45 protein-coding genes, 1 tRNA gene and 2 rRNA genes (2 of these 48 only partly in view) are annotated in these 57,671 nt (G+C 62.5%); 18 read left to right on the top strand and 30 right to left on the bottom strand.

What is annotated here, in order from left to right:
• Positions 1-693 carry the 3' portion of a LacI family DNA-binding transcriptional regulator gene (locus BSY16_RS18050; RefSeq protein ID WP_069060946.1) on the top strand. 327 nt of this gene lie to the left of the window's left edge, so the window shows 693 of its 1,020 coding nt (coding positions 328-1,020); its start codon lies off the left edge, out of view; it ends in the stop codon at positions 691-693.
• A gap of 21 nt (positions 694-714) precedes the next feature.
• On the opposite strand, the gene BSY16_RS18045 is transcribed toward BSY16_RS18050, so the two are convergent.
• Positions 715-1,785: a LacI family DNA-binding transcriptional regulator gene (locus BSY16_RS18045; protein ID WP_069060945.1), complete on the bottom strand. Its 1,071-nt coding sequence runs from the start codon at positions 1,783-1,785 to the stop codon at positions 715-717.
• 175 nt (positions 1,786-1,960) lie between these two features.
• Here BSY16_RS18045 and BSY16_RS18040 point away from each other — a divergent pair, with 175 nt between their 5' ends.
• The 4 genes from BSY16_RS18040 (at position 1,961) to BSY16_RS18025 (ending at position 6,585) form a co-directional block, all read left to right on the top strand.
• Complete coding sequence (locus BSY16_RS18040; protein WP_069060944.1) at positions 1,961-2,941, top strand: ABC transporter substrate-binding protein; 981 nt, start codon at positions 1,961-1,963, stop codon at positions 2,939-2,941.
• A 133-nt stretch (positions 2,942-3,074) separates the two neighbouring features.
• On the top strand, positions 3,075-4,583 hold the full coding sequence (locus tag BSY16_RS18035) for a sugar ABC transporter ATP-binding protein (protein WP_069060943.1): 1,509 nt from the start codon (positions 3,075-3,077) through the stop codon (positions 4,581-4,583).
• Complete coding sequence (locus tag BSY16_RS18030; protein ID WP_069060942.1) at positions 4,580-5,590, top strand: ABC transporter permease; 1,011 nt, start codon at positions 4,580-4,582, stop codon at positions 5,588-5,590. Before BSY16_RS18035 ends, BSY16_RS18030 begins: the two co-directional genes overlap by 4 nt.
• Positions 5,591-5,601: 11 nt before the next feature.
• Complete coding sequence (locus BSY16_RS18025; RefSeq protein ID WP_069060941.1) at positions 5,602-6,585, top strand: ABC transporter permease; 984 nt, start codon at positions 5,602-5,604, stop codon at positions 6,583-6,585.
• A gap of 79 nt (positions 6,586-6,664) precedes the next feature.
• On the opposite strand, the gene BSY16_RS18020 is transcribed toward BSY16_RS18025, so the two are convergent.
• Positions 6,665-9,361 carry an ATP-binding protein gene (locus tag BSY16_RS18020; RefSeq protein WP_069060940.1) on the bottom strand — a complete coding sequence of 899 codons (2,697 nt, stop codon included), beginning with the start codon at positions 9,359-9,361 and terminating at the stop codon, positions 6,665-6,667.
• A 204-nt stretch (positions 9,362-9,565) separates the two neighbouring features.
• Here BSY16_RS18020 and BSY16_RS18015 point away from each other — a divergent pair, with 204 nt between their 5' ends.
• The 3 genes from BSY16_RS18015 to BSY16_RS18005 are packed head-to-tail and all read left to right on the top strand — an operon-like array spanning position 9,566 to position 11,266.
• Positions 9,566-9,940: a COG4315 family predicted lipoprotein gene (locus tag BSY16_RS18015; protein ID WP_069060939.1), complete on the top strand. Its 375-nt coding sequence runs from the start codon at positions 9,566-9,568 to the stop codon at positions 9,938-9,940.
• Positions 9,924-10,490 (top strand): RNA polymerase sigma factor, encoded by a 567-nt coding sequence (locus BSY16_RS18010; RefSeq protein WP_069060938.1) that lies wholly within the window; start codon positions 9,924-9,926, stop codon positions 10,488-10,490. The genes BSY16_RS18015 and BSY16_RS18010 overlap by 17 nt, the downstream gene beginning before the upstream one ends.
• The gene (locus BSY16_RS18005; protein ID WP_069060937.1) at positions 10,487-11,266 is read left to right on the top strand and encodes an anti-sigma factor family protein; all 780 of its coding nucleotides are present in this window, start codon (positions 10,487-10,489) and stop codon (positions 11,264-11,266) included. The genes BSY16_RS18010 and BSY16_RS18005 overlap by 4 nt, the downstream gene beginning before the upstream one ends.
• Positions 11,267-11,287: 21 nt before the next feature.
• Here BSY16_RS18005 and BSY16_RS18000 read toward each other — a convergent pair whose 3' ends face one another.
• Positions 11,288-12,583, bottom strand: a complete 1,296-nt coding sequence (locus BSY16_RS18000; protein WP_069060936.1) for a four-carbon acid sugar kinase family protein — start codon at positions 12,581-12,583, stop codon at positions 11,288-11,290.
• A gap of 3 nt (positions 12,584-12,586) precedes the next feature.
• Positions 12,587-13,843 (bottom strand): 3-oxo-isoapionate-4-phosphate decarboxylase OiaX, encoded by a 1,257-nt coding sequence (gene oiaX, locus BSY16_RS17995; protein ID WP_069060935.1) that lies wholly within the window; start codon positions 13,841-13,843, stop codon positions 12,587-12,589.
• A 148-nt stretch (positions 13,844-13,991) separates the two neighbouring features.
• Here oiaX and BSY16_RS17990 point away from each other — a divergent pair, with 148 nt between their 5' ends.
• Positions 13,992-14,708, top strand: coding sequence for a transcriptional regulator NanR (locus BSY16_RS17990; protein WP_069060934.1), 717 nt, complete (start codon positions 13,992-13,994; stop codon positions 14,706-14,708).
• Between the two features lie 3 nt (positions 14,709-14,711).
• On the opposite strand, the gene apnL is transcribed toward BSY16_RS17990, so the two are convergent.
• The 14 genes from apnL to BSY16_RS17920 form a co-directional block, all read right to left on the bottom strand.
• The gene (gene apnL, locus BSY16_RS17985; protein WP_069060933.1) at positions 14,712-16,580 is read right to left on the bottom strand and encodes a D-apionate lactonase; all 1,869 of its coding nucleotides are present in this window, start codon (positions 16,578-16,580) and stop codon (positions 14,712-14,714) included.
• On the bottom strand, positions 16,577-17,611 hold the full coding sequence (locus BSY16_RS17980; protein WP_069060932.1) for a Gfo/Idh/MocA family protein: 1,035 nt from the start codon (positions 17,609-17,611) through the stop codon (positions 16,577-16,579). Before BSY16_RS17980 ends, apnL begins: the two co-directional genes overlap by 4 nt.
• A gap of 2 nt (positions 17,612-17,613) precedes the next feature.
• Positions 17,614-18,681, bottom strand: a complete 1,068-nt coding sequence (locus BSY16_RS17975; protein WP_069060931.1) for an ABC transporter permease — start codon at positions 18,679-18,681, stop codon at positions 17,614-17,616.
• The gene (locus tag BSY16_RS17970; RefSeq protein WP_069060930.1) at positions 18,681-20,225 is read right to left on the bottom strand and encodes a sugar ABC transporter ATP-binding protein; all 1,545 of its coding nucleotides are present in this window, start codon (positions 20,223-20,225) and stop codon (positions 18,681-18,683) included. Before BSY16_RS17970 ends, BSY16_RS17975 begins: the two co-directional genes overlap by 1 nt.
• 2 nt (positions 20,226-20,227) lie before the next feature.
• Complete coding sequence (locus BSY16_RS17965; protein WP_069060929.1) at positions 20,228-20,866, bottom strand: DUF2291 family protein; 639 nt, start codon at positions 20,864-20,866, stop codon at positions 20,228-20,230.
• Between the two features lie 70 nt (positions 20,867-20,936).
• Entirely contained in the window at positions 20,937-21,878 is a 942-nt protein-coding gene (locus BSY16_RS17960) for a D-ribose ABC transporter substrate-binding protein (RefSeq protein WP_069060928.1), read from the bottom strand.
• 121 nt (positions 21,879-21,999) lie between these two features.
• Positions 22,000-22,827, bottom strand: coding sequence for a phosphogluconate dehydrogenase C-terminal domain-containing protein (locus tag BSY16_RS17955; protein WP_069060927.1), 828 nt, complete (start codon positions 22,825-22,827; stop codon positions 22,000-22,002).
• A 233-nt stretch (positions 22,828-23,060) separates the two neighbouring features.
• Positions 23,061-24,737, bottom strand: coding sequence for a glycerol-3-phosphate dehydrogenase/oxidase (locus tag BSY16_RS17950; protein WP_069060926.1), 1,677 nt, complete (start codon positions 24,735-24,737; stop codon positions 23,061-23,063).
• Positions 24,738-24,754: 17 nt separating this feature from the next.
• Positions 24,755-26,275 carry an FGGY-family carbohydrate kinase gene (locus BSY16_RS17945; protein WP_069060925.1) on the bottom strand — a complete coding sequence of 507 codons (1,521 nt, stop codon included), beginning with the start codon at positions 26,273-26,275 and terminating at the stop codon, positions 24,755-24,757.
• Between the two features lie 68 nt (positions 26,276-26,343).
• On the bottom strand, positions 26,344-27,183 hold the full coding sequence (locus tag BSY16_RS17940; protein WP_069060924.1) for a DeoR/GlpR family DNA-binding transcription regulator: 840 nt from the start codon (positions 27,181-27,183) through the stop codon (positions 26,344-26,346).
• Between the two features lie 113 nt (positions 27,184-27,296).
• Entirely contained in the window at positions 27,297-28,244 is a 948-nt protein-coding gene (locus BSY16_RS17935; protein ID WP_069061614.1) for a D-ribose ABC transporter substrate-binding protein, read from the bottom strand.
• A 117-nt stretch (positions 28,245-28,361) separates the two neighbouring features.
• The gene (locus BSY16_RS17930; RefSeq protein ID WP_069060923.1) at positions 28,362-29,402 is read right to left on the bottom strand and encodes an ABC transporter permease; all 1,041 of its coding nucleotides are present in this window, start codon (positions 29,400-29,402) and stop codon (positions 28,362-28,364) included.
• 13 nt (positions 29,403-29,415) lie between these two features.
• The gene (locus BSY16_RS17925; protein WP_069060922.1) at positions 29,416-30,957 is read right to left on the bottom strand and encodes a sugar ABC transporter ATP-binding protein; all 1,542 of its coding nucleotides are present in this window, start codon (positions 30,955-30,957) and stop codon (positions 29,416-29,418) included.
• The gene (locus tag BSY16_RS17920; RefSeq protein ID WP_069060921.1) at positions 30,954-31,604 is read right to left on the bottom strand and encodes a DUF2291 family protein; all 651 of its coding nucleotides are present in this window, start codon (positions 31,602-31,604) and stop codon (positions 30,954-30,956) included. Before BSY16_RS17920 ends, BSY16_RS17925 begins: the two co-directional genes overlap by 4 nt.
• A gap of 779 nt (positions 31,605-32,383) precedes the next feature.
• Between BSY16_RS17920 and BSY16_RS17915 the strand changes: the two genes are divergently transcribed.
• The 7 genes from BSY16_RS17915 to derI all read left to right on the top strand — a co-directional run bounded on the left by BSY16_RS17915 (position 32,384) and on the right by derI (position 39,555).
• Positions 32,384-33,934, top strand: coding sequence for an FGGY-family carbohydrate kinase (locus BSY16_RS17915; RefSeq protein ID WP_069061613.1), 1,551 nt, complete (start codon positions 32,384-32,386; stop codon positions 33,932-33,934).
• A 44-nt stretch (positions 33,935-33,978) separates the two neighbouring features.
• Positions 33,979-35,490 carry a glycerol-3-phosphate dehydrogenase gene (locus BSY16_RS17910; protein WP_069060920.1) on the top strand — a complete coding sequence of 504 codons (1,512 nt, stop codon included), beginning with the start codon at positions 33,979-33,981 and terminating at the stop codon, positions 35,488-35,490.
• A gap of 8 nt (positions 35,491-35,498) precedes the next feature.
• The gene (locus BSY16_RS17905; protein WP_069060919.1) at positions 35,499-36,434 is read left to right on the top strand and encodes a sugar phosphate isomerase/epimerase family protein; all 936 of its coding nucleotides are present in this window, start codon (positions 35,499-35,501) and stop codon (positions 36,432-36,434) included.
• A 73-nt stretch (positions 36,435-36,507) separates the two neighbouring features.
• Positions 36,508-37,485, top strand: a complete 978-nt coding sequence (locus BSY16_RS17900; protein ID WP_069060918.1) for a sugar-binding transcriptional regulator — start codon at positions 36,508-36,510, stop codon at positions 37,483-37,485.
• A gap of 54 nt (positions 37,486-37,539) precedes the next feature.
• Positions 37,540-38,316, top strand: coding sequence for a DeoR/GlpR family DNA-binding transcription regulator (locus tag BSY16_RS17895; protein WP_069061612.1), 777 nt, complete (start codon positions 37,540-37,542; stop codon positions 38,314-38,316).
• Positions 38,313-39,083 (top strand): triose-phosphate isomerase, encoded by a 771-nt coding sequence (locus tag BSY16_RS17890; protein ID WP_069060917.1) that lies wholly within the window; start codon positions 38,313-38,315, stop codon positions 39,081-39,083. Before BSY16_RS17895 ends, BSY16_RS17890 begins: the two co-directional genes overlap by 4 nt.
• A gap of 13 nt (positions 39,084-39,096) precedes the next feature.
• Entirely contained in the window at positions 39,097-39,555 is a 459-nt protein-coding gene (derI, locus tag BSY16_RS17885) for a D-erythrulose-4-phosphate isomerase (protein WP_069060916.1), read from the top strand.
• A gap of 70 nt (positions 39,556-39,625) precedes the next feature.
• Here derI and BSY16_RS17880 read toward each other — a convergent pair whose 3' ends face one another.
• The 6 genes from BSY16_RS17880 to BSY16_RS17855 form a co-directional block, all read right to left on the bottom strand.
• Positions 39,626-40,489 (bottom strand): ABC transporter permease, encoded by an 864-nt coding sequence (locus BSY16_RS17880; protein WP_069060915.1) that lies wholly within the window; start codon positions 40,487-40,489, stop codon positions 39,626-39,628.
• Between the two features lie 3 nt (positions 40,490-40,492).
• Positions 40,493-41,362 (bottom strand): ABC transporter permease, encoded by an 870-nt coding sequence (locus tag BSY16_RS17875; RefSeq protein ID WP_069060914.1) that lies wholly within the window; start codon positions 41,360-41,362, stop codon positions 40,493-40,495.
• Between the two features lie 5 nt (positions 41,363-41,367).
• Positions 41,368-42,441, bottom strand: coding sequence for an ABC transporter ATP-binding protein (locus BSY16_RS17870; protein WP_069060913.1), 1,074 nt, complete (start codon positions 42,439-42,441; stop codon positions 41,368-41,370).
• Between the two features lie 94 nt (positions 42,442-42,535).
• Positions 42,536-43,612, bottom strand: coding sequence for an extracellular solute-binding protein (locus BSY16_RS17865; protein WP_069061611.1), 1,077 nt, complete (start codon positions 43,610-43,612; stop codon positions 42,536-42,538).
• Positions 43,613-43,794: 182 nt separating this feature from the next.
• Positions 43,795-45,282 (bottom strand): aldehyde dehydrogenase family protein, encoded by a 1,488-nt coding sequence (locus BSY16_RS17860; RefSeq protein WP_069060912.1) that lies wholly within the window; start codon positions 45,280-45,282, stop codon positions 43,795-43,797.
• Between the two features lies 1 nt (position 45,283).
• Positions 45,284-46,387: a mandelate racemase/muconate lactonizing enzyme family protein gene (locus BSY16_RS17855; RefSeq protein ID WP_069060911.1), complete on the bottom strand. Its 1,104-nt coding sequence runs from the start codon at positions 46,385-46,387 to the stop codon at positions 45,284-45,286.
• Between the two features lie 162 nt (positions 46,388-46,549).
• Between BSY16_RS17855 and pdxR the strand changes: the two genes are divergently transcribed.
• Positions 46,550-48,064: a MocR-like pyridoxine biosynthesis transcription factor PdxR gene (gene pdxR, locus BSY16_RS17850; RefSeq protein ID WP_069060910.1), complete on the top strand. Its 1,515-nt coding sequence runs from the start codon at positions 46,550-46,552 to the stop codon at positions 48,062-48,064.
• A 3-nt stretch (positions 48,065-48,067) separates the two neighbouring features.
• Here pdxR and BSY16_RS17845 read toward each other — a convergent pair whose 3' ends face one another.
• The 3 genes from BSY16_RS17845 to BSY16_RS31995 form a co-directional block, all read right to left on the bottom strand.
• Entirely contained in the window at positions 48,068-49,684 is a 1,617-nt protein-coding gene (locus BSY16_RS17845; protein ID WP_069060909.1) for a GMC family oxidoreductase, read from the bottom strand.
• Between the two features lie 409 nt (positions 49,685-50,093).
• Positions 50,094-52,160 (bottom strand): BREX system Lon protease-like protein BrxL, encoded by a 2,067-nt coding sequence (gene brxL / locus BSY16_RS17840; RefSeq protein WP_069061610.1) that lies wholly within the window; start codon positions 52,158-52,160, stop codon positions 50,094-50,096.
• A gap of 11 nt (positions 52,161-52,171) precedes the next feature.
• Complete coding sequence (locus BSY16_RS31995; RefSeq protein WP_069060908.1) at positions 52,172-52,870, bottom strand: PglZ domain-containing protein; 699 nt, start codon at positions 52,868-52,870, stop codon at positions 52,172-52,174.
• Here BSY16_RS31995 and BSY16_RS32770 point away from each other — a divergent pair.
• Positions 52,850-54,055 (top strand): recombinase family protein, encoded by a 1,206-nt coding sequence (locus BSY16_RS32770; protein WP_069060907.1) that lies wholly within the window; start codon positions 52,850-52,852, stop codon positions 54,053-54,055. The genes BSY16_RS31995 and BSY16_RS32770 overlap by 21 nt on opposite strands.
• A gap of 606 nt (positions 54,056-54,661) precedes the next feature.
• On the opposite strand, the gene BSY16_RS17825 is transcribed toward BSY16_RS32770, so the two are convergent.
• The 3 genes from BSY16_RS17825 to BSY16_RS17815 form a co-directional block, all read right to left on the bottom strand.
• Positions 54,662-54,738: transfer RNA gene (locus tag BSY16_RS17825), tRNA-Met, on the bottom strand.
• Positions 54,739-54,929: 191 nt separating this feature from the next.
• A 5S ribosomal RNA gene (rrf, locus tag BSY16_RS17820) occupies positions 54,930-55,044 on the bottom strand.
• A gap of 122 nt (positions 55,045-55,166) precedes the next feature.
• Positions 55,167-57,671 (bottom strand): 23S ribosomal RNA (locus BSY16_RS17815) (it continues 293 nt past the right edge of the window).

Raw genomic sequence — 57,671 nt, 5'->3', positions numbered from 1 at the left:
CGCGATCCGGCGCTGGAGCTCGAAGCGGCGCGCGCCATGCTGTCCTACCAGGTCGATTGCCTGGTCGCGACCGGCGCGACGGACCCCGACCGCGTCATGGACCTCTGCGCCGCCGCCGGCGTGCGCACCATCAACCTCGACCTGCCCGGCTCCCGCGCACCCTCCGTTATCTCCGACAACTACGGCGGTGCGCTGGAACTGACGCGGCGCGTGCTCGCCAATTGCGAGAAGGAATATGGCGAGAAGACACCCCTGCTCTTCGTCGGCGGCCGTGGCTCGGATCACAACACGATGGAACGTGTGCGCGGTTTTCGCGACGCCCATGCCGAAGCCGGCGTCACGGTCGACGAAACGCTGGTGCAGACCTGCGGCTACGCCCCCGAAAAGGCGGAAAACGCCATGCAGCAGCTGGCCGAACGGACGAGCAATCTGCCTCGCGGCATGTTCGTCAACTCGACGATTTCGCTGGAAGGCGTGATGCGCTGGATCCGCCGCTCCGGCCACTATGCCGACCGGGTGCCGCAACTCGGCTGCTTCGACTGGGATCCGTTCGTCGCCATGCTGGGCGACCATATCGAGATGGTGCGGCAGGACGTGCCGAAAATGCTGGAGGCCGTGTTCGGCATCATCGATTCCGGTGCCACGGACATCACGGTGGTCCAAATCCCGCCGATCGTCGAGAAGATCGGCTAGAGCAATTCCAGTGAATGTGCCCTAGGGCCGCGGCCTGGCCGTGGATGTTCGCACGACGAGAGGGCCATCGATCTTGAAGGTCATCGCCCGGGTCTGCTTGCCGTGCACGGCCATGTCGATCAGGATTTCCGCCGCCTTCTGGCCCATCTCATAGTTCGGCAGAACCAGTGTCGAGAGCGGCGGATGGGTGTAGCGCGCCAGTTCCTGGTCGTCGTAGCCCATGACGGAAAGGTCATCCGGCACACGCAGCCCCTTTTCCTGCGCGGCCTCCATCACGCCGATCGCCATGAGATCGTTGCCGCAGAGGATGGCAGTCGGCGGATTGGCCATGGACAGCAATTCCAGTCCCGCCTCATAGCCGCGCAACGGCAGCCAGTCGCCGTCGCGCACGAGGCTTTCATCGAAGGCGATGTCGGCCGTGGCGAGCGCCTGCTTGTAGCCCTTGAGGCGGTCGATCGCGGCATCCATCCACGGCTCGCCATTGATGAAGCCGATGCGCTTGTGACCGAGCGACGTCAGATGCGCCGTTGCCGCAAAACCACCCGCCACCTCCCCCGGCACGATCGCCACCTGCTGGCGCGGCTCCGCATAGCAGTTGAGCAGCACGGTGGGCAGGGCGTTCAGTTCAGGCGGCATATGCACCTTGCGGGTGAAGATGGTCGCGTAGATCACGCCGACGATCGACGGATCGCGTAGCACCGAGCGCAGCACCGCCTGTTCGAGATCCGGATTGGAACGGGTCGCATGCGCCGAAACCAGAAAGCCCTGCTCGAAGGCATAGTCGCGGATGCCATCCAGACTGACGACGGGATGGGGGCTGGTCGAGATTTCATCAACGATGAAGGCGATCGTGTCCTTCTCGACCACCGGGGTCGCGGCGACCGCGCCGCGGGTCGCCGGCAGTTTATAACCGATTTTATGAGCAGCCTCGCGCACTTTCTGCTGCGTTTCCGGCGAGATGCGCGAGCCGGACATTTCATTGAGCACGAGTGAGACGCTGGACTGGGAAACCCCGGCTATACGGGCGATGTCCGTCATCGTCGGGCGCCCGCTGCCCTCTTTATCCGAATTGCGCCCGTGTCCCCTGGCCATGCACTGTCCCTCGCCCCTCGGCGTGCTTTGCACTGCACGCGGATTTTTTGCAAGTGCTCATAATTTTGGCTCTTGACTGCTAATATTATTAGCGCAAGATTTGCGCATGTGAAGCACAAAATGCTCACGTCCGGTAGAGGAGCACCGGCCAATACATTGGGAGGAGAACCCGCTCATGACCATGATTTCCCGTCGCACCTTCATGCTTGCGGCAACGGCCGTCGGCGCGCTTGCCGTGGCCGGCGTCGCAATCGCCGAAGTGCCGAAGCTGGCGCAGAAGGACACCTACAAGGTCGGCTTCGCGCAGACCGAATCCAACAATCCCTGGCGCATCGCACAGACGAACAGCATGAAGGCCGAGGCCGAAAAGCTCGGCTTCCAGCTCGTCTATACCGATGCCGCCGGCTCGGCCGCCAAGCAGGTCGCCGACGTCAACGCCATGATCGCGCAGGGCGTCGACGTCATCTTTCTGGCGCCCCGCGAGGAAAAGCCGCTGATCCCCGCCGTCATGGCCGCCAAGAAGGCAGGCATTCCGGTGATCCTGCTCGACCGCTCGGTCGATCCGTCGCTCGCCAAGGCCGGCGAGGATTATCTCACCTTCATCGGCTCGAATTTCGTCGAGGAGGGAAAACGCGTCGCCGAATGGCTGGCGAAGAACGCCAACGGCAAGTCGAAGATCATCGAATTGGAAGGCACGACCGGCTCGTCGCCGGCCAACGACCGCAAGAAGGGCTTTGACGAGGCGATCCAGGCGGCCGGCGGCTTCGAGATCGTCGCCTCGCAGACCGGCGACTTCGCCCGTGACAAGGGCCGCCAGGTGGCCGAAGCCCTGCTTCAGGCCCATCCGGATGCCGATATCATCTACGCCCACAACGACGAAATGGCGATGGGCGCCATCGCAGCGCTCGAAGCCGCCGGCAAGGTGCCGGGCAAGGATGTGCTCGTGCTCTCCATCGACGGCGGCAAGGAAGCCGTGCAGGCGGTGGTCGACGGCAAGATCGCAGCCGTCGTCGAATGCAACCCGCGCTTCGGGCCGAAGGCATTCGAAACCATGCTGCGTTACGCCAAGGGCGAGGCAATCGATCCGGCTCTCGTCAACGAAGACAAGTTCTACGACGCGTCCAACGCCGCGGCCGAGCTCGCCAACGCGTATTGATCTCATCTCCCAAGCACTTTGCGGCCGGGGCGGCATCACCGTCTCGGCCGTTTTTTGAACGAGCCTGACCTTTGGTTCGTTCGGGTGTAGGCTGGAAAAGCCCGTCCCGGAGGGCGGATAGAGGAGGAACCCGATGCTTCTGTCCATGCAGGGCATTTCCAAGGCGTTTGCCGGCGTCGCAGCGCTGAAATCCGCCTCGCTCGAGGTCGGGCCGGCGGAGATCATGGCGCTGGTCGGCCAGAACGGCGCGGGAAAATCGACGCTGATCAAGATCCTCACCGGCGTCTACCGGCGCGACGAGGGCAGTATTACTTTCGACGGAAAGGCCGTGGATTTCACCATGCCTGCCGAAGCACAGGCTGCCGGCATCGCAACGATCTACCAGGAAATCAACCTCGCCCCGCAGCGCTCGGTGGCGGAGAACATCTATCTCTCCCGCGAGCCGAAACGCTTCGGCCTGATCGACCAGGCCGCCATGCGGCGCGGCGCCGAAGCCGTGCTGAAAACCTTCAACCTCGATATCGACGTCGAGCGGCCCGTCGCACATTTCGATGTGGCGACCCGGCAGATGGTGGCCATCGCCCGCGCCGTCACCCAGAATGCCCGCCTCGTCATCATGGACGAGCCGACCTCCTCGCTCGACGAGCGCGAGGTCGCAGTGCTCTTCGAGACGATCCGCACCCTCAAACGCTCCGGCGTCGCCGTCATCTTCATCGGCCACAGGCTGGATGAACTCTATGCCATCTGCGACCGCGTGACGATCATGCGGGACGGCCAGACGGTTGCGAAAAGCACGATGGCGGAAATGCCGAAAATGGCGCTGGTGCGCCACATGCTCGGCAAGGAACTCGCCGCCTTCCAGGCCATGGCACCGGAGCAGGACGTGCCCGATCGACCCGTGCGCCTCGCCGTCGAAAATGCCGGCGCCGGCGTTCGCGTGCGCAATGTCAGCCTCGACGTGCGCGAGGGTGAAATTTCCGGCCTTGCGGGCCTGCTTGGCTCCGGCCGAACGGAGACCGCCCGCCTCATCTTCGGCGCCGACCCGATGCAGCACGGCACGATCCGCATGGACGGCCGGCAGCGTACCTACCGCGAGCCGGCGGACGCCATAACCGACGGTATCGGCCTCGTTTCGGAGGATCGCAAGATCGACGGAATCGTACCGGACATGAGCATCCGCGAGAACATGACGCTGGCGCTTCTGCCGAAGCTCAGGAAGGGCGGCATCGTCGACCGTGCCCGGCAGGACGAGATCGTTGCCCGCTATATCCGGGCGCTCGGCGTCAAGTGCGCCTCGCCCGACCAGCCGATCAAGGAGCTTTCCGGTGGCAACCAGCAGAAGGTGCTGCTCGCCCGCTGGCTCGCCACCGACCCGCGCGTCCTCATCATCGACGAGCCGACCCGCGGCATCGACATCGGCGCCAAATCGGAAATCCTCAAGCTGCTGCGCAGCCTCGCCGACGAGGGATTGAGCGTGCTGATGATCTCCTCCGAACTGGAAGAACTCCTCGCCGCCGCCGACCGCGTCACCGTGCTCAGCGACGGCACGTCGGTCGCGACGCTGCCCCGCAAGGACTTGAGCGAGGCGGCGCTGCTCTCCGCCATGGCCCATCAGGCAGACCCATCGGGTGATTTGGCATGACGACGATCGAAACCCCTGCCCCGCAGCAATCCGGCGCGCTTTCATCCGGCAGCCGCCTGTTTACGCTGGCGAGCCGATACGGCACCTTCGTCGCCTTCCTGGCGCTCATCGTCGTCAACATCGCGGTCACGCCGAACTTCCTGTCCTGGCAGACGCTCAACGTGAATCTCACGCAGGTCGCCACCATCGTCATCGTTGCGACCGGCATGACACTCGTCATCGCCACCGGCGGCATCGATCTTTCCGTCGGCTCGCTGATGGCGATTTCCGGGGCGCTGGCGCCGATGATCTTCATGGGCCAGTTCTGGCCGGTGGAGAGCATGGCCTTCGCCGTCACGCTCGCCTTTCTTCTGCCCGTGATCGTCGCCAGCCTGTTCGGCCTCTTCAACGGGCTACTCGTTACCCGCTTTTCCATCCAGCCGATCATCGCGACACTCGTGCTCTTCATCGCCGGCCGCGGCATCGCGCAGGTCATGACCAACGGCAATCTGCAGGTCTTCAAGAACGAGGGCTTTCAGTTCATCGCCATGGGCCGCATCGCCGGCATTCCGGCGCAGGTCGTGCTGATGGTCGTCATCGTCGCGCTGGCCTCCGCGATGATCCGCTACACGGTCATCGGCCGCCAGATCATTGCCGTCGGCGGCAACGAGAAGGCCGCGCGACTGACCGGCATACCGGTGAAGCGCGTCAAAATGCTCGTCTACATGATCAGTGGTGCGCTTGCCGGTCTTGCCGGCCTCATCGTGGTGGCCCGCAATTCCGCGAGCGACGCCAATCTCGTTGGCCTCGGCATGGAACTCGATGCCATCGCCGCCGTCGCCGTCGGCGGCACGCTGCTGACGGGTGGCCGCGCCAACATCATCGGCACCCTGCTCGGCGCCTTCGTCATCCAGCTCGTGCGCTATACGCTGCTGGCCAATGGTGTGCCGGATGCGGCAGCACTCATCGTCAAGGCGGGGCTGATCGTGCTCGCCGTCTTCATTCAGCAGCGCGCCGACAGGCATTGAGGAGAACAACCATGCATGCCCTCCTCCGTCCCTTCGCCATCAAATCGTCCGTCGATCTCGCCCGGCTCGGCGTCATTCTCGCGCTTTTCGGCCTCATCCTCTTCGGGGCGCTGCGCTACGACAACTTCGTGTCGCCCTTCAACATCCTCAGCTTCCTGCGCTACAACTCCATGTTCGCGCTGATCGCGCTCGGCATGGCCTTCGTCATCATCACCGGCGGCATCGATCTTTCGGTCGGGGGCACGGCGGCGATGGCAAGCGTGGTGGCAGCCCTGTTCTCCCCCTATCATTGGGCGGCTGGCCTCGTGGGCGGCATGGCAGCCGGCTTGGCCGTCGGCGCGCTCAACGGCTTCTTCATCACTAGGATGCGCATCCAGCCCTTCATTGCGACGCTCGCGACCATGCTCGCCGCCTACGGCACAGGCCTGCTGCTTGCCAACAACCAGTCAGTCTCCGTCTCCTATGACACCGGCTTCACCATCATCGGCCAGGACGATTTCCTCGGCTTCCCCATCCCTGCCTGGATTGCGCTTGCCGCCTACATCCTCGGCTGGCTGGTGCTGGAAAAGCTCCCCGTCGGCCGCCATGTCCTGGCGATCGGCGACGGCGAGGCGACGGCGGGCCTGATGGGGCTCAAGGTCGAGCGCACGCTCGCTGCCGTCTATCTCGCCTCCGGCACGCTTGCCGGCCTTGCGGGCGTCATCCTTGCCTCGCAGTTCGGCGCCGGCCAGCCGACGGAGGGCGTCGGCTGGGAGCTCTTCGCCATCGCCTCGGTGGTGGTGGGCGGCACGCTGCTGACCGGCGGCTCGGGCTCGGTCGGCGCAACGCTTGCCGGCGCGCTGCTGCTCGCCATGGTCTTCAACATCCTGAACTTCGAAAACGGCCTCGGCTGGATCTCGCTCTCCGCCTACTGGCAGTCCGTCATCCGCGGCGCCTTCCTGCTCGTCGTGGTCGTGCTGCAGGCCAAGCTGATGACGCGTCACCGGAGCACCTAAACGAAACGCCCGCCGAGAGGCGGGCGCATCGGATTTGGCGACATCGTTCGTGCATCGCGGATACCGCGATGCCTGTCCCTCACGGGCCTGTCTTGCCAGTCTTGGCCTTTTCACCGGCGGGCATGCGCACAACGATACGCGTTCCGCGCTTCTTCACTGCCGGGCTTTCGGCGTGAATTTTGCCGCCCATCGCGTCGATGAAACCGCGGGCGATGGATAGGCCAAGGCCGGTGCCCGACGAACGCCCGTCCGGCTTGCCGCGACGATAGAACTTTTCAAAGACGCGGTCGATTTCCGCCGGCGGAATGCCCTTGCCGAGGTCGGTCACCGAGATGATCACCTCCTGCCCGTCGCATCGGGCATAGATGTTGACCGGCTCATCGCCACCGTACTTCACCGCGTTGTCGAGCAGGTTGAACAGCGCCTGGCCGAGCAGCACGCTATCGCCTTCGATGAACGGCAAATCGGCAGCGATGCCCGCCTCGATCAGCCTGTCGGGAAAATATTTGCGCGCCCGCTCGACGGCCGACTGTACGGCTTCGGTGACATCGATCCGATCCCGCTTCGGCTTGAGCGTGCCGGCGGCGATGCGGGTCATGTCGAGCAGGTTGGCAACGAACTGGCTCATCCGGCCCGCCTCTTCCTCGATCGATCGAAGGAGGCCGTCGCGGCGCTCGGGACTGACCTCTCCGCCGGTCTGGCGCAGGTTGCCGGCAGCATCCACGATGGTGGCAAGCGGCGTCCGCAGATCATGCGAGACGGAGGACAACAGGGCATCGCGGTAGCGTTCGCCCTCCTGCCTTGCGGCCTGCGCGACGCTGTCTTCGGAAAGCCGCGCGCGATCGAGCGCGATTGCCGTCTGGTCGAGAATGGCCGACAGCGCGCGTTCGGCGTTGATATCGAGACGGTCGTCCGTCTGCTGGATGCCGCAGACGCCGACCAGGCCGTGCGGGCCCATCAGCGGGCGGAACTCGAACCGGCTGTTCGGCAGGGTGCTGGTGCCGGAACCGGCGATCTCCTGCTTGTCGCGCGTCCAGCGCGCCGCCGTGAAATCGGTCACGTCCAGTTCCGTGTCGGGCGGCCAGACGGCCGCCACCTTCAGATTGCTCCCTTCCGGCAGCAGCAGCACGATGTTGCGCTTCAGGCTCGCCTGAAGATGGGAGACCGCGACCCAGATCGCATCGTCGGCCTTCGCCGTCGTCGAAAGCTTTCGCGAGAAATCGTAGAGCGATTGCAATGCCGTCGCACGCACGCGGGCGACCTCTGCCTGCTCCTTGATGCGGGAGGCGAAACCGCCGGCAATGATCGCGACCGAGAGGAAAACGACGAGCGCAAAAACCTCGTGCGGCGCGGTGATCGTGAAGGTGTGCAGCGGGTCGATGAACAGGAAGTTGTAGGCAAGCGCCGACAGAATGGCGGCGATGAAGGCAGACATATAGCCGCCTATCACCGCCGCGCCGAGAACGGCGAGCAGGAAGAGCAGCGAGATGTTCGGCAATTCGGCGGCGAGGTGGATCAACTTGCCCGCCAGCGCCGTGACGGCAACGAGGCCCGTTGCGATCAACGCGGCCTGGCGGAACGATGCGACGCCGGGCATGGCAGGGCGCGCTTGCACCGGAGGTTTTTCATTTTTCTCCGGGGTGACGAAATAGACCCCGAGACCGGCCGCCCGGTGCGAGAGCGCATCCGGCAGCGACCGGGACAGAAACCGCGTCCAGCCGCGGTTGCGCTTGGCACCGATGACGATCTGGGTGGCGTGCTCGCGCCGGGCCAGTTTGAGGATTTCCGCGACGAAGTCGTTGCCGATCACCCGGCGCGTTTCAGCACCCAGCTGCTCGGCGAGGCGAAACAGCGCTTCGATGCGCTGCAGGTGCTCCTTGGTCTCCACGTCGCGGTCCGCCCGGTCGATCGACACGACGAGCCAGGGGGCGTTGAGGCCGGAGGCGAGGCGGCTTGCGACCCGCACCACCTTTTCCGAAAGGTCGTCCGGCCCGACACAGACGAGCAGCCGTTCGCCGGTCGCCCAGGGGCCTTCGATCGCGTGCTGCTTCAGATAGTCGACCACCTGCTCGTCGACCCGGTCCGCCGTGCGCCGCAGCGCCAGTTCGCGCAGCGCCGTCAGGTTTCCGAGCCGGAAGAAGCTGTCTATGGCGCGGCTGGCGCTTTCAGGCAGATAGACCTTGCCTTCCTTCAGCCGCTCGATGAGCTCGGTCGGCGGCAGGTCGACCAGCACGACCTCGTCTGCCTTTTTCAGCACGACGTCCGGCACGCGTTCGCGCACCGTGACGCCGGTGATCTGCGCGACGAGATCGGCCAGGCTTTCGAGATGCTGGATATTGACGGCCGTCCAGACATCGATGCCGGCGGCGATCAGTTCCTCGATGTCCTGGTGTCGCTTCGGATGCCGGCTGCCTTCCGGGTTGGAATGGGCAAGCTCGTCGACAAGCACGATGCGCGGCCGCCGGGCCAGAGCACCGTCGAGATCGAACTCCTCGAGCGTCCGGCCACGATAGGGGATGGACGCGCGGGGCAGCACCTCCAGGCCGTCGAGAAGGGCGGCGGTTTCGCTGCGTCCATGGGTTTCGACCAGCCCGACGACGATATCCGCGCCTTCGGCCTTCAATCGCCCCGCCCGGGAGAGCATGGCATAGGTCTTTCCGACCCCGGGCGCTGCGCCCAGAAAAACGGTCAGCTTGCCCCGGCGATCCTTGTCCGCCAATGCAAGCAACGCATCGGGATCCGCCCTGCGGCGTTCGTCACGATCCTCTTCCGCCATTCTTCCTCTCGAATTCCCAGATGCGCACAGCGCGGGTAAGCTCTAGCACGTTCACGCTCGCTTCGCCGAGCCGGAACCGACATCGGCGAAAAGAGCTTTATTGGCTGTTGCCATTTTTTTGAAGCGGGGGCGGAATAATTCCACGGGCTTCGGTGTCTTGGCATGGGCGGCTGGAAAAAGCCGTCATAACGACAGGAGACGACCATGAAGTTTCTCATCCTCGTGCCATTCGCCGTTGCCGCCCTGGCAGGCACGGCCTTCGCCGCCGAACCGTTCACGACCGTCAAGACCGACAAGGGCGAGGTGCTCGCCGGCGAGAAGGGCATGACCCTCTATACCTTCAAGAAGGACGAGGCCGGCACCTCCAACTGCTACGACAAATGCGCCACGAACTGGCCGCCGGCGATCGCCGCTTCCGATGCGAAGGCAGAGGGTGCATATTCCCTCGTCACCCGCAAGGACGGGGCGAAACAATGGGCCAAGGACGGCATGCCGCTCTACTACTGGATCAAGGACACCAAGGAAGGCGATGCGACCGGCGATGGCGTGAACGGCGTTTGGGATGTCGCGAAGCCCTGACCCGCACGGCTCGGGCGAGGGCGGCGGACGGGAAGGCCCCGCCTCCCCGCCCCTGTCCTTCGACGCCGAAATTCTGGCGCTCCTGCCGCAGCTCCGACGTTATTCGCGCAGCCTGACCCGTTCGGATGCCGATAGCGAGGACCTGTTGCAGGACTGCGTCGAGAAGGCGCTCACCCACAGGGCGCAGTGGCGCGGCGCGAATATCCGTTCCTGGGCCTATCGGATCATGACCAATCTGCATCTCAACACCCGCCGCGCCCTCGCGCGGCGCCCCTCGGTCGGTATAGAGGCTGCGGAAACCACCGCGGCCCCCATTGCCGTATCGGATCCGCTGGAGCGCAACCGGCTCGTCCAGGCCCTCGAAATCCTGCCGAAGGAGGCACGCGCCGTGCTGATGCTTGTCGCCGTGGAAGGCCATTCCTATCAGGAGGTCGCCGACATCATGGACGTTCCCATCGGCACCGTCATGTCGCGCCTGTCGCGCGCCCGCCAGATGCTGCGCCAGCAGCTGCAGGAGGAAAACGTCATTCACCTGCGGAGCCCCCGATGAGCGAGAGCCGACCCGTTTCCGAAGCGGACCTGCACGCCTATGCCGACGGCTTCCTCGATGAGGCCGATCGCAAGCGCGTGGAAGACCATCTCACAGACAACCCCGAGGCGGCGCGCGTGATGGCCGACTGGCAGGCCCAGAACGAAGGCCTGAAGAACGCCTTCGCCGCCTATTCCGTTTCCCGCCCCTCCGATGTCGAGTTGATTGCCGGCCCGTCGACAGCGGCGAAATCCGTCACGCCGCGCCGGCTTGCCATGGCAGCAGCGGCGGCGCTCATCTTCATGCTCGGTGGTCTTGCAGGCCATTTCGCACCGATGGTCTTCAAGGCACCGGCGCTGACGGCCATGGACGCGCTGCCGCACGAGGCGCGCAATGCCTATCTGATCTATGCAAGCGAGGTCCGCCATCCGGTCGAGGTTTTCGCCGACCAGGAGGCGCATCTGGCCAAATGGCTTGGAAAACGCCTCGATATCACCGACCTCAAGGTGCCGAACCTGCAATCGATCGGCTTCAAGCTGATCGGTGGCCGCCTTCTGCCGGTCGCAGACAAGCCGGGCGCGATGTTCATGTTTGAAAACGACGCCGGGCGCCGGGTCACGGTCCTCGTTGGCCGCAATGGGGAGAACCGGACGACGAGCTTCCGCTTCGCCTCCACGGGCGGCGTCGAGACCTTCTACTGGATCGATGGCGATCTCGGCTACGCGGTGACCGGCGACATTCCGCGCACGCTTCTCCAGCAGATCGCCGAAGAATGTTACCGGCAGTTTCCGACATAGGATCTGCCTGGTCGGGCCCGATCAGGCGCGGCCGGCCCGGATCATTGAAAAATAGTCGTCTCCGCCGACCTGGCCGCCCTTCAGCGCGATCTGCAAACCATCCAGCGCACCGCCATGCGCGATGCAGAGCGGCGAGCCCGGTGTCTGCGGCAGCGGCATTTTCAACGTCAGCGCGGCAATGCCCATCTCGCCCAGTGCATGGCTTGACGTGTCCCCCCCTGCCACCACGGCGCGGGAAAGGCCGGCGCGCGCAACGAGTTCGCGCTGGATGCGGCCAAGCGCCCGGCCAAGGCGGTGGCGAGCGGATATGTCGAGTTCACCGCCCCGATCCGCCGAAGGGCCGAGCGCCGTGTACAGCAGGACACTCCGCCCGCTCTCCAGCATCTTGAGGCCATCCTCGACCGCCGCGTCCATCGCCGCCGCGCCGCTGTCACCGGACAGCAGCAGCGGATCGAGCGTCACGCCGCCAAAGCCATCGTCGAGCGCATGACGGATCTGCCGTTCCGTCGTGGGTGAAACGCTGCCTGAGACGACGGCGATGCGGTCGACCGAACCGGCCTCGGCAAAAACCGGCTTTTCGCCGATCAGTCCCTCGGCCTGCCATGCCGGGATCAACGCATACTCCACACCGGACGAGCCGCAGACGAAGCGGCTTTTCTGGCGCAAATCGTTCCACAGCAAAGCGCCGGCAGCGGCCTGCGTCGCCGCGTCGAGCACGTCGATCAGCAGGATATCGGCCGCCTCGGGTTCCGGCCGACCGGACAGGGCGACCATGTCGATAAGCGCGGACGACAGGTTCGTCTGCCGCGCCAGATGCATCAGTAGATTGGCCTCATCCATCGGCGTAACGGGATGGCGGGACATGACTGGATGACGGTCGATCCTGTAGTTGCGCCCCTGGTAGGCGGCAAAGAGGTCTCCGAACGCCGTGTAGCGACGAATTTGCGGTGCACCGATAATGAGCGGCACGGCCGTCTCGCCAAAAACCGCCCGCCCGATCTCGATGGCGCGACCGATATTGCCGACATGCGGCGCGGAATCGAAGGTGGAGCAGACCTTGTAGTGGCAAAGCTCGGCATCAAGCATCTTCAGCCAGCCGAAAGCCGCGCGGAGGTGCACGTCCATCCATTCCGGTGTCTCGCTGCGGCTGGTACCGGCAAGACCGAAGGCGCGTGCATCGGAGAACCGCGACACGAGCGCTTCGTCGGGCATGTTCAGGAACAGCACGGTTTCCACCCCGTTCGAGGCAAGCGCCTCCATGACGTCGGTCGAGCCGGTGAAATCGTCGCCATAGTAGCTGATCAGCGGGCGCGTCATGGCTTAGGCCGCCCTGCCATCGGCAAATTTTTCGATGGATTGCGCAAGCTCGGCATGGTCCTTCGCATAGGTCTCGAGCGGGATGCCCGCAACCGCCGCCTCCCAGGCCTGCCTGACCGCCTTCACACCCGCACCCGGCCCACCGGGATGGCTGACAATGCCGCCACCGCAGAGATAGAGCAGGTCGGTTGAGCCACCCGTTGCCGCAATCGTATCAGGCGCCTGCCCGCCCCACTGGCCGGAACCGATCACCGGCAGCGCGACGTCGCCTTCAAAGAAGAGCGGCGTGGTAACCGCCTTGTAGGAGCGCACGAAGCTCTCGTCCGGCTCCCAGTATTTCACGCGAATGCCATTGATCTGGAATTGGTCGACGCCAAGCAAGCGCCAGAACTGCTGCCAGACGGAGAATTCGAAGCCGAAGCCGGCATGACGCGTTAAGACATCCCAGCCGTTGCGATGGGCATGCAGCACGAGACTGGAGCGCTTGCGCAGGAAGGCGATGCCACCGAAACCAATCGAGTTGATGTTGACGACGGCGCAATTGCCGCCCGCCGCGGCCACCAGATCGTGGTTGCGCATCATTTCGTCCGGGTCGGCATGGCTGATGCCGAAGGCGTACATGACCTTCTTGCCGGTCTTCTGCTCGTGATCGAAGATTTTCGGCATGATCGCCGCCACCCGGTCCTTGAGCGGTGAATAGGCCGGGCTCATCAGTTTTTCGTCGTCCTTGATGAAATCGACGCCCGCTTCGATCAGTTCGCCGACCATCTCGGCCGTCTCATGCGGCCTGAGACCAAGCGCCGGCTTGACGATGGTGCCGATGATCGGACGGTCCTTCACGCCGGTCAGCGCGAAACTGCCCGGCACGCCGAACTGCGGACCCAGATGGGCGGCGGCAAATTCCTGCGGCAGCTTCATGTCGACGATGCGGATGCCCGTCATGCCCTTGATGGAAAAGACGCCGCCGATCGCGATGGTCATCAGCGCGGAAAGATCGGTACCAACGGCATCCATCGGGAATTCGATATCGACATCGGCCCGATTGAACAGCGTCGCACCGCCCGCCTCCTCCGGAAACGAGGCACGATCGGTCGGCGGCAGCGGGCGGATCGCGACGACACGCGCCGCCACCCGCGCCTTCAATTCTTCCGTCTCACCGGGCAAGGCCACGAAGGTGCCGGTCGACTGGTCGCTGGCGATCTTCGTCGCCATCGCTTCCACCGAACCGGGGGTCTCTATCCGATAGGTCAGACGGATCACGGTTTTTCCTCCCGAGCGCAGGCGCGTGCTTGTTTGCTTTCGTCAACTGGTATAATGAGTATTTATGTTATTGCAAGCCGATTGCCGCAAAAGCTGTTGCGGCGAACCAACTTGGTGCATATTCCAACCTGTCGAAATCAGGTGACCCATGAACGTCGTTTCCGAACCGATCGTCCGCAAAAAACTCTCCGACGAAGTCTTCGCACGGCTGAAGCACATGATCGAAACCGGCGAGCTGAAGGCGGGGGACGACATGCCCTCCGAACGCGAGCTGATGGAGCGCTACGGCGTCGGCCGCCCGGCGATCCGCGAGGCGATGCAGGCGCTTGCCGGAAAGGGCCTGGTCGAGATTTCGCAGGGCGAGCGCGCCAAGGTGCTGCGCATCACCGCCGAATCCATCTTCCGGCAGGTCGATCTCCCAGCCAAGATGATGCTCTCCGGGTCGTCCGACTCGCTGGAGCATCTGAAGAGCGCCCGTATCTTCTTCGAACGCGGCATGATCCGGGAAGCGGCCGCCAGGGCGACGCCGGAGCACATCACCCAACTCAACGCCCTGCTCGACAAGCAGAGGCAGAGCCTTGGCGATGCGGATGCCTTCATCGAGGCCGACATGGAGTTCCACCAGTATATCGCGCAGATTTCCGGTAATCCGATCTTCGCCGCGGTCAGCGGTGCAATGCTGGGCTGGCTGAAGTCCTATCATACGGAAATGCTCATCTGGACGGGCCGCGAAAACTTTACGCTCGCCGAACACGCGGAAATCATCCGCACGATCGAGAAGGGCAATGCCGACCTCGCGGAAAAGGCGATGATCAAACATCTCGAACGCTCCCGCGCGCTCTATGCCCTCAAGGAGCGGACGTAGGGTTCAGAGCACGATCTCGACGCTGCCATAGGGCGGCACGACGATCTGCTCCTTCGACGGCAAATCGACACTCTCTGCCCCGATCAGCGAGACCCTGCGCGGCGGTTGGGACAAGGCGGCCACCTGCGGTTTCGCGGTGATGTTCGCCAAAAGCAAGCGCTCCTTGGAAGCGAGCCCAAGCAACGCATCCGGGCGAGACGTCTCGACGGCATGCACTGCCTCGCCTGCCAAGATGCCAAGGCGCGCCAGAACATGCACGAGCGGCCGCAAATCGCCTTGTACCGTTGCCTCGCCCTCCCCTGCGACCAGGCCGTAGGGACCGGCAAGCGTCGACAGTGTCAGCATCTCCAGCCCGGCAGGGACGACCGTTGCGGCGTAAGCCAGCGTCCATGCCGCGCCGAACTGGCCGTTGTGCCGCGGATCGACATTGGCCATGGGAATGCGCCGGCCCGCCGAGTTGTCCTTCGTCGCACTGCCGTAGGGGTTCTGCCGCATGGCGATCGTCGACGGGCCGATGCGGTAGGGCTTGTCGCCATAGATCGCGCGGGTCGAGCTGACGACATGGCGCAGCGCTTCAAACGTCTGCATGACGGACAGATCATCGGCCGCATGCACGATTGGATTGGTGCAATGGCTGACATAATCGATGCGGTCCGCCGGCACGCGCTTGCGGTTGAGTTCAGTGAAATAGCTCATCATGCCACCGCCGAGCCGCACACCGGGAAAAGCAGCGCGCGCGGCGGCATAGACTTCCTCCAGTGGCGGGCATTCCGGCCACGAGCTTCCGGGTGGCGTCGATTGGCGATCGACCGAGGGGCAGACGAACAGCGTGTCGAACGTCAGGCCGGCCTCCTGCACAAGCGCTGCGAACCCGGCCATTTCCTCCTGCAGCGGACGCTTGCACGGTACGGCAAGTTCCAGCGTCATCCGGAGCCCGGATTTTTCCGCGATCTCCGCGTAGCCCTTCAGCGCAGCAAGGCCATGCCCCGCCCCCGGATCGAAATGGCCGATCAGGTGCCGTGCACCGATGGTTTTCAGGGTTTCGAGCGCGGCCAGCTCCTGCGCAAGGCATTCCGAACGCAGACCGACACCGATTTCAGGAAAACGGAAGCCCGTCGGCACCACTTGCAGGGTGATGGTGTCAGATGCATCGGCAGCGCGTGCAGCATCGTCTTCCGCCCGAATTTCAACGGCGACCGTCTGGCTGAAAGGCTCGTTTTTCGCCACGCGATAGGGCCATGGCAGCGCCAGAGGACGCACATAGGTCTTATAGGAACCATCGGTCCAGTTGCGCTGGTCCTCCATCTCGAAGATGTCACCACCGAAGGCCGTCATCGCCGCAATGCCGGGCGCGACCTGATGGGTGATCGCGACGATGTCCTTGAACGGCTGCCATGGATCGATCTCTTTTGGCCAGTGCGACCGTTCGGTGCTGCCGTCGCCATGCCGGACCTCGACAGGCTCTCCCGCAACGCCGACGACCGGGTGCAGCACGACGAAGCCGGCTCGGGCCGTTTCGAAATCGGCATCGCTGACACAATGAGCAGAGAACGTAACGGTTTTTGCCGTGCCCGAAATCGCGATGGCGCAATCGAGATTGGCGCCCGAGGGTGCGGTGAAGCGAGCGTTGTAAGTAACGGTAAAGCCCAGTCCCGTTTCCGCGACGGCCAGATCGGCGATCGTGGCGCTGCATGTGCCCCAATCCTTGTCGCGCACGAGAAAGGCGATGACCCGCAGAACCTCGTGTCCGCGGAAACGCAGGGTGCGAAGGTTGCCGTCCTGAAGCTCCACACTGAGATCGCCCACAGCGAGTGTCCGGCTTTCCGGTTCACGTTCGCCTGTGCCGTAGAGCCGCAGCAGGTCCTCGCTCATCCCAGCAGGTCCCCCAGCGAAATGGTCTCCCCACGCTCGGCGCTCAAGTAGGCGGCTTCGACGAGGGCAAAGGTTTTCAGATTGTCGCGGCCCGACGTATCCGGCGCCTGACCGGACGTCAACCGCTCGATCCAGTGTTTCTGGATAAGGGCCACACTCTCCTGGATATTGTGCCATGGGCGCGAGGCCCAGGGCAGCAGGGTCGGCGCGACGATGCTTTCCGTCGTGCCATCAGGCCCATGGACGATCAGCTTGTAGTCCTTGCCGAGCCTGAGGGTGCCCGCGCTGCCATCAATCTCGACAAACGTTTCCGGGAACGGTTCCTCCGGCAACTTCGTCGCATAGCTGACATCGACGATCGAGGTGATGCCGTTGTCATGGTCGAGCAGCATGGTCGCCACGTCTTCGCCGGCAATGTCCGGATTGATGCGGCGCGTGCGGGCAGTCATGCGGCTGGCGTCGCCGAACAGGAAGCGGGCGATGTCGAGAGAATGGATGCCGAGGTCTTCGATGATGAAGCGCTTGCCTTTGGCGAGATAGGGTTGGCCCGAGAAGACATCGAAACCGGAGCGGAAGGAGACGCGGCCCCAGAAGGGCGTGCCGATCGCGCCGCTGTCCAGCACCGCCTTCACCGCGAGGATCGGCGTCTGCCAGCGAAAATTCTCGTGGATCATCAGCGGAATGCCGGCCTCATCGGCCGCGGCAACCATCGCCTGGGCATCGGCCAGCGTCGGCGCAAACGGTTTCTGGCAGATCGCCGGAACCTTGTGGCTGGCGGCAAGCTCAACCAGTGCGCGGTGGCTGCCGACCGTCGTTGCGATATCGACGAAATCAAAGCCGCCAACGGCAAACATGTCGTCCGCCGAGTGATAACGCCGCGCTACGCCGAACTGGTCGCCGACGATCGCCAGCCGTTCCGGATCACGATCGCAGATCGCCACGATCTCCACATTGGCCAAATCCTGCCAGCCATGCATCTGGTTGACAGCGAAGAAGCCGCAGCCGATCAGCGCACCCTTTACCTGCGCCATATTCAGCCTGCCTTTGCCATCTGCATCAGGGTAACGCGCTGCTGCAAGCGGCGCTGCGCCTGGTCGACAACAACGGCGACGATGATGACAAGGCCCTTGATCACCATCTGCCAGAACGAACTCACACCCATCATCACCAACCCGTCCGAGAGAATTCCGATCACGAAGGCGCCGATAATCGTGCCGCCAATCGTGCCGCGCCCGCCCGACATGGATGTACCACCGAGAACGGCTGCTGCAATGGCGTTGAGTTCGAGATTTGTGCCGGTCGCTGGGTGCGAGGCCATCAGCTCCGAGGAGATGATGAGGCCGACGATCGCCGCGCAGAAGCCGGAAAACATGTAGACGAACATTTTTACGCGGTTGACGCGGATACCCGACATGCGGGACGCGCGCTCATTGCCACCGACCGCAAAGATATGCCGGCCGAGCGGCACGAAGCGGGCGAAATAGGCGGCCCCCAGCGCGACGACGATAAGGATCCAGACCGAGACCGGCAGCCCGAGGATAGAGCCGGAACCGAGATACGAAAAACCCTGGTTGCCGAGGTCTTCGCGCCCTGTGAGGTTGGGCAGCGTCTGGCCGTCCGAATAAAGCAGCGCCATGCCGCGCGCCACATAGAGCGTGCCGAGCGTCGCGATGAAGGGGGCAACGTTTAGCCGGGTAATCAGCAGGCCGTTGACCGCGCCGATCAGGATGCCGACGACCATCACGATAACAGCCACTTCGACGATGTTGAAATAGACCGTGTAGCCCAGCGGCAGCGCGACGCCGTACATGATGAGCCCGCCTGCGATCATGCCGCAGAGGCCGACGATCGAGCCGACGGACAGGTCGATGCCGCCGGTGATGATGACGAAGGTCATGCCGATTGCCAGAAACGCATTCTGCGTCGCATGCTTCGACATCAGGATCATGTTGGCGGTCGACAGGAAATTCGGCGCGAAGATCGAGAAGAAGATGATCACCGCAAAGAGCGCGATGAAGGTTCGAAGCTTCATCAGCGTCAGCAGGGCGGCTCCGGTGGAGAGGTGGTTGCCGGCGGCGGCAGTTTGCGTTGCTGTCGTCATCACGCATGCATCCTTTTGGTTTTATGTCCCTCTGCGGAGGCCGAGACGATCATCTCTTCGGTGGCGTCCTTGCGGTCGACGACCGTCACCAGCCGTCCGTTGCTCATCACCGCAATGCGATCGGACAGCGCCATGACCTCTTCGAGGTCCGAGGTGGAAAACAGGATGGCGAGGCCCTCGCCTGCCAAGCGCCGCATGGTGCGGAAGACGTCCGCCTTGGCGCCGACGTCGATGCCGCGGCTGGGCTCGTCCATCAGCAGCACCTTCGGCCCCGTCATCAGCGCCTTGCCGATGACGACCTTCTGCTGGTTGCCGCCCGACATGGAGGTGACGTCGAAATCCGGGTTCTTCGCCTTGATGGAAAGATTGCGGATCGCCTCAAGGATCGCCGCCTTCTCCAGCTTCAGGTCAATATGGAAGCCGGCTTTCAGGAACTGGCCGAGGCTTGCCATGGACAGGTTGTCGGCAATCGACATGGACTGCACGAGCCCTTCGCGCTGGCGGTCCTCCGGGATCAATGCAAGGCCCTCGCGGATGCGCCGGGTCGTGTCACGCCCCTTCAGCTCCTCGCCCTCGACGAAGATTTTTCCCGTGTAGTGCTCGTGCCGGCCCATGATGCATTCGAAGAGCTCGGAACGCCCCGCGCCCATCAGGCCGTAGATGCCGAGGATCTCTCCCTTGCGCACGCCGATCGAGACATGATCGACCGCATAGCCGCCCTGCGCGCGCGGCAGGCAGATATCTTCCGTGCGAAAGACTTCCTCGCCCGGCGCATGATCGACCTGCTTGGCAAAGTCCTTGGCATCCGAGCCGATCATGGAGCGCACGATCCAGCGCGTGTCGATGTCCTTGACCATGGCATGGCCCGTGATCTGCCCGTCCTTCAGCACGGTAATATAGTCGCCGATGCGCATCAGCTCTTCCAGCCGGTGCGAGATATAGACGATGGCGACGCCGCGCGCCTTGAGGTCCGCGATGACGCGGAACAGCACGTCGACTTCGGCAGCGCTCAGCGCCGAGGTGGGCTCGTCCATGATGAGGATACGCGTGTCGAGCGAGACGGCGCGGGCGATCTCGACAAGCTGCTGCTGGCCGATCGGCAGGTCTTCCGCCAGCGTATCGGCGGAAATGCCGGCCTCGAGACGGTTCAGGAATTCGTTGGCCTTCTCCACCTGGGCCTTGTGGTCGATACCGCGCAGGCCGCGGGTGATCTCGCGGGTGGCAAAGATGTTCTCGGCGACAGAGAGATTGCCGAAGAGGTTCAGCTCCTGGAAAACGATACCGATGCCGTGCCGCACCGCATCCGCCGGGCTGTTGAGATGAATACGTTCGCCATCCATCCAGATCTCGCCGAGCGTCGGCCGCTCGACGCCAGCGATGATGCGCATCATGGTGGATTTGCCGGCGCCGTTTTCGCCGACGAGCACGTTCACCGCACCGCGCCGAAGTTTCAGATCCGCCTTCTTCAGCGCCACGATGCCCGAATAGGCCTTCGTGATGTCCTTGAGTTCGAGAATGACGTCGCCATCGTCCTGTTCGGCCATCGTCAGCCTCCCACGGTGATGGTGGCCGGCACGAACTGCGGCAGCTGGCCCTTGGCGGGAAACGGATAGGCGCCGGTCGCCTTGATCGTCTTGCCGGTCAGGCCTTCGCGCGACAGTTTCTCCAGCAGCGCACCGTTCACATAGGTGTTGAACGACTTGCCGTACTGCGCCCATTCGATCTGGTTCTTGAACTCGTTGAAGTTCACGAATTTCAGACTGTCGCGCAGCGCCGTACCGCGGATCGCCGGGCCGATCGAGACGCGCACGTCGGCCTTTTTGTCGCCATCGACATCCACATCGACGTAACCGGCACGGGACTTGGTCTCTTCGCCGACGATCACGCCGTCAATCTTGGCAGCGAAGGTCCAGGGCGCGTTGCCCTGCTTTTCCTTGTGGCCGTATTTTTCAGCGGCCGCGTTCAAATCGCTTGCCGCAAGCGCCGAGACGTCCTGGAAGGCGCCACCGCGCTCCTCGAGATAGGGCACGACCTTGGCGTCCCATATGTCGGCGACCAGCTTGTCGGGGTTGAAGGCGCCTGCCGCCGCCTGTTTCTGCTCGTCCTCTGTCTTGACGAACTTGCAGCCGCCGAGCGCGAGTGCGCCCGCAAGCACGAGTATACAGGCAGCGTTGAACCTCAGCATTCCCATTCTCCGTCACAAACAGAAAACGCGAGGCGGGACCGCACCCCGCCTCGCGCCATCGCGGAAAGGATTATTCGGAGAGCGCGAAGGTCTCGAGCTTGCCGGCATTTTCCGCGGTGATGAGCACGCAGTCCATGAGCTGCTTTTCCTCGGCCGGCGCCTTGCCGGTCGTGATGTACTCATGCGCCTGGGTGACGGCGAGCTGGGCCTGGGCATAGGCCGGCTGCATGACGGTCGCCTTGATGCCGCCTGCCTTGATGGAGTCGCGCACGTCGTTCGACCCGTCGAAGCCGACGACGATGACGTCCTTGCGGCCGGCAGCCTGAAGGGCTGCAATCGCGCCCATGGCCATCGTGTCGTTGCCGGCGATTACGCCTTGGATGTCCGGGTTCGCCTGAAGGATGGTCTCCATCTTGGAGTAGCCTTCCGTCTGGCTCCAGTTGGCCGACTGCTGGGCGACCATCTTCATGTCAGGATATTCGTCCATGACGTCGTGGTAGCCCTTGGAGCGGATGCCCGCATTGAGATCGGCTTCTCGGCCGAGCAGCTCGACATAGTTGCCTTTCTCGCCCATCAGCTTGACGAACTCTTCGGCACCGAGCTGGGCGCCCTGGTAGTTGTTCGAGACGATCTGCGAGACGGCGACGCCCGTGGCGTTGATTTCACGGTCGATCAGGAAGGAGGGAATGCCCGCATCCTTGGCCTTCTGCACGGCGGCGATCGAGGCTTCCGAGCCGGCATTGTCGAGGATGATCGCCTTGGCGCCGCGGCCGATGGCGGTGTCGATCAGCTGCGACTGCTTGTTGGCGTCGTCGTCATGCACCAGAACCAGCGTCTCGTAGCCGAGTTCCTTGGCCTTGGCTTCGGCACCGACAGCTTCCGCCTTGAAGAACGGATTGTCGTGGCTTGGCGTGATGATGGCGATGAGGTCGGCCGCGAAAGACGGCATGGCAACGCTTGCGGCCATGACGGCGGCAAAGCCGACGGTGATCAGTCTGCGGGTAATGTTCATAGTTTCTCCTCCCGGTTAGGCACCGAATTCCAGCAGCCATCCCTCCATTGAAAATGGCCGCCCCGGTGCGATCTTTAGCCGGCGCGTGACGCCGGCCGCGGTGGGCCAGGCCCGCCGGAAATCAGGTGATACGCTGGATGCTGGCTGCGATTTCCGCAGGCTCGAACACACGCTTCCAGTCGTCCTTCATGAGCACGGGCTTGCCGAACTCGATCGCCTTGTTGCAGGCGTCGGAAAAGACGCCCGGCGTCTCCTCGAAGATCACCGCGCCGAGCACGTTCATGTGGCCGAGCAGGAAGTCGCGGGCGGCTTCCTTGGCAACGCCGCGGCGCACACATTCATCCATGGCTTCGCGCATCACGACGAGCAGCGAGGCACAGACTGTCTCGGACAAGCCCGGCTCCAGCAGCGCCATCTGCTCAACGGTAACGCGGTGCGAGCGCATGACCGGTGCCCAGATGACCTTGGCGATCTCCTCGCCGAGCGCATAGGCCTCTTCAGGACCTTGCATCAGCGCGGACACGATGTGCTGCTTGGCCGCGACGCCGCCGAAGAAATCGCGCTTGGCGGTCGGGTCGGTCTCGTCGTTGAAGATCGGCGGGTGGCAGGGGTGCGTGACGAAATAGGTGAGGTCCGCGCGTTCCGGCAAGTGGCCGGCGAAGGGGGCGGCGGCATCGAGTGCCACCACCATGGTGCCCGGCTTCAGCTTGTCGGCAATGCCGGCTGCGACCTTGCCGATCGCCGTATCCGGAACCGCGAGAATGACGACATCAGCGCCATCGAGGCCTTCATCAGCGGACACGCAGGAGAGCCCGAGATCGTCGGCAAGGCGCGCCTTGCCGACATCGCTCACTTCGATATGCCGGACATCAAAGCGCGAACCCTTGAGATTCTTGGCGAGCCGATAGCCCATTTTGCCACCGGCACCGAACAGCGCGATCGATGTCATCGAAGACCTCCCTGAATGCGAGCGGCCGGATCCAAAATCCTGTCCAGCCGAAATTTCTTCCACCGGTCACCCGGCGTGGGCCTATATTTCTCAACTGGTATAACAAGTCAATAACTATCTCTCAGAATAAGTGACATGGCAGATCCAGCTTTTCATTCCGACGGCCCAAAGAAAAAGCCGACCGTCTCTCGACGGCCGGCTCAAGGGCACGCGCTTTACGCATGCATGGGATGTCAAAGGCTGACGCGGTTGAAGGCGGTCAGGTGTTCGGTAACGGTCGCAAGCTCCTCCGCCCGCCGGCGTTCATCCCAGCCTAGGGCAGACGCGGCGACGGTTGCGATCTCGTCCAGTCCGGCGACGCTGAGCCGCCCTTCGATGGCAAGCGTCGTTCGCCGCATGACGATATCAGCGAGATGTTCGACCATTTCGCTGCGCGCGATCCAGTCGATTTCCGCCTTGCTGTAACCATCCACATGGGCGAGCGGCACAGCGCCGCCCTCCCCGCCGATATGGGCCAGCACCGCATCGGCGGTTGTGCCGTAACGGCCGAGCAAAGCATCGACCATCGCGGCAGGCAGGCCGCTTTTCGCGGATCGCCCGGCAACCCAGGCGCGCCGCGCGACATCATCCACCGGGAAGTCGCGCCCGCCGCCGATCGGCAGCATCTGCGTGCTGATCTTGCGCGGACGGCCCATGCGCGCGAGGATCGTATCGGCGACCTCCTCGGCGAAACCGCGGAAGGTGGTCCACTTGCCGCCGACCAGCGAGATGACGGAAAACGGTCGCCTCTCGGCAGGTTCCGCCACGGGTGCCGAATGGTCGCGGCTGATCAGGCCGGGATTGCTGGCGTCCGACGCCGGCAGAGGCCGGATGCCGCTATAGGCATAGACGATCTGCTCACGGCCGAAGTCCAGCTTGGGCAGGAGAGACCGCAGGCTGGCAAGGAAATAGTCGATCTCCTCCTCCTCGCAGCGCACCGTCTCGGGATTGTCGGCCTTGGTATCCGTCGAGCCAACCAGCGCGAGACCGAGGAAATCGTAGACCAGGCAGATACGCCCGTCATCGGCCTCGAAATAGATCATCCGGCCCTTGAGGCTTTTGACGAGATCGGGGTGCCTGAGGAGGATATGCGATCCCTTCGTGCCACCGATCAGTTTTCCGGGAACGCCAAGCGTCGCATTGACGTGATCGATCCAGGGACCCGCACCGTTCACGACGGTGGCCGCGCGCACCAGCCGTTCCGTGCCGCGCGGATCGCGAAGCCGCAGCACGCCTTCCTCCTGCCCGAGCAGCGTCGTGTCATTCATCGCGCGGGCGTCCGGGCTGGCATCAAGGCCATCCCGCACCAGTTCCCAGACCAGCCGTTCCGGCCGGCTGATCTTGGCGTCATAGTAGATGCCGCCGGCAACGATACGCGGCGTGATTTCCGGCATTTCCTCCAGCGCCTTGCGGCGAAAGAAGAACTGATGTTTTGGCATGACGCGATGCCGTGCGCCGTAGAGATCGTAGAGCGCAAGGCCGATCTTGATCAGCACGGCACCGCGGCTGCGCGGCGCGGTCGTCGAGCCGAGCAGTGTGCGGAATGCCGCAAAGGCCCCCTTCATCAGCGAGAAGGAAGGAATGAAAGTCGGCAGGGGCTCGACGCAATGCGGCGCGTTGCGCAGCAGCAGATTGCGCTCCAGCGTCGACTGCGCGACGAGGCCCAGTTCCCCCGTCTCCAGATACTTGATGCCACCATGGATGAGGCGCGAGGGGGCGGCGCTCGTGCCTGAGCCGAAATCGGCCTTGTCGACGATCAGGCATTTCAAACCCTGGAGGCAGAGATCCCGAAAGAGCCCGGCCCCGTTGATGCCCGCGCCGAGGATGATCACGTCGAAGGTCTCGACCGTGCCGGCTGTTGTGTTCGTCATGAGAAGCAGTCCTGTTGCTATGCAGCGCCGCCGAGGCGCCGGAGCGTCGGCCAGAGCGGCTTCATGGCCTCGGCGAGATCGAGGAAGACCCGATATTTCTCGTCATAGGCGCGCTGCCGGTCTGGATCCGGCTGGTAGGTCGTCTCGATCGACACAAGGTCGCGCGGATCGGCAGTGGGCGAGGCAAAGAGCCCGGCGCCTGCACCCGCGCACAACGCCGCGCCCCAGGCAGCTGCCTCCTCCGTCCGTGTCGCCGTGACCGGCAGGCCGAGAATATCGGCAAAAAGGCCCGCCATGGCGGGATTGCGCGAGATGCCGCCCGTCAGACGGGCCGAGGTCGGCGCAAAACCATCACGCAGCGCATCGACATGGACACGATGGTTGAAAGCGATGCCTTCCAGCACGGCCCGCACCAGATCGCCCCGGTCGTGCCAGGCATTGAGCCCATAGAAGCCGGCGCTCGACGCTCCGGCGAAGGGCGAACCGAAGAGATAGGGATGGAAGAAGGCGCTCGACGGGCGCTGGCGTGCGACCTCGAATTCCTTGCCGAGGATGGCATGGATGCTTTCGCCGGAGGCCTCGGCCTGCCGCGCATCGGCGGCGCAGAACTGCTCGATGAACCAGTCGTAATTGGCGGTCGAGGCGGGCGAGATGGACATGTTGTTCCACTCGCCCGGCAGGATGCCGTTGCGGCAGAACCAGCGGCCATCGACCTTTGGTGCAGGCGACACCGTCTCGTTGATCGAGTAGGTGCCGGCAATGACGGCGACCACGCCTTCGCCATAACCGCCCATGCCGAGCGCAGACGCCGTGACATCATGCAGACCGGCCATAACAGGCGTGCCCGCGACAAGACCCGTCTGCCGCGCCGTCTCGGCCGTCACACCACCGACGATCTCGGTGGAGCCCGCCATCGGCGGTTGCCGGCCAGCGAGCCGCTCCAGGCCGAACAGACGGAAGGCGTCTTCGGCATAGTCCTGCGTCTGCACATTGGTGAAGGATGTGCTGGCTTCCGTGCGGTCCGTGCCAATCGTGCCGCACAGGCAGAAGCGCAGCCAGTCCTTCGCCGCGATGAAATGGGCGATGCGGGCGTAACGCTCCGGCTGGTGCTCGCGAATCCAGCGCAGAATGGCCGACGGCGCGGAGGCGTGCGGCTTTTGGCCCGTCAGGTCCAGCGAACGTGTGCCAACCTCGCCCTCGTTCCACGCATCGGCAATCGCGCCGGCGCGTGTATCGAGCGAAACAATGGCATTGCCGAGCGGCCTCTTGTCGTCATCGAGCAGATAGATGCCGTCGCCATGGGCGGTGGCGGCAATCGCCACGATGTCGGAAGCCGGACGACCGCAGGCGGCGACCGCCTCGCGGATCGCGTCCGCCGTTGCCGACCACAGCCCGTCCATATCGCGTTCAACATGCTGCGGCGCGGGGATGAGTTGCGGAACACGCCGGCGGGCGATGGCCAGTACCGTGCCGTCCGCGTCGAAGATGACGGCCTTGGTCACCGTCAAGCCGCTGTCTATACCGATGATGCAAGGCATCGCTGTCTCCATTCTCAAGCGAAGGAAGAGCGGTGACCGACATCAAGATATCCGCGGCAGCGGAAACCTCAGCCGGCCCGTTCTCCGTCCGCCACAATGACGTTGATCCCCTTCGAGCGCATGCGCGACAGGTGGGCGATCGGGATATCCTCGTCGACGATCACGGCGTCGAATTCTTCAAGCGCCGCGAAGTGGTGCAGCGCGCGCCGCTCGAACTTGGTGTGGTCCGCCAAAAGCACGCGCCGGGCAGAACTCTCGAACATCGCGCGCTTGGTCGTGACGGTTTCCGGCGACTGGTGATAGACCACGTCATCGACGATCGCCGACAGCGACATGAACACGGTATCCGCCCTCAGGCGGCGAATTTCGTTGGTGGTGATATGCCCCATGAAGGCATTGCACCAATGGTAGAACTGCCCCCCGAGACAGATGAGATTGAGGTCGTTCACCTCCTTCAACTCGTTGATCAGCACGAGCGAATTGGTAATGACCGTCAGCGGCACCTTGGCTGGCAGGAAGCGGGTCATCTCGTGCACGGTCGTGGCGTCGTCCATGAAGATCGCCTGCCCCGGCTCGACGAACTGCATCGCAGCCCTGGCAACCGCCTTCTTCTCCTTGGCCTGCTTGGTGGCGCGATAGGCATCGGAGGATTCGATGAGGCTGGTGGGTGCCGCCGAAACGATGCCGCGCGTCTTGCGGAAAAGGCCGCGGCTGACGAGCTCGTCGACATCGCGGTGCGCCGTCATCAGGCTGATGCCGAAGCGTTCGGTCAGGTCTTCGATGCGGATCGACCCTTCGGCGATGACCGTTTCGGCGATCGCCTGTCGGCGCACGAGCTGGCGCGCATGCCGGCTGTCGCTCGGCAGCTCTTCCGAAAGCAAATCCTTGACGTCGACTTTCTTGTTCACGGGGAACCCTGCCATGCTTCGAGGAGAGAAGTTTGGTATCTCGTATCGGGCGGCAAGGAAAATGCCAAGCAAGGTGGATGGGAGCGCCCGCGGACAGGCGCTCCCGGTGTTGATTACTCGCTCAGAACGAACGGAGCGGTGTACTTGTCGACATTGTCCTTGGTGATCAGCAGGCAATCGAACAGCTGCTTTTCGGTGTCGACACCGGTCGAGCCGTTCTTGATCACGTTGTCGGCCTGCTTGACGGCAGCTTCCGAGAAGACAGCAACCGGCTGGAGGACGGTGTACTGCAGCTCACCGGCCTTGATGGCGGCGACTGCGTCCGGCGAACCGTCGAAACCACCGACCTTCACCTGCTCGAGCTTGCCGGCTTCCTTGAGGGCCGCGATGGCACCCAGCGCCATTTCGTCGTTGCCGCTGATCACGCCGATGATGTCCGGGTTTGCCTGAAGCAGGGACTGCATCTTGGCGTGGCCCTTGGTACGGTCCCAGTCAGCCACTTCCTTGCCGGACTTTTCGAGGTCCGGGTACTGCGTCAGGACGGTTTCGTAGCCGTTCGAACGGGTTGCCGCATTGTTGTCAGCAGGCGCGCCGAAGAGTTCGACATACTTGCCCTTGTCGCCGACCGCCTCGACCCACTGCTGCGCACCGAGAGCAGCGCCCTGGGCGTTGTTCGAAACGAGCTGAGCCTTGGCAAGGCCTTCCTGGTTGATCTCGGCATTGACGAGAATGACCGGGATACCGGCCGCAACGGCCTTCTTCACGGCGCCGACAGAACCATCGGCATTTGCCGGGTCGAGGATAATGGCGACCGACTTGTTGGTGATCGCGGTGTCGATCAGGTTGCTCTCGGTGTTGGTGTCACCCTTGTGCGCACCGACATTGGCCGTGTAGCCGAGCTTTTCGGCGGTCGCCTTGGCGACTTCGCCTTCGGTGAACCAGTACGGGTTGGACGGATCGTTGACGATGACCGTAATCAGGCCCTCGGCCCAGGCTGTGCTGAACAGCAGCGGCAAAGCGGCAGTTGCTGCGAAGAGTACACGCATACCTTTTTTGAACATGATCTCACTCCCTTTGTTGAGTTCGTTTGCGCCGATGATCGGCAATACTTTCCGCTGCCGGGGCACTCGGTGGCCCGCCTCTCCCGGTCGCAGTCAGTTCCGGTCAGTCGCCGCTTTTCAGCGGCGGCCGTATTTGAAGCTGTTGAGCAGAACGGCGGTGACGATCACGGCGCCGGTGAAAACCGTCTGCCAGTAGGCCGAGACCCCGATGATGACCAAGCCATCCGACAGGAAGCCGATGACGAAAGCGCCAAGCATGGTGCCGATGACAGTGCCACGGCCGCCGGTCAGCGCAGCGCCGCCGATGACGACGGCGGCAATCGCCGTCAGCTCGTAAGTCGTGCCGGCCGTCGGGCCTGCCGAGGTCAACTGCGAGGACAGAACCAGACCGGCAACGGCCGCGCAGATGCCTGACAGTACGTAGACCGCGATCTTCACGCCCTTGACCGGAACGCCCGACAATTCTGCCGCCCGCTCGTTGCCGCCCGACGAGTAGAGCCAGCGGCCGAAGGCCGTGCGGGCCAGCAGGATGTGGCAGGCGACGGCGAAGACTAGAAGAACCAGCACGCCGATCGGCACGCCGGCAAGACGGTTGAAGCCGAGCCAGTCGAAGCCGGTATTGCCGAGCTCCGGACGGCCGCCGAGATTGTTGTAGGTGAGGCCGTTGGTCATCAAAAGCGCAACACCACGGGCAACATAGAGCACGCCGAGCGTCGCCACGAAGGCCGGCACGCGCAGGTATGCGATGAGCACACCGTTGACCGCGCCGACGACGGCACCAAGCAGGCAGGTGAGAACCACCACAACCCAGACCGATGGATAGAGGATCACGCCGATCTTCGGCAGCGTGACACCCTGCATCAGGAAGCCCGCGACGACACCGGCCAAGCCCAGCGTCGAGCCGACGGAGAGGTCGATGCCGCCGTTCAGGATGACGAGCAGCATGCCGATCGCCAAGAGGCCGAAGATCGCCACATGCGAGGCCATGATCAGGAAGTTGCTGACCGTGAAATAGTTCGGCGACATCAGCGAGAAGACGACGACGATGGCGATAAGCGCGAAGAAGGCGCGGCCTTCGAACAGCAGCTCGACGAAGCTCTTCTTGCGCTTGCCGCCGCTGACTGCCGCCTTCGTGTCGATTGCAGGTGTGACTGACATGGATTCAGCGCTCCTAATGGGCATGCACGGCTTCGCCAGAGGCGGCCATGATCTGTTCTTTGGTCACGTCGGGACCGAATTCGGCGGAGATGCGGCCACGCCGCATGACGATGATGCGGTGGGCGATGCTGAGGCATTCGCCGACCTCGGAAGTGGTGTAGACGACGGCAAGCCCGTGCTTGGCGCGTTCGGCCAAAAGCTTGAAGACCTCGGCCTTGGCGCCGATATCGATGCCGCGGCTCGGCTCGTCGAGCAGGATGACTTCCGGCTCGGTCGCCAGCATCTTGCCGATGACCACCTTCTGCTGGTTGCCGCCGGAGAGCGAACCGATCGGTGCCGCACCGCCATCCGTCTTGATATGCACCTTGCGGATCGCCTCGCTGATTAGCGACGCCTCGCGGGAGGTGGAGGTGAAGAGGCCGCGCGTGAAGGCGCCAAGGCTGGCAAGCGACAGGTTGCGGCCGACGCTCATGGTCTGCACCAGGCCGTCGCGCTGCCGGTCTTCCGGCACGAGCACGAGACCATCGCGAATGCAGGCCGAAATCGACTGGCCGGTAACGTCCCGGCCCTTCAGCACGACCTTGCCCGCCGTCGGCTTGAGGCGGCCAGCGACCGTCTCGAGCAATTCCGTGCGACCGGCACCCATGAGGCCGTAAATGCAGACGATCTCGCCCTCACGCACCGAAAGCGAAAGCCCATCGACCACCGAATAACCGGCGCCGCCGGGATCCGCCACCGTCAGCCCCTCGATCGACAGTGCCACATCGCCCTTGTCGTAGCCGGTTGGCGGCGAGCCGAGATCGAAATTGTCGCCGACCATGTGCCGGACGATCCATTCGAGGTCGATGTCCTTGCGCTCGGCATAGGCCGTCATCGCGCCATCGCGCAGGACCACCGCATGGTTGGTGATCTGCAGGGCTTCCTCGAGATGGTGCGAGATATAGACGATCGAAACGCCGCGGCTCATCAGGTCGCGGATGACCTTGAACAGCACCTCGACTTCGGATGCGCTGAGCGCCGAGGTCGGCTCGTCCATGATCAGGATGCGCGAATTGACCGAAAGGGCGCGGGCGATCTCGACGATCTGCTGCTGGCCGAGGCGAAGCTCCTCGACCGGGGTAAGAGGATCGATGTCCTCTTCCAGTTCAGCCATCAGGAGGCGCGTCTGGCGCTCTTCTTCTGCGAAGTCCACACCCGTTGCCGTCATGATTTCGCGACCCATGAAGATGTTGTCGCGAACGTTCATGTTGGGAGCGAGGCTGAGCTCCTGATGGATGATGGAGATACCGCGGTCACGTGCTTGGGAGGATGACGCGAAAGCGATGGGCTCTCCATCGAGAATGATCTCTCCGGCGGTGGGCTGCACCACGCCGGAGAGGATTTTCATGAGGGTCGACTTGCCGGCACCGTTCTCGCCGAACAGCGTCGTCACCTGGCCGCGATGAATGTCGAAATTGACGCCCTTGAGGGCGTGCACGCTGCCGTAGGACTTCGCCACGTTGCGCGCGGCGAGCACGACTTCACCCTTCGGGCCGGTGTCGGCGAGCGCGCTCATTGGACGTCGAGCCTCACGGGAATGACGATCCAGCTCTTCGGATTGACCAGCTTGAAGACGCCGATGACCGACACGGTCTTGCCGGGAAGGGCAGCGGGATCGATGCCGCCGAGCACGACCTTCTTGACCTCGTTGTTGATCGCCGAGCCGGCGTCCTGGTACTCGATCTGGTTCTTGAACTGGCCGAATTCGATCTGGCCCGTCGCATCGCGAAGGTCCGTGCCGTTGAGTGCAGGACCGGTCTGCACCCGTACGGTCAACTCGGCCGGCAGGCCTTCGACGGCGACAACGTTGTAATTGGCCTTGCGCTCGCCGACGACGCCGGTGAACTTGACCGGAAGGACCGGGCCGACCGAGGTCGCCACGCCATACTTTTCGGCTGCCGCCTTCTTGTCGACGGCGATCGCCGCCGAAAGCTCGACAGCATCGACGGCGCGCGTCTCGACGCTCTGCTTGATGAGCGGAAACTGCTCGGCACCGTAGGCTTCCGGCGAGAATTTCTGCACCTGCACGTCTCTTTCGGAGCCGATCTGCACGATCGTCGTGTCGAACGCCATGGCGCCGACCAGCACGACGGCGGCGGCAATGCCGATCCAGCGGTAGCTTCGCGGAGACTGCGGCGACTTCGATAGCGTGGTGTCAGTCATGTCGATTGGCCTTGCGATTGAACGGAGGGTACTTCAGTGGCTGCGCCGGCACGGGGCCGATCGCAGGGGCACGCCGACGGACCTGCTTGCACCGTCGCAGGCGGGCGTCACTGTCTTCCGTACAGAACATGTCATGATGTCCTCCCCATGAAGGCGCCGGCCAAGTCTCCTCACCTGCCTTGCGCTGCATTGCACACATCTTCGCAGTTGCGATATATGCGTGTTATATGTCCCAATATATATGTTAACTTAACGCAGGCTGTCAATCTGCCTTTTTCGATCACATTGTCTTCAGGCATGGCGCCTCTTCAGCTTTCCGCTTGGCAAGGCGAGGGTTAGTTCTGCCCTGCAAACCCGGGCACGCCCATGCGAATGGAGCTAGGGCAGAGGCAAAGAGCGAAACTCATCTTCTTGATATTACGTGAAAAAATTTACTTTTGTTGGCATTCCAGAGGTCGCAGTGCCGCGATAAATCCCTCATAGGAATAACGAGGGCATCGCGGAAAACATACCTAAGCTTCACGCCTTGCCTACACTCAGCATACCTGAAAAAAAATTCGAAGGCCGAAAAATTTTACGAGACATACGATAGCTTTGTGTTATGTTCTCTTCCGAGACTTGGGAGTTCCGTGATAAAGTCCTTGGAAGGCCAATTGGCCTTGGCCAGATGGTCCGCAAGGCCACGCACGCTTTCGTGAAAGACGATCGGGAGGATTGAATGCTCTGTTTCGGGTCAGGCGAAGCGACGCAGGCTGTCGCGGCATCCGTTGGTGCGCGTCATGGCTGAAGCTGCAGACCTGATCATCGGCATCGACGCCGGCACCTCGGTCATGAAGGCCGTCGCCTTCACGCTGGCCGGCCGCCAGATCGCCAGCGCCTCCGTTCGCAACACCTACACCACCGGCGACGACGGCTCCGTCACGCAATCGCTCGACCAGACCTGGCTCGACTGCACGCGCGCCTTGCGCGGGCTGGCGGACAAGGTCGACCGCCTTGCTGATCGCACCGCCGCCATCGCGATTACCGCCCAGGGCGATGGCACCTGGCTTGTCGGTGCCGGCAACCGCCCGGCCGGCGATGCCTGGCTCTGGCTCGATGCGCGCGCGGCGCCGACCGTCGAGCGGCTTGCCGCTACCGACGCCGACCGCGCACGGTTCGAGGCGACCGGCACCGGCCTCAACACCTGCCAGCAGGGCACGCAGCTTGCCCATATGGACCGGTATTTTCCGGAGCTTTTAGCCGGCGCCGAAACGGCCATGCACTGCAAGGACTGGCTCTACCTGAACCTGACCGGCATCCGCGCTACCGACCCTTCCGAAGTCAGCTTCACCTTCGGCAATTTCCGAACCCGCTGCTATGACAGTGACGTGCTTGCAGCGCTTGGCCTGACGCACCGCCGCGCCCTGCTGCCGGAAGTCATCGAAGGCACGGAGACCACCCACCCGCTGACGGCTGAAGCCGCTGCCGCCTCCGGCCTCCGCGCCGGCACGCCCGTCTGCCTCGGCTATGTCGATATGTGCATGACGGCGCTCGGTGCCGGCGTGCGTAGCGAAGGCCGCAATGCCGCCTGCTCCGCCATCGGCTCGACCGGCGTGCACCTTCTGGCAAAATCGGTTTCCGACGTCGTGCTGAATGCCGAGCGTACCGGCTATGTCATCGCGCTCCCCATCCCCGGCGTGGTCACGCAGGTCCAGACCAATATGGGCGCGACAATCAATCTCGACTGGCTGCTGCAACTCGGCGCGGACCTCTTGGGCGAATTCGGCGTCACCGTCGGGCTCAACGACATGATCGGCCGCGTCGATGCCTGGTTTGCCGCAAGCAAGCCCGGCAAAATCCTCTACCATCCTTACATCTCCGAGGCCGGCGAACGCGGTCCCTTCGTCAATGCGCGCGCTCGCGCCAATTTCACCGGGCTTGCCAGCCGTCACCGCTATCCGGATCTCGTGCGCGCCGTCGTCGAAGGCCTCGGCATGGCGACGCGCGATTGTTATTCGGCCATGGGCGCCCTGCCCTCTGAGCTCCGCGTCAGCGGCGGTGCCGCCCGCTCGGCATCGATCCGTGGCACGCTGGGTGCTGCCCTTGGCGCGCCGGTTCGCGTCAACACCCGTGAAGAGGCCGGCGCCGCCGGCGCCTCGATGATGGCGGCGGTCGCGATTGGCGCCTACCGCACGATGGACGATTGCATTGCCGACTGGGTCACCCCCGAGCTCGGCGATGCCGAAAAACCCAAGCCCGAAGAGACCGAGCGCATGACGCGCCTGTTTGCCGCCTACGCGGATGTTCGCCGGGGCATAACACCCGCCTGGGACATCCTGGCCGCGCGCTGAAGAAAACGATTGCGCCTCCCCGCGAGGCGTCGAAGGAGATTGAGATGAACGAGCCCGAGCTTATTGACCTCTTCGTGATCGGCGGCGGCGTCAACGGTGCCGGCATTGCGCGCGATGCGGCCGGCCGTGGCCTTTCCGTGGTGCTGAGCGAAAAGGACGATCTGGCCGAAGGTACCTCCTCGCGCTCGGGCAAGCTGGTACATGGCGGCCTGCGCTATCTTGAATATTACGAGTTCCGCCTTGTCCGCGAGGCGCTGATCGAGCGCGAAGTGCTGCTCAACGCCGCCCCGCACATCATCTGGCCGATGCGCTTCGTGCTGCCGCACAGCCCTGAGGATCGTCCGGCCTGGCTCGTCCGGCTCGGCCTCTTCCTCTACGACCATCTCGGCGGCCGCAAGAAGTTGCCGGGCACGCGCACGCTCAATCTCGCACGCGATCCTGAAGGCACGCCGATCCTCGACCAGTACACCCGCGGCTTCGAATATTCCGACTGCTGGGTGGACGACGCCCGCCTGGTGACGCTGAATGCCGTGGGTGCAGCGGAAAAAAGCGCCGTGGTGCTGACCCGTTCGCCGACCGTCTCCGCCCGCCGCGAAAACGGCGCCTGGACGGTGACGACGAAGAACAGCACGACGGGCGAAACGCGCACCTTCCGCGCCAAGTGCCTCGTCAACTGCGCCGGCCCCTGGGTCTCCGACGTCATCAACCGGGTCGCCGGCTCGAACTCCTCGCGCAATGTGCGTCTCGTCAAGGGCAGCCACATCATCGTTCCGAAATTCTGGTCGGGCGCGAACGCCTATCTGGTGCAGAACCACGACAAGCGCGTCATCTTCATCAACCCCTACGAGGGCGACAAGGCGCTGATCGGCACCACCGACATCGCGTATGAGGGCCGCGCTGAGGACGTCTCGGCCGACGAGACGGAAATCGACTACCTGCTGAAGGCGGTCAACCGCTACTTCAAGGAAAAGCTGCGCCGGCAGGATGTGCTGCACTCCTTCTCCGGCGTGCGCCCGCTGTTCGACGACGGCAAGGGCAACCCCTCTGCCGTCACCCGCGACTATGTCTTCGATCTCGACGAGACCGGCGGCGCGCCGCTGCTCAATGTCTTCGGCGGCAAGATCACCACCTTCCGCGAACTCGCCGAGCGCGGCATGCACCGTCTTGCGCATATCTTCCCGAGCATGGGTGGCGACTGGACGGAGAAGGCGCCGCTTCCCGGCGGCGACATGCCGAACGCCGACTACGAGACCTTCGCCAACAGCCTGCGCGACACCTATCCGTGGATGCCGCGCAAGCTGGTGCAGCATTACGGCCGCCTCTACGGCACGCGCACGAAGAATGTCATCGCTGGTGCCACCAGCCTTGAAAGCCTCGGCCGGCATTTCGGCGGCCAGTTCTATGAGGCGGAGGCCCGTTATCTCGTCGCCAGCGAATGGGCGCAGACAGCGCAAGACATCCTCTATCGCCGTACCAAGCACTACCTGCATATGACGGAAGCCGAGCGCGCGGCCTTCGCCGACTGGTTCAATGCCACCCGCCTTGCCGCCGCCTGAGGACGACCATGCCGCTGACGCTTTCGCTGAACACCAATCCGCTGGTCAACCGCTTCGCCGATCCCGACGACCTGATCGAGACCGTCGCGCGCGACCTTCGCCTGCGTGATCTCCAGTTGACCCATGAGTTCATCAATCCAAGCTGGAATGCCGCGACGATCCGCCGGCTGACGCGGCAGATGGACAAGGCGCTGGAACGGACCGGCGTGCGCGTCACGTCAGGCATGACCGGCCCCTATGGCCGCCTCAACCATTTCGGCCATCCGGATGCGGATGTGCGGCGCTACTATGTTGACTGGTTCAAGACCTTTGCCGACATCATCGGTGATCTCGGCGGCACCTCCGTCGGCACCCAGTTCGCCATCTTCACCTACAAGGACTTTGACGATCCGGCACGCCGCGAGGAACTGATCCAGATCGCGATCGACTGTTGGGCAGACGTTGCCGAACATGCCAAGGGTGCGGGCCTCTCCTATGTCTTCTGGGAGCCGATGAGCATCGGCCGCGAGTTCGGCGAGACCATTGCCGAATGCATCAAGCTGCAGGATCGGCTGACCGCCGCCGACATGACCATCCCCATGTGGATGATGGCCGATATCGACCACGGCGACGTGACCTCCAGCAACCCGGACGACTTCGAGCCCTATGCCTGGGCGCGTGCGGTGCCGAAAATCTCGCCGATCATCCACATCAAGCAGAGCCTGATGGACAAGGGTGGCCACCGGCCGTTCACCGCCGAGTTCAATGCGAAAGGCCGCATCCAGCCGGAACCGTTGCTGAAGGCCTTCGCCGAGGGCGGCGCGGTCGACAACGAGATCTGCCTGGAACTCTCCTTCAAGGAGCGCGAGCCGAACGACCGGCAGGTCATTCCGCAGATCGCCGAAAGCATTGCCTTCTGGGCGCCGTATATCGATACCGGTGTTTCCGATCTCAAGCTGGGCTGACCGCTGCTGGTCCGCTTGCTAAGGCTTGATCTGAAAAATCACTCCGGGTGTAAAGCAAGGCAGGACACCACTGATGATCGACAACGAAGATTCTCTCGCCGTCCGCGCCGCCTGGCTGCACTATATCGGCGGCTTCACCCAGTCCGCTGTGGCAAAACGCCTGGGCATCCCATCGGTGAAGGCGCACCGGCTGATCGCGCGGGCGGTTGCCGAGGGCGTGGTGAAGGTCAGCATCGACGGCCACATTGCCGAATGCGCCAACCTGGAGGTCGAACTCTCCACCCGCTACGGGCTCGGTTACTGCGAGGTCTCGCCCGACATCGACGACGACCCGCTCGCGCTGACCACGCTCGGCCATGCCGGGGCAAATTTCCTCCGGCGCGAAATCGAGCGCGGCGAATCCGCCGTCATCGGCCTTGGCCACGGCCGCACGCTTTCGGCCGCCGTCCGCCATCTGCCGCGGATCAGCGCCAGCGGCACACGCTTCGTCTCGCTGCTCGGCGGGCTTACCCGCAACTATGCCGCCAATCCCTATGACGTCATGCATCGCCTCGCGGAAAAGACCGGCACCCAGGCCTATGTGATGCCCGTGCCCTTCTTCGCCAATACGGAGGAGGACCGCGAAGTGCTGCTCTCCCAGCGCGGCGTCAGCGAGGTGTTCAATCTTGCCCGCAGCGCCGACCTCAAGATCGTCGGCATCGGCACGGTCGACAACCAGGCGCATCTGGTGAAATCGGGCATGCTCCAACCGGACGAACTGGAGGAGATTGCCTCGCTTGGCGGTGTGGGAGAACTGCTTGGCCATTTCTTCGACAATAAGGGCCGCATCCTCGAGACATCGGTGACGGCAAGAACGCTCGCCGCCTCCTTCTCGGACGATGGCAAGGACCGCATCGTGGCGATCGCCGGCGGCCCGGTGAAGACCGAGGCCATTCGTGCCGTCCTGCACAGCCACAAACTGCACGGATTGATTACGGACGAGCGGACGGCACGGTTACTCCTGCAAAGTCCCAACGATAAAAATCACAAAATCACAAGTATCATGTTATAATTTCGCTGAAACGATGTTATAAGCCTCCCACTCAGCGTGAGGATGGAGAACACGGTGAAACGGGAAGAGCGCAGACAGGAGATCATCAATCTTCTGGTCGAAAGCCGGGCTGTCGAGCTTGACGACATCGCGGCGCGCTTCGGCGTCTCCAAGATGACCATCCACCGTGACCTCGACGACCTGGAGCGGGCCGGCGTGCTGCGCAAGGTGCGCGGCGGCGCCACCATCGATGCCGGCACCCAGTTCGAGAGCGATTTCCGTTTTCGCGAATTGCAGGAAGCCGATGTGAAGCGCGCGCTGGCCCAAACCGCCGCCGAACTCGTAGAGCCCGGCATGACGGTCATGATCAACGACGGCTCGATGGCCTCCGTGCTCGGCGACGTGCTGGCGGCAAAAAAGCCGATCACCATCATCACCAACAACGCGGCGATCATGGAACGCCTGAAGGGCGTCTCCGGCGTCACCTTGATCGGCCTCGGCGGCGTCTATTCGGCCAAGTTCAACGCCTATTTCGGCATTGTCACGGAAGAGGCGCTGTCGCGCCTGCGCGCCGACATCGCCTTCATTTCCGCGCCCGCAGCCGCAGGACGCCTCGCCTATCACATGGATGAAGCCGTGGTGCGCACCAAGCGGGCGATGATGAGGTCCAGCCGCCAGTCCTGCCTGATGATCAACAATCGCCGCTTCGGCCACACGGCACTGCATGTGCTGGCCGACCTCGCGGAATTCGACACCGTCCTATCCGACAAACCCCTCCCCCACGACACGCTGGCCGAACTCGGCGACGGAAAAACCGTGGTGCGGATCGCCCACAAGGAGACAACCATATGAGCCAAAGCCGGACATTCTGGGTTGGCACGAGCTGGAAGATGAACAAGACGCTCGCCGAGGCAAAGGTCTTCGCCGAAGGTCTTGCTGCGGCCGACAGCAGCCGCGATGCCCGCATCCAGCGTTTCATCATTCCGCCGTTTACAGCGGTACGCGAAGTCAAGGCGATGCTCGCCGATACGTCCGTGAAGGTCGGCGCGCAGAACATGCACTGGGCCGACGAAGGTGCCTGGACAGGCGAGGTCTCGCCGCTGATGCTGAAGGATTGCGGCCTCGACCTCGTCGAGCTCGGCCATTCCGAACGCCGTGAGCATTTCGGCGAGACGGACGAGACCGTCGGTCTCAAGACCGAGGCTGCGGTGCGCCACGGTCTCGTGCCGCTGATCTGTATCGGTGAGACGCTTGCCGACCGCGAAGGCGGCCATGCGACAGAGGTGCTGGCACAGCAGGTGCGCGGCGCGCTGTCGCGGCTCAACGCCACGCAGAAACAGGCCGAAATCCTGCTCGCCTATGAACCCGTCTGGGCAATTGGTGAAAAGGGTATTCCGGCAACGGCAGACTACGCTGATGCGCGCCACGCCGAGATCGCCGACGTGGCGGAAAAAATCCTCGGCCGCCGCATTCCCTGCCTCTACGGCGGCTCGGTCAACCCGCAGAACTGCGAGGAACTGATCGCCTGCCCGAACATCGACGGGCTCTTCATCGGCCGCTCAGCCTGGAAGGTTGAAGGTTATCTCGACATCCTGGCGCGCTGCGCCGCCACCATCTGAAAGGAGACTTCTCATGAAACTCGCTATTGCCGGTGACAGCGCGGGCGAAGGCCTCGCCAAGGTTCTCGCCGATCACCTGAAGGACCGCCACGACGTGCACGAAGTCTCGCGCACCGATGCCGGCCCGGATGCCTTCTATGCCACCCTCTCCGACCGCGTCGCCTCCGGCGTCATCGCCGGCGAATACGACCGCGCGATCCTCGTCTGCGGCACGGGCATCGGCGTCTGCATCTCGGCCAACAAGGTTCCGGGCATCCGCGCCGCGCTGACGCACGACACCTATTCCGCCGAGCGCGCAGCACTCTCCAACAACGCCCAGATCATCACCATGGGCGCCCGCGTCATCGGCACGGAACTCGCCAAGGCGATCGCCGACGCCTACCTCGCCCAGACGTTTGACGAAAACGGCCGCTCCGCCGGCAATGTCCAGGCGATCAACGAGGTCGACGCGAAATACAACGCGGCCAAGTAACAGCCGGCACCAACAGCTCCAGACCAGCCCCCGCGCAATGCCGGGGCTGGTCAACTCGTTTTCGCAGGGACTACGCCTGTTCGTCCTTGCGCTGCACGACCACGCTGAGCAGCGCCAGCGCTCCCGACCCCACCATCAGGAAGAACGAGACAGCGTTCAGCACCGGCGTCGAACCGACCTTCACCATGCGATCGTACATGGTGATCGTCAGCGGCGCATCGGAGCCGACGAGCATCAGTGTCGTGTTGAAATTCTCGAACGAAACGAGGAAGGCGACGACAAAGGCGGAGAAAAGCGCCGGCATCAGATAGGGCAGCGTCACCGTCATCAGCACGCGCAGTCGCGTCGCGCCGAGATTGAAGGCCGCTTCTTCCAGCGCGATGTCGAACTTTCTCAGCCGCGCGGCAATCACCAGCGAGGTGATGGTGGTGAGAAACGAGAACTGGCCAAGGATGACGAGAAAAATCCCGGGGCGTAAAAAGTCCCATTCGATTCCAAACGTTTCTTCCAGACCGTTGGCGATCATGCTGGCGAAAACCAGAAGCGAAATGCCGAGGATGACGCCCGGAATGACGAGCGGCACGATCATCAGGATGTAGAAGATGTTCTTGCCGGGAAACTGCTTGCGCTCGAACAGGAAGGCGTTGCAGGTTCCGGCGGCGACCGCCATGGCAGAGACGGCGACGCCGATGATCAGTGAATTCTGCAGCCCGCGCAGCAGTCGCCGGTCATGGAACATGCCGATCTTCGGTTCCGTGCTGCTGAAGAACCAGTCGAGCGTAAAACCGTTCCAGGGCAGCGCCGGAAACATCGAGTCGTTGAAGGCGAACATGCCGGCGGCGAAAAGCGGTGCGGCGAGATAGATGAGGAACGCCAGCATATAGCCGCGATAGACCCATCGGAGGAGAGGCGATTGCGGGGCCGCAACGTTCATGGGTCAGTCCTTTGCGACGGTAGAGGCGAGGCTCTGGCCGGTCAGCCGCAGCCCAAGCCAGACGACGAACGAGGTGAACACGAGGAGCAGGACACCAAAGGTAGCACCCGACTCCCAGTTGTAGCGCGTCACGAACTGTTCGTAGATCTGCTCCGTGAACCACATGCTGTTCTTGCCGCCGAGCAGGATGGGCGTGAGGTAGCTGCCCGCCGTCAGCATGAATACGATGATGCAGCCGGCGACGATGCCAGGCATGGCATAGGGCACGACGATGCGGCGGAAGACCGTTAAGCGGCTGCCGCCGAGATTGTAACCCGCCTCGATCAGCGAATTGTCCATGCCGTCGAGCGTGGAAACGAGCGGCACGATCATGAACAGCACGACCGTATAGACGAGCCCCATCACCACGGTGGCGTCGTTGTAAAGAAACTCCACGGGACCGCTGACCAGGCCGACCTTCTGCAGGAAGGTCGAGACGAGGCCGGTTTCGCGAAGGATGACGATCCAGCCGAAGGCACGCACGAGGTCGCTCACCCAGAGCGGGATAAGGCACATCAGGAAGAGGGCGGCCCGCGAGCGGCGCTGCGCGATCTTCGCGATGTAATAGGCGACGGGAAAGCCGACGACGAGCGCCATCGCGGTCACCAGGATCGACATCCAGGCGGTGCGCAGCAGCGTGTTCCAGTAGATCGGCTCCGAGAGGAAGGCGACGTAGTTCGAGACGCCGAACGTGTATTCGCCTGGCCCCACCTTTTCCCTGAGCGAGATATAACCGATGCCGATTTGCGGCAGGATGATGAGCAGCGCGATCCACAGCGCGAAGGGCGCGAAGAGCAGGATGAAGGAGAGTTTCGTGACGTCCGAGCGCGCCATCGCCGTTACCTCGACACGCTGAAGCAGCGGCCGTGGCTGTGGCTCCAGCCGATATCGACCTTTGCCCCGGGCTCAACGCGGCTGGTACCGTCCATCACGGCCTGGCCGACCTCGACGAGATTGCCGCCTTGTGCGCGCACCAGGATGCGGCTGCTTGCCCCGTTGAAGAGCAGGCTTTCGACGGTTCCCTCAAGCCGGTTTTCGGACCCCGTGCCGACCGACAGTACTTCCGGACGCACGAAAAGCTCGACCGCACTGCCGGCCGCGATCCGGTCGTCACCGGCCGCCGCAATCGCCTCGCCGCCGCCGTCGAGTGCCACACGCACCTTGCCGTCCGCCACCGAAAGCGCACGGCCCGGCCAGCGGTTGCTGTCGCCGACAAAACCGGCGACGAAGCCGGTCTTCGGATTGTGGTAGAGCTCTTGCGGCGAGCCGATCTGCTCGAACTGGCCGGCATTCATGACAGCCACATTGTCCGACATCAGCAACGCTTCCGACTGATCGTGGGTGATGTAGAGGAACGTCGTCTCGAACTGGTGCTGGAGCTGCTTCAGCTCGATCTTCATGCGCTCGCGCAGCTTCAGGTCGAGCGCGCCGAGCGGCTCGTCGAGCAGCAGGACGTCGGGTTCAAGCACCATGCAGCGGGCAATGGCGATACGCTGCTTCTGTCCGCCCGAAAGCTGGGCGACCTGTTTTTGCTCCGTGCCCGGCAGACCGACGCGGTCGAGCACCTGCGCGACCTTGCGGGTGATGTCCGTCTTGTTCTCGCCACGGCAGCGCAGCCCATAGGCGATATTCTCGCCGACATTCATCATCGGGAAGAGGGCGAGATGCTGGAACACCATCTTGACGGGCCGCTTGTTCGGCGGTGTCGAGAGCACGGATTGACCCTTGATGCGGATGTCACCGCTCGTCGGCTCCTCGAAGCCCGCAATCATGCGCATCAGCGTTGTCTTGCCGCAGCCGGAGGGTCCGAGAATGGAGAAGAACGAACCGCGCGGGACATTGAAGGACACGCTGTTCACGGCCGTGTAGGCGCCGAACCGCTTGCTCAGGCTTTCGCATTGAAGGTCGTGCATGGGTGCTCGCAAATCGCGGCCGCAAGGCGGCCATTTTGAAAACAGCCGGCCAAGGCAATCCCTCGGCCGGCTGGTGTCACGCCTTCAGAGGCGATCAGTTCGACGCGGCGGCCTTGATGCGCTCAAGCGCCTTGCCTTCCATGTCCTCAAGACCCGCCGGAATATTGGCGAAGAACTTCAGGTTCGCGAGATCCTTCTCGTCGAAGGCGGCCTTCACGGCGGCCTTCTTTTCATCCGGCAGGAGATCGATGCCGTTGCTGACGGCGGCAATTGCGCCCGTCGAATCCGACATCAGCTTGACGATCTCGGGCTTCATGACGAAGTTGATCCACTTGTAGGCGGCATCGTCCGCCTCGCCCTTGCGCGGGATGACGAAGGTGTCGATCCAGGCAAGCGCACCGGTTTCCGGCGGCACGTAGACGAGGTTCTTGTTCTGGGCGTAAAGCTTGAAGGCCGTCGAATCCCAGGCTTCCGAAACGACGACTTCGCCGGAGAGCAGGAGCGTCGAAAGGTCGTCGCCGCCGTTCCAGTAGGTCTTGACGTTGTCCTTGCAGGCGATCAGCTTTTCCGTCACCTCGTCGAGCATCGCCTGGTAGGCGGCCTTGTCGCCATAGAGTGCGAACGGGTCCTTGCCCAGCGCGAAGGCCGTGCCGAGCAGGATGGTGCGGCGCAGGCGCATCGAGGTGCGGCCCTTGTATTCCGGATTGCAGAGATCCGCCCAGCCCTTGACGTTCGGCGCCTTGGAAATATCGGCGACGACGCCGGATGTGCCCCATTGATGCGGTACGGCATAGAGATTGCCATCGATCGTCGCATTGGCCTTCACGCCGTCGAGAAGGTTCGGTGCGAGCGACGCGGTGTCGATCTTCGAGAGATCGAGTGGTTTGTAGATGTTGTATTCCTGTTGGGCCGCGAAAATGCGGTCGTGGCTCGGCTGGGCGAGGTCGTAGCCGGCGCCGCCGGTTGCCCGGAGCTTCGCGACCATTTCCTCGTTGTTGGAAAGCGTGACCTCGACGGTGATGTCGGGGTTGGCTTCCTCGAAGAGCTTGATGACGTTATCGGGCGCATAACCGCCCCAGGTGAGCAGGCGCAGGGTATCTGCGTGAGCTGCAGTGCTTGCGACGATGAGGGCAAGCGCCGTCGTCGCGGCGAGCGCGAATGTCGATTTCATGCTGTTCTCCTCTTCCATTTGGCTGTTGAAAGCCGCCGTTTCTCCGGCGTTCTTTTCTGAAGAGGGCCACCTCACTCCCGATGACGGCCCTTAGTTCCCGATTTTTAGCCATTGCCATCAAAGAGGGAGATTGGCTCCCCTGAAAGGTCCATTATCTCCTTGCGGTAAGACCAGTATGACGATCAGCTGATCTTCGCGGCGAGGCTCTTCGTGCGCGTATAGCTGCGCAGGGCCTCAAATCCCTTCTCGCGGCCGAAACCCGACAGCTTGTTGCCGCCGAAGGGCACCTCGATGCCACCGGCAAAATACTCGTTGATGTAGACCTGCCCGGCATCGATATCGCGCGCCATGCGATGGGCGCGGCCGAAATCGCGGGTGTAGATGCCGGCGACGAGGCCGAAATCCGTCCCATTGGCGATGGCGACGGCTTCCTCTTCGCCCTCGACAACCTGCACCGACAGCACCGGCCCGAAAATCTCCTCCTGGATCACCGGGTCATCCGCCCGGACGGTATCGAGAATGGTCGGCTGGAAGAACCAGCCGGTGCCGCTCTCAGGGTCCGTTGCGCGCTCACCGCCGGCGGCAATCGCTATGCCGCGGCCACGGGCGCCCTCCACATAGCCCGCCACCTTGTCGAGATGGGCACCCGAACTCAGCGCACCGACCTGCGGGCGGCGCAGGCCATGGCCGAGCTTCAGGCCGCTTGCGCGAACCGCAAGGCGCTCGACCAGTTCCGCATGCACCTTGCGCTCCACGACGAGGCGGGAGCCGGCCGAGCAGATCTGCCCGGCATTCTCATAGATGGCGCCGAGCACGCCTTCGGCGGCGGCATCCATATCCGCGTCCGCCATGACGATCAGCGGCGACTTGCCGCCGAGTTCGAGCACGACGCTGGTGACATTGGCTGCCGCCGACTGCATGACCCGGATGCCCGTCGGCACGGAGCCCGTAAAGGTGACATGGCGTATGCCGGGATGCGCGACCAGCGGTCCGCCGGCTTCCGCGCCTGTACCGGTGATGACGTTGCACACACCCGCAGGCAGACCGGCGCGAAAAAGGATGTCGGCAAGCATCAGCGCCGTCAGCGGTGTCTGTTCCGCCGGCTTGGCGACCACGGTGCAGCCGGCGGCCAGTGCCGGCGCAATGCTGCGGGCCGCCGTCGAAAGTGGATAGTTCCAGGGGATGATATGGGCGGTAACGCCGACCGGCTCCTCGATGGAGTAACCAATATAGTCGGTGCCAAGCGGAAAGGTGTCGCCCTGGATCTTGTCGGCGGCGCCGGCATAATACTCGAAGGAGCGAGCCGCGCTCGCGACGTCCCCCTCGGCCTCCTGCAGGGCTTTGCCGCTGTCGAGGCTTTCCACCACGGCCAGCCGAGCGGCCTCCGCCCGGATGATCTGGGCCGCGCGGAAAAGGATCGCACCACGGGCGCTCGCCTTGGTGCGCGCCCAGTCACGCTGTGCGCGGCGTGCGGCGTCAACCGCGCGGTCCACGTCGCTGCCGTCACCCGCGGCGAACGCATGGAAGGCACGGGCAGCACCGGGATCGAAGGTTTCCATCGAGCGCCCGCCGGAGGCCGCGACGAAAGCGCCGTCGATGAAATGGCCATCGGGCAAACCGGAGAGCGTGCCGCTGGAGAAATACTCGTCGACGAGGGTTTCGGTGCTCATCTCAGTTCGCCTCACTTGCCTGGTAGCTGGAGCGCGCCAGCCAGTCCGGATCGATCTCGACACCCCAGCCAGGTTCGTCGGTCACGGTCGCCTTACCATCAACGATCGCATAAGGCGACTTGCGGAACAGACCATCCTGCCAGGGATAATAGTCCTCACCCTCGATCGAGAATTCGAGATATTTCCCGGCATTCGGAATGGCGCGCAGCAGGTGCATGGTGAAAAGCGTCACCATGGAAAGATTGGCGGCATGCGGCGTCACGGGGATACCAGCCGCTTCAGCCATGCGCACGACGCGCAGCGTCCGGCTGATGCCGCCGAGATAGCAGATATCCGGCTGCACGATATCGACCGCCTTCATCTCGATCATGCGGCGCCAGGTCGGCAGGTCGCAATCCTGCTCGCCACCGGTCACGTCGATGTCGAGGGCGTCCGTGACTTCCTTCGTCTGCTCGAGTTCCCAGTAGGGGCACGGCTCCTCGTAGTGCACGAGGCCATTGTCCTGCATGATTCGGCCGACCTCTATGGCGCGCGCCGGAGAGTAACAGGAGTTGGCATCGGCGAGCAGATCGGCCTCGGCGCCAACGGCCCTGGCGATCGTCGGGATGATCTCCTCCGTGCGGCCCGGCCATTCGTCGTGGTTGCGGCCACATTCGGCACCAACGCGGAACTTGAAGGCATCGAACCCATATTCGCCGCGCAGGCGCTTGAACCGCTCGGCCTCGGTGGCCGGCGTGATATCGCGCTTCATCGAGGAGGCATAGGCACGCAGCGGCCCGGCCGAGCCGCCGAGCAATGCCGCGACCGGTTTGCCGGCCTGTTTGCCGCGCAGGTCCCAGATCGCCGTGTCGAGACCACACATGGCGCGGTAGAGATAGGAGCCCGGAAACTTGTGCTCGCGCTCGAAGATGCGGTCGAGATGGTCGTCGAGATCGGTGATCTCGGCGCCGAGCGTATAGGGCGCGACCTGACGATGCAGGATCTCGGACGTAATGTCGGAATTGTAGGTCGACACCTGGCCCCAGCCGGTGGCGCCGGTCTCGTCGGTGATGCGGACGAAGCCGACATACCTGTTGCAGAAGGTCTCGATGCGTTTGATCTTCATGACAATCTAATCTGTTTGACGGCCAAGCTACCTGGCGGATGAAACGGCCCTTGACGCCGCGAACTGGTACGACAATCATCGCAAAATCTTCACGCGATAAGGTCCACTTTACTTTTAGTAGCGGACCATTATTGCGAGGGGACGACAGGCCGGGAGGGCGAGATGGTAAAATATCCGGGCGGCGCATTGCTGCCCACGCTGCAGTTCGATCGCACGTCCAGGACGCCGATCAGCGCGCAGCTCTGTACGGCGCTCCGCGAGATGATCCTCTCTGGCGAACTCCAGCCCGGCGAGCGCCTGCCTTCCAGCCGCACATTGGCGAAGGACCACGAGGTTTCCCGCACCACGGCGATCAGCGTTTACGAGCAACTCGCCGCCGAGGGGCTGATCCGCTCCAGCATCGGCGCCGGCGCCTATGTCGCCGAAACCCTGCGCGACGGTCGCCCAGCAAGGATCGCGGTGAAAGGTATCGAAGACGAGATCCGCAGCCCGCCGCGCCTTGCCCAACTCAGCGCCGACGCTTCGGAACACTACTTTCCCCGCTTGGCGCACCCGGAAAACCCGCGCCCCTTCATCACCGGCATTCCGGCCTTCGACGAGTTTCCGATGGCGCTGTGGGCGAGCATGGTCGCACGTTACTGGCGCCAGCCGCGCAACCTGCTGCTCGGCTATCCCCCGGCGGAAGGGTTGATGGAGCTGCGCCGGGCCGTCGCGATGCACCTGCGCGCCAACCGCGGTATCACCTGCGAGCCCGAACAGGTCTTCATCTTCAACGGCGCGCAGGATGCCTTCAACCGCATCGGCAATACCCTGCTCGATCCCGGTGATACGGTGTGGATCGAAAATCCCGGCGCGATCGGCGCGCGCAACAGCCTGATTTCCTCCGGCGCGAAGCTCGTGCCGCTCAGCATCGACGAGGAGGGCATCAACGTCGCAGAGGGGTTGGCCGTTGCACCCGATTTCCGCCTCGCTTTCGTCACCCCCGCTCATCAGCACCCACTTGGCGTGACGATGAGCCTCCAGCGCCGCTTCGAACTGCTGCGGGCCGCCGAAAGGGCCGGAGCCTGGATCATCGAGGACGATTATGTCGGCGAATTCCACTATGCGGGCCACCCACCGCCGACGCTGAAGAGCGTCGATACGTCCGGCCGCGTCATCTATGTCGGCAGCTTTTCCAAGGCGCTGTTCGCAGCCCTTCGCCTCGGCTATGTCGTCGCGCCGCCAGGACTGGTCGACGTCTTCTACCGCATCGCCGGGGCAACCTTGCAGGGGTCTGCCACAAGCCTGCAATCGGTCGTCGCCAGCTTCATAGAATGCGGTCATTTTTCCAGCCACATCCGTCGCATGCGGCGCGTCTATGCCGAACGGCTCCAGGCGCTGCTCGACGGCGCGGCGCGGCATATGGAGGGTATGCTGGAGGTCGCGCCGACCGAAACGGGCTTTCACACAGTCGGCCGCCTTGCCGACGATTTCGACGAGCTCGCCGTCGCCCACCGGGCGGCCGAGCGCAACATCCTCGTCTCCCCCATCAGCCGCTTTGCCATCACGCCGGTCAAGCAACGCGGCCTTGTCCTCGGCTTCAGTTCCGCGCCGCCGCGCATGATCGCAAGTGCGGCGGAAACCCTCGGCGCTGTTCTGAAGGACATGCGCAAGGAGCAGGGCCGCCGCGCCGGTTGAACGCTAGCCGGCGTCAGCGAGGATCATTTCGGCACCCTTTTCGCCGACCATGAGCGTTGGCGCATTGAGATTGCCGGAGGTGATGCGGGGGAAGATCGAGGCATCGACGACGCGCAGGCCCTCGAGGCCATGCACGCGCAGACGCGCATCGACCACCGCGGTTGCGGCGTCCGGCCCCATGGCGCAGGTGCCACAGGGGTGGAACACCGAACCGGAGCGCTCCCGGATGTCGGCGATCAGCTCTTCATCGCCTGTGATACCCGTGCCCGGCCGGATCTCGTCCTCGATGATCTCGCGCATCGGGCCGGTCCTGGAAAGACGCCGCAGGAAATGCGCGGCTTCGAGCAGTTCCTGCACGTCCTCCTCCGTCGAGAGATAGTTCGGCTGGATTTCAGGCGCGGCAAAAGGGTCCGCGGAGCGGATAGCAAGCTGCCCGCGGCTCGTCGGATGGCAGTTGGAAACCCCGACGAGGAAGCCGGAGAAAGGATCCGGGCTCATCAACGCCCGCCGCCCCGGAAGGGCGCGTGTATAGCTGACCGGCGAAAAATAGAGCTGCATGTTCGGCCGCGCATGCTCCGGGCTGGTGCGGAAAAACCCTCCGCCCTGGTTTACGCTGAGCGACAGCGGACCGCTCTGCGTCAGCACATAGCGCAGCCCCACCATGAGCCTGCTCCACCAGGGACGCAGCACATCGTTGAGCGTCGGCCGTCTGCTCCTGTAAAGATGGTCGAAGCCGATATGATCCTGCAGATTGCGTCCGACGCCGGTGGCCGCATGGACGACCTCGATGCCATGGCGCTTCAGCAAGGCCGGATCGCCGACGCCTGAGAGCTGCAGAAGCTGCGGCGTGTTCACGGCCCCGGCGGAAAGAATCACCTCGCGGCGTGCCCGGATCTGCCGGATCTCTCCACCCTGCCTGTATTCGACGCCCGTCGCTCGCTTACCATCGAACAACAGACGGGTCGCCTGGGCCGCCTTGATCACGGTGAGATTGTGCCGCTTGCGCGCCGGTGCAAGATAGGCCGTCGCGGCCGAGCAGCGAAAACCATGGCGCGTCGTGATCTGGTAGATGCCGATGCCTTCCTGTGTCGCACCGTTGAAATCCGGGTTGCGTACAAGGCCTGCCTCTTGCCCGCCCGCGAGGTAGTTCGCGCAAAGCGGATGCACGACCTTCTCGATATTGGTGACGGTGACCGGTCCATCCTGCCCCCGCCATTGGTCGGGCCCGGAAAGGTTGTTTTCCATCCGCTTGAAGGCCGGTAGCACGTCCTCGTAACCCCAGCCCGGATTGCCGAGTGCGCGCCACTCATCAAAATCCTGGGCCTGCCCCCGGATGAAAACCATGGCGTTGATCGAGCTGGATCCGCCGAGCACCTTTCCACGCGGCCAATAGCTTTGGCGGCCGCCGAAACCCGGCACGGGTTCGGTCAAATATTTCCAGTTCAGCGTGTCATGGTAGAACGCCTTGCCATAGCCGATCGGCATGCGCACCCAGAAGTTCAAATCACTGCCCCCGGCCTCCAGCAGTGCGACACGATAGTGGCCACCCGCTGAAAGCCGATTGGCAACCACGCAGCCAGCCGATCCCGCGCCGACAACAACGTAGTCGTATTCGTCCATGTTTCCGCCATTCCTTCAAATGCACGCCGTCCACCCCTTGCTATCCGCCCGTGGACCTTGCGTCAGCATCCATTTCGATGGGATTGGCGTACCAGTTTATCACAGCCCCGTTGCGGACCGGCCCGCTGGCGTCGTCCAACTACGGGCCTCACAGCCGCACGGCGCGACATCAGCCGGGTAATGAGGAGACGCGGCGTTTCTCGTTGAAGCTGGAGGCTTTTGAAGCCCAAAACGTCAAAAAGCCCTCCTTGCGGGAGGGCTTTTTGTTTGTATGATTTGGTTGCGGGGGCCTGATGGCACCGAGGCTTGCCTATTTGATACTCCGCGCTCTGGAGGAGAGAATGTGTCTTTTCAACGATCGAACGACATCGCAGAACGAGAATCTCGGGTGCAACGGAAAGCGTAATTCTCATACGGACCGTAGATAAGTAATCTCGAACGCCTTTACTTGCCGATACGTTTGCAGTCGGTTCGCAAGACTAAACGCATCGTTCATCTCAAATTTCTGAAATATGTCGAGGCCCCGATCTAGGCTGATCTTCCAACCTCGATCCGTCACAAGATGCCGAGCGTGAATCCTGTTGGTCCCGTCGAACTCCCAAGAAAATTTGATTCCTGCCGCGCCCGCCGCAGCCTCAATGGCAATTAAGTTAGTTTGTTGCTTTTCTGGATAAGCCTCGTCTGCACAGGTTACCAGGTGAACTGTCATCTCATCTTCCGGCGCTTTATGCTGAGCGATCATTTCTATGAATTCCATCAAGTTCCTTAGCTGATGGAACATTCGGATGTAGGGATCAGTGAGGACGATATTTGTGGCCCCTTTAAGCCAGGGCCAGAAGATATCGGCGAACGTGACCCCTTTTTGGTTCTCACTAAAGACTTTGTGTCCTTCACGCGGACCAACGACATCTGTTTCTGCTTCACCCGCGTACTGCACGACGTTTGAGGTGGACGCACCTTTGACATCACCTGCGCTCTCGGGCGTTGAGCCGTCGTGGGCCGCCGCACGCTTGTGATAATATTGTGGGTACTCTGTCTCTTCGAGCGTCTTGACGACGACCTTCCGCCCATCTTGCGCCATGAACGAGAAGTCCGTCTCCGGATATGTGCTGTCTATCCGAAGGAGTTGGTCCTTTACCCGTTTCCGCCCTTCCACAGCCAAGTGCAGGATCTCTTCGACTTCACCCTCGGTTGCGTTGTCCGCTGGAAAGAGCAGTTTCATCATGCCCGAAAAGGTCTTATTCACGCCGTCGCGATCACGAGTCGAAATATCCGCTGAAAGCGTAAAAAGGGCCTGATAGCGATTGGAGTAGTCGTCATTACGCATGTGCCGAAGGATTTCGGCGAGGTAGTCAACGACAAAACCATAACCCGACGCAAACATCTCCCCACGGATAACGTCGATCTCCCAGCCCGGGACATAGGTGTGAAGCCGGTCGATAAAGGCAGAATCATAGTATTTCTCGGGAAGCTCCTCAAATAAGTCGGTGTGCTTCAGCATGTATGGAACGTTGTGCTTGGTGTTCCCGACAAAGACCATCGACGCCTCGGCGCCAAGCGTCTCCACTCCTCGCGAGAAGCTCTTGTTGGCCATGTAGTTTTTCATAATGTCGACAAGTGCCTTGTCGACACGCTTCTGCCGACCGGAAAACTCGTCGAAGGCGACGACATCCCAGTAGCCGACCAATCCGATCTTTCCCGAGCTGTTGTTGACAAACAGCTTGGGCACCGTCACTTCGCCCCCTGAAATCAGGATGCCATGCGGCGAGAACTCCGAGAAGATATGCGACTTGCCAGTGCCCTTCGGTCCCAGCTCGATCAAATTGTAGTTTCGCTCGACGAAGGGCACGAGGCGCATCAATTGCAGGAGCTTGCTACGGCGACCGAACATCTCGGGATCGAAGCCGACCGTTTGGAATAACAGGTCGATCCATTCATCGGTCGTAAATCCCGCGCGCGCGCCGAGAAATGCCTCATAGTCAAACTTTGATAGCTGGATCGGCTTGATGCCCCCTAGTATCCACGGTTCGACGCTCTTGTCTTCGCTGTGCTCGTACTCGACGTCGGCGATACACCAGACGCCGCTAACCAGCAGCTTGGGATGAGCCTTCACAGTGTCGGAGTCGATGATTACCTTCTTGATGCCCAGGTTGGCGAAGGTCGCCTCATAGGCATCTTTGTCAGTGTTGAGATCAACGCTGACTTTGTCGATCACCTTCCATCGGCCCTTTTCCCGGATGTTCGAGCGGATCAGCCCCGCCTCATTGCGATGGACGTAGTGCTTGCGGAGGATTTCCTTAACGGTCTCAATCCCTGACTGGATCGAGCTCTCGTCATTGGTGGCGCAGTATTGGCCGAGCAGGAACTCCAACACGTAGGACGGGACAATGGCATTGCCCTTTACCGCCTTGACCAGGTCCTTGCGAACTACGAGGCCCGGGAAGCATTCATTGATCTTATCATCCAGCGCGGTCATCGCTCCCCCCATCAAAAATCGAAATCAATCGAGAAGCTGCGGCGCAGCGTGTAGCGAGCTGTGCGGTACTCCCTGAAGTGGGACGTATCACCGTGCCGCTCTTCCAGCTTCAGGATCACCTCCTGGCCGTTGAATTCGTCAGCTTGGCGGAGCAGAAGGAACCGGACCGGAACTTCGCGCTCGCGCGCGTTTTCAGATCTGAAGTCGAACACAAGCTCGTGGCTGTCCGAGATCAATTCGCCCGATTGTGCATAAATCCCTGCTTTAAGCGTGCGCGCCTGGGTTTTCTCCGTGACGGCCTCCACTTGGTAGAAGCGGACCGAGATCTGGCTAGACGTGATCAACTGGTTGGAGCTTCCGATCATCTCCACCTCAACCGCAGTTGTGTCGCTCTGCCGCTTCTTGTTGATCTTGACGACGGGAATGACAATCTCCTGAAGGGTCACGCCGCCATGCACGAACCGGCTCCCCGATCCTTGCCGACGAAGCCGGTTGATGGATTTGGGGATGAGAAATTCCACCGAACCTTCGAGACCAGCCTGCCCCGGCGCGAAGTGTCGCAGGCCATGATTGTCCTTCAGACCGTGTCCGAGGATAAAACGCCGGTCTCGGAAAAGGATCACGTCTCCCTCGACCTGCGCAGAAGAAAAGTCGCTCTCTTCGATCGGCCGGTGCTGGTAGATGAAGCCATGATCGGACGTCACGATCATGTTGTTAGCGTTCGCTACTCCACCGACCGTCAGGACGAGGTATCGATCGAAACGCAGATCGAACTCGGCAAGACGTTCGTCGAGAAGCAGGGCTGGAAGCTGGTCGAGACCTATTCCGACGCCGCGGTCAGCGGCACGTCCTTCATGCTGCGTCCCGGCATCCAGCAGCTTCTCGCCCGCGTGAAGGAGGAACGCATCGATGTGGTTCTCTGCGTGACCGTCGATCGACTGTCGCGCGATATCGAGCACAGCCACAAGATCCTCAAGGACTTGCGCTACCGCGACGTCGATCTCTGGACCGTCCACGCCGGCACCCCGGTTACGGACATGGAGATGTCGTTCCGTGCGATGCTCAGTCACGAACTTGTCGGGCAGATCCGCTACCGCACCCGGGAAGGCATGAAGACGGCGGCGCGCAGGGGCAAGGCGACGACCCGCCTCTCCTACGGCTACCGTCTCGGCCAGCAGCGCGACGCCAACGGTGACAGAATCCTGGGCCTGCGCGAGATCGACCCTGCTCAGGCCGAGATCGTCCGCTGGATCTTCGAACAATATGCGAACGGGGTCAGCCCGGCAGCAATCGCCGCGAGCCTCAACGCACGCCGCATTCCCGCACCGCAGGAGAATTACTGGCGTGACGATACCATTCGCGGCGATGGAAAACGCCAGACCGGCATCCTTCACAACGAGCTCTATGTCGGTCGGATCGTCTGGAACAAACAGAACTATCGCAAGAACCCGGAGACCGAACGCCGCACAGCCCGTCTCAACGACAAGAGCGAATGGGTCGTGACGGAAGTCCCGTCCTTGCGGATCATCAGCGACGAACTCTGGGCACGGGTGAAGGAACGGCAACTGACGACGCTGGAGAACTTTTCCCGCACGAAGACCAACCGGCTGAACCGGACGCATCGACCAAGCTACCTGCTGAGCGGCATGCTGGAATGCGCCGAGTGCGGCGGCTCTTACGCCATCATGGCCAAGGAACGTTACGGCTGCTCGAACCACAAGAACAAGCTGCCGATCGATGGCCTCGGCGGCTCTTGCTGCTCCAACCAGAAGACCATCCTGCGCAAGAACCTGGAGGATCGGGTCCTGTCCTGCCTGCCCGCCGCCTTCTTCGGCATGGGTGTATTCGAGACGACGTCGCCGGACAGGCACGCCGCAACCTCGCAACGTCCGTGAAGAACGAACCCGACGAGCGCCAGCGCATTTCCGAGGCGTTGAAGGCTGCCAAACAGGAACAGCGCCACATCATCCAGCAGATCAATGACCGTGCCGCCGAGGGCCGCCCTCGCCTCCCCGCCTACGACGACATGCTCGACCAGCTCGAGGAGCGCCGGGCCGGGCTCGAGGCACGGCTGAAGCAAGCACCGACGGAGGAAGATTTCGGGGAGAAGATCAGGAAGCTGAAGGCGGAAGTCAGTCCGGAAGCCGTCGAGCTGGTCATCAACTCGGCCTTCTATTACATGCGCGAACACGCCGATACCGGGACGAAGCAGCCCTTCATCAACATCGTGCGCCAGTTCATCCAGAAGGTGGTGATCGGCAAGACCCCCGGCCACCAGCCGGCATCCCTCGAAGTGCATGGCCGGATCGCCTCGATCCTCGCGGCGATGGAAGCAGCAACGATCCTGGAGAAGCAGTTCGAGGCACTGAAGCAGCACAATTATCTGGAGAAGCTGCGGGCCGGCGAACTCGACACGGAGCAGAAACGCAAAAAGCTCCTCGACGCTTACGCGGAGGAGCTTTCTGTGAGGCGACTTGAATGGGTAAATATTCAAGTTTCGGTGGTTGCGGGGGCAGGATTTGAACCTGCGGCCTTCAGGTTATGAGCCTGACGAGCTACCGGGCTGCTCCACCCCGCGCCAAGCGACAGCACTCTTTGGTGTTGTCGCGGTTGCGTAACCGCCTTGGCGGTTATGCGTTCTGCCGAGCCATTGCGAAGCAGTTGTCTCGTGTAAGGGACGTACTGCAAACAAAAAGGACCGCTTTAGGCGGCCCTTGAGCTTCGGCGGGGCCGACTGTGTGATGAGAAGCTTGATATTGCCTTTAGCAGACCTGGCGGCGACCTACTCTCCCGCGTCTTAAGACGAAGTACCATTGGCGCTGGGGCGTTTCACGGCCGTGTTCGGAATGGGAACGGGTGCAGCCACCCCGCCATGACCACCAGGTCGGCTAAAGGCAATATTCGAGAAGCTGGTAGAAGAGGGATTGCCTCTTCGTTTGTCTTAATTTTGTGAACACGTCTTGGCGTCATCGCCCCGTTTGGGGCTGATGAGCATGAACAATGAGAACGATCAAGCCAATCGAGCGATTAGTACCGGTAAGCTTCACACATTGCTGCGCTTCCACACCCGGCCTATCAACGTGGTCGTCTTCCACGGCTCTCAAGGGAATACTCGTTTTCAGGTTGGTTTCCCGCTTAGATGCCTTCAGCGGTTATCCATTCCATATATAGCTACCCTGCTATGCGGCTGGCGCCACAACAGGTCCACCAGAGATATGTCCATCCCGGTCCTCTCGTACTAGGGACAGATCCTGTCAATATTCCTACACCCACGGCAGATAGGGACCGAACTGTCTCACGACGTTCTGAACCCAGCTCACGTACCGCTTTAATTGGCGAACAGCCAAACCCTTGGGACCTGCTCCAGCCCCAGGATGCGATGAGCCGACATCGAGGTGCCAAACAACCCCGTCGATATGGACTCTTGGGGGTCATCAGCCTGTTATCCCCGGCGTACCTTTTATCCGTTGAGCGATGGCCCTTCCACGCGGGACCACCGGATCACTATGACCGACTTTCGTCTCTGCTCGACTTGTCAGTCTCGCAGTCAGGCGGGCTTATGCCATTGCACTCGACGACCGATTTCCGACCGGTCTGAGCCCACCATCGCGCGCCTCCGTTACTCTTTCGGAGGCGACCGCCCCAGTCAAACTACCCACCATACACTGTCCCGGACCCGGATAACGGGCCGCGGTTAGACATCCATGACGATAAGGGTGGTATTTCAAGGATGGCTCCACAAGAACTGGCGTCCCTGCTTCAAAGCCTACCACCTATCCTACACATGCCGACACGAATGCCAGTGTAAAGCTATAGTAAAGGTGCACGGGGTCTTTCCGTCTAACCGCAGGAACCCCGCATCTTCACGGGGAATTCAATTTCACTGAGTCTCTGCTGGAGACAGCGGGGAAGTCGTTACGCCATTCGTGCAGGTCGGAACTTACCCGACAAGGAATTTCGCTACCTTAGGACCGTTATAGTTACGGCCGCCGTTTACTGGGGCTTCGATTCAAAGCTTGCACCTCTCCTCTTAACCTTCCAGCACCGGGCAGGCGTCAGACCCTATACGTCGTCTTGCGACTTCGCAGAGCCCTGTGTTTTTGATAAACAGTCGCTACCCCCTGGTCTGTGCCACCCCACCATACTTGCGTACGATGAGGTCACGCTTCTTCCGAAGTTACGCGTGCAATTTGCCGAGTTCCTTCAGCAGAGTTCTCTCAAGCGCCTTGGTATGCTCTACCTGACCACCTGTGTCGGTTTCGGGTACGGTCTATACGGTGGAGCTATTTCCTGGAACCGCTTCCCCGCACAGTCAATCCAATAAGACTGTACGAGTTACGCAATCCGTCACTACCACCAGGCCCACGAATATTAACGTGGTTCCCATCGACTACGCGTGTCCGCCTCGTCTTAGGGGCCGGCTAACCCTGCTCAGATTAACTTTAAGCAGGAACCCTTGGTCTTTCGGCGAGGGAGTCTCTCACTCCCTTTATCGTTACTCATGTCAACATTCGCACTTCCGATACCTCCAGGAGCCCTCACGGGTCTCCCTTCACAGGCTTACGGAACGCTCCGCTACCACACGTCTTGCGACGTATCCTCAGCTTCGGTGCATGGCTTTAGCCCCGTTACATTTTCGGCGCAAGGACCCTTAATTAGACCAGTGAGCTGTTACGCTTTCTTTAAATGATGGCTGCTTCTAAGCCAACATCCTGGTTGTTTTGGGATCCTCACATCCTTTCCCACTTAGCCATGACTTGGGGACCTTAGCTGGAGGTCAGGGTTGTTGCCCTTTTCACGACGGACGTTAGCACCCGCCGTGTGTCTGCCGACTAGTACTCCTCGGTATTCGGAGTTTGGTTAGGATCAGTAAGACGGTGAGTCCCCATAGCCCATCCAGTGCTCTACCCCCGAGGGTATTCGGTCGACGCTCTACCTAAATAGATTTCGCGGAGAACCAGCTATTTCCGAGTTTGATTGGCCTTTCACCCCTAACCACAAGTCATCCCAATCTATTGCAACAGATGCGGGTTCGGTCCTCCAGTTGGTGTTACCCAACCTTCAACCTGCTCATGGCTAGATCACTCGGTTTCGGGTCTAATGCAACTAACTCAATCGCCCTATTCAGACTCGCTTTCGCTGCGCCTACACCTATCGGCTTAAGCTTGCTAGTTACACTAAGTCGTTGACCCATTATACAAAAGGTACGCCGTCAGGCTTGCGCCCTCCGACTGCTTGTAGGCAACCGGTTTCAGGATCTATTTCACTCCCCTTGTCGGGGTGCTTTTCACCTTTCCCTCACGGTACTTGTTCGCTATCGGTCATGCACGAGTACTTAGGCTTGGAGAGTGGTCTCCCCATGTTCAGACAGGATTTCACGTGTCCCGCCTTACTCAAGGACAATGCTTGTTCTACGTGTACGGGGCTATCACCCGCTGAGGCCGGACTTTCCATTCCGTTCCACTTTATTCAGCATTGCCACTGGCCTGGTCCGCGTTCGCTCGCCACTAC

It is taken from the genome of Sinorhizobium sp. RAC02 (assembly GCF_001713395.1).
Classification (GTDB): domain Bacteria; phylum Pseudomonadota; class Alphaproteobacteria; order Rhizobiales; family Rhizobiaceae; genus Shinella.
This window is presented reverse-complemented; position numbering and strand designations above follow the sequence as displayed.

Coding starts and splice junctions, on each gene's coding strand:
- BSY16_RS18045 (WP_069060945.1), bottom strand. CDS start 1,785: ATGGCCAGGGGACACGGGCGCAATTCGGATAAAGAGGGCAGCGGGCGC.
- BSY16_RS18040 (WP_069060944.1), top strand. CDS start 1,961: ATGACCATGATTTCCCGTCGCACCTTCATGCTTGCGGCAACGGCCGTC.
- BSY16_RS18035 (WP_069060943.1), top strand. CDS start 3,075: ATGCTTCTGTCCATGCAGGGCATTTCCAAGGCGTTTGCCGGCGTCGCA.
- BSY16_RS18030 (WP_069060942.1), top strand. CDS start 4,580: ATGACGACGATCGAAACCCCTGCCCCGCAGCAATCCGGCGCGCTTTCA.
- BSY16_RS18025 (WP_069060941.1), top strand. CDS start 5,602: ATGCATGCCCTCCTCCGTCCCTTCGCCATCAAATCGTCCGTCGATCTC.
- BSY16_RS18020 (WP_069060940.1), bottom strand. CDS start 9,361: ATGGCGGAAGAGGATCGTGACGAACGCCGCAGGGCGGATCCCGATGCG.
- BSY16_RS18015 (WP_069060939.1), top strand. CDS start 9,566: ATGAAGTTTCTCATCCTCGTGCCATTCGCCGTTGCCGCCCTGGCAGGC.
- BSY16_RS18010 (WP_069060938.1), top strand. CDS start 9,924: ATGTCGCGAAGCCCTGACCCGCACGGCTCGGGCGAGGGCGGCGGACGG.
- BSY16_RS18005 (WP_069060937.1), top strand. CDS start 10,487: ATGAGCGAGAGCCGACCCGTTTCCGAAGCGGACCTGCACGCCTATGCC.
- BSY16_RS18000 (WP_069060936.1), bottom strand. CDS start 12,583: ATGACGCGCCCGCTGATCAGCTACTATGGCGACGATTTCACCGGCTCG.
- BSY16_RS17990 (WP_069060934.1), top strand. CDS start 13,992: ATGAACGTCGTTTCCGAACCGATCGTCCGCAAAAAACTCTCCGACGAA.
- apnL (WP_069060933.1), bottom strand. CDS start 16,580: ATGAGCGAGGACCTGCTGCGGCTCTACGGCACAGGCGAACGTGAACCG.
- BSY16_RS17980 (WP_069060932.1), bottom strand. CDS start 17,611: ATGGCGCAGGTAAAGGGTGCGCTGATCGGCTGCGGCTTCTTCGCTGTC.
- BSY16_RS17975 (WP_069060931.1), bottom strand. CDS start 18,681: ATGACGACAGCAACGCAAACTGCCGCCGCCGGCAACCACCTCTCCACC.
- BSY16_RS17970 (WP_069060930.1), bottom strand. CDS start 20,225: ATGGCCGAACAGGACGATGGCGACGTCATTCTCGAACTCAAGGACATC.
- BSY16_RS17965 (WP_069060929.1), bottom strand. CDS start 20,866: ATGCTGAGGTTCAACGCTGCCTGTATACTCGTGCTTGCGGGCGCACTC.
- BSY16_RS17960 (WP_069060928.1), bottom strand. CDS start 21,878: ATGAACATTACCCGCAGACTGATCACCGTCGGCTTTGCCGCCGTCATG.
- BSY16_RS17955 (WP_069060927.1), bottom strand. CDS start 22,827: ATGACATCGATCGCGCTGTTCGGTGCCGGTGGCAAAATGGGCTATCGG.
- BSY16_RS17950 (WP_069060926.1), bottom strand. CDS start 24,737: ATGACGAACACAACAGCCGGCACGGTCGAGACCTTCGACGTGATCATC.
- BSY16_RS17945 (WP_069060925.1), bottom strand. CDS start 26,275: ATGCCTTGCATCATCGGTATAGACAGCGGCTTGACGGTGACCAAGGCC.
- BSY16_RS17935 (WP_069061614.1), bottom strand. CDS start 28,244: ATGTTCAAAAAAGGTATGCGTGTACTCTTCGCAGCAACTGCCGCTTTG.
- BSY16_RS17930 (WP_069060923.1), bottom strand. CDS start 29,402: ATGTCAGTCACACCTGCAATCGACACGAAGGCGGCAGTCAGCGGCGGC.
- BSY16_RS17925 (WP_069060922.1), bottom strand. CDS start 30,957: ATGAGCGCGCTCGCCGACACCGGCCCGAAGGGTGAAGTCGTGCTCGCC.
- BSY16_RS17920 (WP_069060921.1), bottom strand. CDS start 31,604: ATGACTGACACCACGCTATCGAAGTCGCCGCAGTCTCCGCGAAGCTAC.
- BSY16_RS17915 (WP_069061613.1), top strand. CDS start 32,384: ATGGCTGAAGCTGCAGACCTGATCATCGGCATCGACGCCGGCACCTCG.
- BSY16_RS17910 (WP_069060920.1), top strand. CDS start 33,979: ATGAACGAGCCCGAGCTTATTGACCTCTTCGTGATCGGCGGCGGCGTC.
- BSY16_RS17905 (WP_069060919.1), top strand. CDS start 35,499: ATGCCGCTGACGCTTTCGCTGAACACCAATCCGCTGGTCAACCGCTTC.
- BSY16_RS17900 (WP_069060918.1), top strand. CDS start 36,508: ATGATCGACAACGAAGATTCTCTCGCCGTCCGCGCCGCCTGGCTGCAC.
- BSY16_RS17890 (WP_069060917.1), top strand. CDS start 38,313: ATGAGCCAAAGCCGGACATTCTGGGTTGGCACGAGCTGGAAGATGAAC.
- derI (WP_069060916.1), top strand. CDS start 39,097: ATGAAACTCGCTATTGCCGGTGACAGCGCGGGCGAAGGCCTCGCCAAG.
- BSY16_RS17880 (WP_069060915.1), bottom strand. CDS start 40,489: ATGAACGTTGCGGCCCCGCAATCGCCTCTCCTCCGATGGGTCTATCGC.
- BSY16_RS17875 (WP_069060914.1), bottom strand. CDS start 41,362: ATGGCGCGCTCGGACGTCACGAAACTCTCCTTCATCCTGCTCTTCGCG.
- BSY16_RS17870 (WP_069060913.1), bottom strand. CDS start 42,441: ATGCACGACCTTCAATGCGAAAGCCTGAGCAAGCGGTTCGGCGCCTAC.
- BSY16_RS17865 (WP_069061611.1), bottom strand. CDS start 43,612: ATGAAATCGACATTCGCGCTCGCCGCGACGACGGCGCTTGCCCTCATC.
- BSY16_RS17860 (WP_069060912.1), bottom strand. CDS start 45,282: ATGAGCACCGAAACCCTCGTCGACGAGTATTTCTCCAGCGGCACGCTC.
- BSY16_RS17855 (WP_069060911.1), bottom strand. CDS start 46,387: ATGAAGATCAAACGCATCGAGACCTTCTGCAACAGGTATGTCGGCTTC.
- pdxR (WP_069060910.1), top strand. CDS start 46,550: ATGGTAAAATATCCGGGCGGCGCATTGCTGCCCACGCTGCAGTTCGAT.
- BSY16_RS17845 (WP_069060909.1), bottom strand. CDS start 49,684: ATGGACGAATACGACTACGTTGTTGTCGGCGCGGGATCGGCTGGCTGC.
- brxL (WP_069061610.1), bottom strand. CDS start 52,160: ATGACCGCGCTGGATGATAAGATCAATGAATGCTTCCCGGGCCTCGTA.
- BSY16_RS32770 (WP_069060907.1), top strand. CDS start 52,850: ATGATCGGACGTCACGATCATGTTGTTAGCGTTCGCTACTCCACCGAC.
- BSY16_RS31995 (WP_069060908.1), bottom strand. CDS start 52,870: ATGATCGTGACGTCCGATCATGGCTTCATCTACCAGCACCGGCCGATC.